The following is a 54,165-nucleotide window of genomic DNA, read 5'->3' on the forward strand; positions in this document are numbered from 1 at the left end:
GCGGGGCGGCGGGCGGCGGGCGGATCGCCTCGAACAGGGGGGCGGGCGGCAGCGGCGCGGCCGGGGCCGGGGCCGGGGCCGGCGGCGGCGCGGCGAGCACGGCGAGCAGGCCGCTCGCCGCCGGCGCGTTCAGCGCGTCGAGCAGGCTTGGCGCGGCGGGGCCTTCGGCGGGCGGGGCGTTGAGGAAGGACAGCAGCCCCCCTTCGGCCGGCGCGGGGGCGGGCGCCGTCGCGCCAGGCGCCGGCGGCCGGGCGGGCTCCGCCGCGCCGCCCGTCAGCGAGACCTTGAGGCGCGATGCCCAGTCGCCCGTCCCGTCGCCCGTCTGCGCCATGCCCACCCTCCACGCCGGTCGGCCGACCGATCCTCGTGCGCCCCAATTACCAGCCGCGCATGCCCCCCTCAACGGAGGGAAGGCGCCGTCAGGCGGCGAAGCGCACGGGCGCGCCGGCGGGCGTGCCCAGCACCTCGTCCTCCCGCATCGCCACGCGGCCGCGGATGACCGTCATGGCGGGCCAGCCGGTGCAGCGATGCCCCGCGAAGGGCGTCCAGCCGCAGGGGGAGGCGATCCAGCTCTCCTCGATCACCCGCTGGCGCTTCATGTCCACCACCGTGAAGTCGGCGTCGTAGCCGGCGGCGAGCCGCCCCTTGCCCACCACGCCGTAGACGCGGGCGGGACCGGCGCACATCAGGTCCGCCAGGCGCGAAAGCGACAGCCGCCCGGCGCTGACATGGTCCAGCATCAGCGGCACGATGGTCTGCACCCCGGTCAGCCCCGCGCCGCAATCCGGCCAGGGGCGTTCCTTGGCGGCGCGGGAATGCGGCGCGTGGTCGCTGCCCACCGTGTCCACCGTGCCGTCCGCCACCGCCGCCCAGGCCGCCTTCAGGTGCCGCTCGTCGCGGATCGGCGGGTTCATCACGGCATAGCCGCCCAGCCGGTCATAGGCCTCGTCGGTCTGGGTCAGGTGGTTCAGCAGCACCTCCACCGTGGCGAGGTCGCGGAAGTCCTTCAGGTAGTCCAGCTCCTCGGCGGTGGAGACGTGCAGGATATGCGCCGGCCGCCCCGTGCGGCGCGCCAGCGCCATCAGCCGCCGCGTGCCGAGGAAGGCGCATTCCACGTCGCGCCATTCGGCATGCATCCGGTGCGGCATGCCGGAGCTGTAGAGCGGCTTGCGCGCCTGCAGGCGGTACTCGTCCTCGGAGTGGTAGCAGACGCGGCGGCGGCCCGCGCGCATCACGCGTTCCAGGTTCTCGTCGTCCTCCACCATCAGGTCGCCGGTGGAGGAGCCGGCGAAGACCTTGATGGCGCAGACATTGGGCTGCGCCTCCAGCTCGGCCAGGGATGCGATGTTCGCCTTGGTCGCGCCGACATAGAGCCCCATGTCGCACCAGGCGCGGCCCGCCAGGTGGTCGCGCTTCCAGTCCAGCCGCGCGCGGTCGGTGATGGAAGGCGAGGTGTTCGGCATGTCGAACACCGCCGTCACGCCGCCGAGGATCGCGGCCCTGGTGCCGGTGGCGATCGTCTCGACGGCCGCATCGCCGGGCTCGCGCAGGTGGACATGGCTGTCGATCAGCCCGGGCAGCACATGCAGGCCGGCGCAGTCGATCGCCTCGGCCGCGGCGGCGGCGCGCAGGTCCCCGATGGCCGCGATGCGCCCGCCGCGCACGCCGACATCCGCCGCCTCCACGCCCCAGGGAAGGACGAGGCTGCCGCCGCGGAGCACGAGGTCGAAGGTGGCGGTCATGGGCGGCGGGTTCCTGTCTGACGGGCGCGATGGGTGTCCTACGATTCGGCGCAGGAGACCAGAGGCCGGATGCCGCCGGGCGGGCCGTCAGGGCTGCGGCGGGCCGGCGCCGGTGCCGCCGCCTTCGGCCGCCCTCTCCCGCAGGTCGCTCTCGCGCAGGGCCTTGCGGAGCGATTCGTCGCCGATCTCGTCGCGTTCGTGCAGCCGCAGCAGGGCGCGGCGCCCGGCCTCCTCCGGGGCGTCGGGGGCGCGGTCCCGCGCGGCGGCGGCGGCGCCGCGCGCCTTCTCCTCCTCCGCCTTCGCCTCGGCCGGCGCGGACAGGCCGGCGCGGCGCACCACGGCGCGCAGCGTCAGCCCCTGCACCAGCACGGAGCCGAGGATCACCAGCGCCGCCAGCACCAGCACCAGGTCGCGCCCCGGCGTCGGCTCGCCATCCGGCAGGGTGGCGGGGATGGACAGCGCCGCGATCAGGCCGATGACCGACAGGGTGGAGGCCCAGGCCATCACCCCCGCCGCCCCGCCGCGCGTCGCCGCATCCGCCTCCTCCAGCGCGGCCGAGAGCGGCGGCAGATGCGCCGCGGCGAGCGAGCCGAGCCACTGCACCAGCAGCACCAGCGCCAGGATCGCGGCCGCCGCCCCCGCCACCCGCGCCAGCGGCCAGAAGCCGAGGCCCGCCAGCGCCTCGGGCAGGGCGAGGCCGGCGAAGAAGAACAGCACGGCGGAGGCGAGCAGGCTCGCCTCCTCCCAGAAGGCGGCCGCCGCGATGCGCGTCTCGGCCGAGGACCGCGCCTCCCCCGTCTCCGGGTCCACCCGCGCGGCGGAGACGGTGAGCGCCGCGGCGATCACCGACACGGCGAGGGACAGCGCCAGCCATTCGGCGGCGAGCGCCGCGAGATAGGGCGCGGCGAGCGAGACGGCGATCTCGATCGGCGCCGGCCCGGCGCGGTCCCGCAGCCACAGCACGGCGCGGCCGATGGCGATGCCCGCCGCGGCGCCGCCCGCCAGGCTCCAGGCGATGTCGAGCGCGGCTTCCCCCAGTCCCGGCGGCGCCCGTTCCGACAGCGCCTCCAGCGCCAGGGAGAAGACGGTGAGGGCGACGACCCGCGCCGCGATCTCGCGCGCCTTCAGCGCGTCGGCGACGGCGCGGGGCACATGCGGGCGGCCCTCGGCCTCGTGGAAGATGCGGGTGTCGAACAGCGCGGCGACCACGCCCAGCAGCACCGCCTGCGGGCCGCCGAGGTCCGGCAGCATCCAGCGCGCGACCAGCGCCGTGGCGCCGATGACGGCGAGTGCCACGAGCACGCCGACCAGGCCGCCGGGCAGCAGCGTGCGGCGCAGCAGCAGCGGGGTGATGCGGACATTGCCGGCATAGATGATCGGCGGCAGGAACAGCGCGATCGCGATCCCGGGGTCGAGCCGCACCAGGGGCGGCCCGGGCAGCAGCCCGACCGCGACGCCCGCCCCGGCCAGCACCAGCGTCGCGGGCAGCTTCGCGATCCGGGCCAGCGCCAGCAGCGGCCCGATGCCGGCCAGCAGCAGGGCGACGAAATGTCCGGCTTCCATGCGCCAGCAACGGCCGGGCGGCGGCGGCGTTGCCGGGTCAGCCCCCCAGCACCTCCCACAGGTCGCCCGCCGTGCCGCGCCGCTCGACATGGGCGCGGTGCCACAGCGCGTAGAACAGCAGGTGCCAAGCGGCGAAGCCGCGGTGCTTGTCGCCGCCCGCCGACCGGAACAGCGCCACCACGCGGTCGGGATGCGCCGCTTCCGCCACGCCGGGCTGCGCCGCCACCAGCGGGCCGAGCCGTTCCCCCACGCCCGCGATCCAGGCGCCGACCGGCACGGTGAAGCCCTGCTTCGGCGCGAAGGGGCGGGACGCCGGGGCGTGGCGCGCCAGCCATTGCCGAAGCAGCCACTTGCCGGTGCGCCGGCGCACCTTCAGCTGGTCCGGCAGGCGGAACCCCGCCGCGGCCACCCCGGCGTCGAGGAAGGGCGTGCGCCCTTCCACCGCATGTGCCATCAGACAGCGGTCGAGCTTCGCCAGCAGGTCGTTCGGCAGCCAGTCCGCCACATCCGCCGCCTGCGCCGCCATCAGCCGCGTCCGCCCCGGCGTGGCGGACGCCGCTTCCGCCGCCGCGATGCCGTCGCGCCACAGCCGCGGCGCTTCCCGCAGCACGCCCGGCACATGGTCGAAGCTGCCCGTCGCGCGCGGCTGCTTGCCGCCCAGCCACCAGGGGCGCATCGCGCTGCGGTAGCGACCGTAGCCGCCGAAGATCTCGTCCCCGCCCTCGCCGGACAGCACGACCTTCACCTCCTCCCGTGCGCGCCGCGCGAGGAACCAGGAGGGGATGATGGCGTAGTCCGCCGCCGGGTCGTCCATCGCCGCGACGATGCGCGGCAGGTGGCGCCAGACCTCGGCTTCCGTCACCGCCACCGTGGCGTGGACGGCGCCCGCGGCCTTCGCGGCGGCCTCGGCGGCGGCGCGTTCGTCGGCCGCGCCGGGGGCGTCGAAGGTGGCGGTGAAGCAGCGCACCGGCGCCGCGTTCAGCCGCCGCATCATCGCCAGCACCGCGCCGGAATCGATGCCGCCCGACAGGAACAGGCCATAGGGCACGTCGGCGCGCTGGTGCAGGCGCACGCTCTCCTCGAAGGCGGCGTCGAGCCGGGCGAGCGCCTCCTCCTCGGTGATGTGCTCGGGCCCGCCCTCGGGCAGGGCGGGGCGGCGGTGGCGTTCCACGATGGCGCCGTCGGCGATCACCACCGTCTCGCCCGGCAGCAGGCGGGCGATGCCGTCGAAGATGGTCTCGGCGCCGGTGGTGAACTGCATCTGCAGCAATTCGTCCCGCGCCTCCCGCCGCACCCGCGGCGGCACCAGCCCGGCGGCGAGGATCGCCTGCGGTTCCGACGCGAAGGCGATGCCGCCCGCGACCTGGGCGAGGTAGAGCGGCTTGATCCCGAAGGGATCGCGCGTCAGCACCACCCGCCGCGCCGCGCGGTCGTGCAGCGCCACCGCGTACATCCCGCGCATCTCCGCCGCATAGGCCGGCACGCCGTCGCGGCGGTAGAGATGCAGCGGCGGCTCGCAGTCGCTGCCCGTCGCGCAGCCGAGCGCATGGGCCGCGCGCAGCTCCAGGTAGTTGTAGACCTCGCCATTCGCGACCAGCGCGGCGGGGCCGGAGACCAGCGGCTGGTCGCCGGTCGCGAGGTCGATGATGGCCAGGCGGTTGTGCGCCAGCCCCACGTTGTCCGCCACATGCAGCCCGCTGCCATCCGGCCCGCGATGGTCGAGCGCGCGCAGCATCGCCCGCAGCACACCCGCATCGGGCGTCATGCCGTGGCGCAGCGCGAGGCCGGCGATGCCGCACATCAGGCGTCGATCCTCGCCGCCGCGTCCAGGAACAGGCGCCACTTCGCCAGCACCGGCGCCTCGGCGTGGTGCGCCTCGAACTCCGCGCGGCCTGCGGCGGCCAGCGCCTGCGCGCGGGCGGGATCGTCCAGCAGCGCCGCGACGGCGGCCGCCAGCGCGGCATCGTCGCCGATCGGCACCAGCAGCCCGGTGCGGCCGTCCTCGATCACCTCGCGCGGGCCGTCGGCGGCGGTGGCGACGACGGGGCGGGATGCGGAGAATCCCTCCAGCACGACATTGCCCAGCGGCTCTATCCGGGAGGGGACGACGAGCATCTCCGCCCCCGCCAGCAGCGCGCCGACATCCTGCCGCCAGCCGAGGAAGTCGACCCGCCCGCCGAGGCCGAGTTCGCGCGCCAGCGCCTCCAGCGCCGCGCGCTCCGGCCCTTCCCCGGCCAGGGACAGGTGCGCGTCCCCCGGCAGCCGCGCCATGGCGCGCAGCAGGGTGGGGAAGTCCTTGTTGGGGTGCAGCCGCCCCATCGCCAGGATGCGGCGTGGCCCGGCCAGCGCGGCGGGCGCGGCGCCGGCCAGGTCGGCGGCGAAGTTCGGCAGGTGCTTCAGCCGCTGCCGCGGCCAGCCCTGCGCGGCGATCCAGTCGCAGAGGCCCCGCGTGTTCGCCACCAGCAGGTCGCAGCCGCGGTAGTAGCCGAGGTCGTACTGTCCGCCGAGCCGCCCCACCAGCGTCCAGGGGCGCGAGGAGGGGGTGGCGGCGCGGCAGTACCGCGCCGCGCGGTTCATCCAGGCGACCACCACCTGCGGCCGGAACGCCTCCAGCGTCGCGCGCAGGCGCCGGCCCGTCAGGAAGTCGAAGGGCCCGCCGAAGGGCAGTTCCACCGGCGCCACGCCGCCGGCCGAGAGCCGCGCCGCGCGCCCCACGTCGCGCCGGATCACCGCCAGCACGTCGAGCCCCTGGCGGTGCTGGGCGAGGACCAGCCTCTCGAAGAAGGCCTCCGCCCCGCCCTGGGGGGCGCCGGCCATCACATGCGCCACCCTCACGCCGCCGCCTCCCGCCGCAGCAGCGCCTCGGCCGCCGCCACCGCGCGGTCCACGGGCAGCGCCGCCATGGTGGTGCGGAAGGGCTCGCCATCCGCCTGCACGGCGACGGCCCGCGGGCCGCAGGGCCCGTATTCGCGCGGGTCGGACTGCCCGAACAGCCCGACCACCGGCGCGCCCGCCGCAGCGGCCAGGTGCATCAGCCCGGAATCGTTGCCGAGATAGAGCGCGGCGCGGCGCAGCACCGCCGCGACCACCGGCAGGTCCAGCGTGCCGACCAGGTCCACCGCGCCCGGCAGCGCCGCCAGCACCGGCGCGGCCGAAGCGCGCTCCGCCCCGCCAGGCCCGCCGAGCACGGCGATGCGCGCGCCCGCCAGCGCGCCGCCCGGCGCGGTCAGCGCCCGCGCGGCCGCGACGAAACGGTCCGCCGGCCAGACCTTCTCCGCCCAGTTGGCGGTCGGCCCCAGCACCAGCCAGGGGCCGCCCGGCAGCAGCGCGGCGGCGCGGGCCTCGTCCTCCGGCGCGGTCCAGGCGACCGGCAGCGGCGGCGGGGACAGGCCGAGCACCGCGCCGATATGCGTCAGCCGGTGCCCTGCCCGCCGCCCGCCCCGGCCCACGGCACGCCGCCGCGCCGGCACCGTCCAGGCCAGGGCGGAGGCGCGCAGGTCCACCACCAGGTCCCAGCGCGTGAAGGCCACCTGCCGCCAGAGATCGAGCCAGTGGAGCGACCAGCGGCGCTTCGCCACCACGATCAGCCTCTCGAGTCCCGGCATCCGCGCGAAGACGCCCGCCGCGGCGGGGCCGCAGGCCACCGTGACGCGCGCCCCCGGATGCCGCGCCAGCAGGTGGCCGAGCAGCGCGGTGGAGAGCACGGCATCGCCGATGCGGGTGGCGGTGACGAAAAGGATCCTCATGGGCCCGGGGCGCATAGCACGCCCCGCCGCGCCGCCCCACCCCGCGCGGGCGAAGGTTGCAACGACCCGCCCGCCCTCCCACCTGCCGGGGATGCCGACAGCCCTCCTGCCGGGACGGGGCGTGGTGGAGGTGACGGGCGAGGACCGCGTCGCCTTCCTCCAGGGCCTCGTCTCGAACGACGTCACCAAGGCCGCGCCGGGCGTGGCCGTCTGGTCCGCGCTGCTGACCCCGCAGGGGAAGTGGCTGGCGGACTTCTTCGTCCTGGCCGAGGACGGTCGCCTGCTGCTGGACTGCGCGCGCGACGGCGCGGCGGAACTGGCGAAGGCGCTGGGCCGCTTCCGGCTGCGCGCGAAGGTGGCGCTGCGCGACGCGTCGGGCGACTTCGCGGTGCATGCGCTGTGGGGCGGCGCGCTGCCGCCACCCGGCACCATCGCCGCGCCGGACCCGCGCCTGTCGGAGGCGGGCTGGCGCGTGCTGTCGGCGGCGCCGCTGCCGGCGGATGCCACGGCTGGGGAGTACGACCGGCACCGGCTGTCGCTCGGCCTGCCCGACGGCGCGCCGGACATGGAGCGGGAGAGGTCGGTGCTGCTGGAAGGCGGCTTCGACGAGCTCCACGGCGTGTCCTGGTCGAAGGGCTGCTACATGGGGCAGGAGCTGACGGCGCGGACGAAGTATCGCGGGCTGCTCAAGAAGCGGCTGTTTCCCGTCGCGGTCGCGGGCCCGCTGCCGCCGCCCGGCACGCCGGTGACGCGCGACGGGGCGGAGGTGGGGGAGATGCGCTCGGCCCGCGACGGGCAGGGCCTCGCCCTGCTGCGGATCGAGGCGGCGGAGGCCGGCGGCGCCCTGCGCTGCGCCGAGGCCGTGCTGACCCCGCGCATCCCCGGCTGGATGAGGCTGCCCACCCGTGAACCCGCCTGACGCCGACACGCATGGGCCGGGGGTGCGCGTCCCGCCGCCGGTCATCGCCGCGGCGGTGATGGCCGCGGCCTGGGGGCTCGACCGCGTCTGGACGGTCCGGCTCGGCCCGCCGGCGCCGGAACTCGGCTGGATGGTGGTGTTCCTGGCGCTGGCGCTGATCGGCTGGGCGCTGGCGGTGATGGCGAAGGCCGGCAACGACCCGCGCCCCGACCGGCCCGATGCCGCGCTGGTGGAGTCCGGGCCGTTCCGCTTCGGGCGCAACCCGATCTATCTCGGCTTCCTGCTGGTCGCGACGGGGCTGGCGCTGATGTGGGGCACGCTGTGGGGCTGGGTCGGCGTCGCGGTGCTGCACGGCCTGCTCGACCGCCTGGTGGTCGCGCGGGAGGAGGCGTATCTCGCGCGCCGCTTCGGCGCGGCCTACGACGCCTATCGCGGCCGCGTCCGTCGCTGGATGTGAGGCCGCCGCGCGGCCGTCCCGGCCCGCGGCCGGCCGCCGCCGAATCGGCGGCGACGCATGGCAGGATGGGGGGCATGGATGCGCCGGCATCCATGCTGGCCCATGCGGATCAGGGCGCCTTGTGGATCGGGTCGATCCAGGCGACGCCCTCGGGCTTCTCCACCGGTTCGATGTCGAGGTTGACGACCACCGCCTCGTTGTCGCTGCGGACCAGGACGCAGCGCAGCGTCTCGTCGCTGCTGGCGTTGATCTCCTGGTGGGGGACGAAGGGGGGGACGTAGATGAAGTCTCCCGGCCCGGCCTCGGCCACGAATTCCAGCCTCTCCCCCCAGCGCATGCGGGCGCGGCCGCTGACCACGTAGATGACGCTTTCCAGCGGGCCGTGGTGGTGCGCGCCGGTCTTGGCGTCGGGGTGGATGTGGACGGTGCCGGCCCAGATCTTCTGCGCGCCGGTGCGCGCCGCGTTGATCGCGGCCGCGCGGTGCATCCCCGGCGTCTGCGCGGTGTTGGCATCGAGGCTGTCGCCCGGGATCACGCGGACGCCGCTGTGCTTCCAGCCATCCTCGGGGATGCTCGGGTGGTCGTGCCCGTCATGGGGCATGGTGCGGTACTCCTGCCATGGGCGGACAGGAACGCGGCAGGCGGCGCGGCGTGCAAGCCCCCCGGCGCGGGAAAGCGACATCCTTCCCCGATCCCGCCGGGTCGCGCGGCGCGGCATCCCCGGATCGCCGTCAGCGCGCGAAGGCCTTCACCACCTCCTCGAGCCGCTCCGCGCTGTCGGCCATGTCCTGCGGGGCGGCGCGCAGCGCCTCCGGGATGTCGCCGACCTCGATCGTGTCGCGCGCAGCGCCGCCGCGCGCATCGTGGTGGCGCAGGCGCCACAGGTGGCGGGACCGGGTGGCGGACACCTCCACCCCGCCATAGCCCAGCACGGTGGCGCGCACCGGCCCCTCGCCCAGCCAGGCGGCCAGGGCAGGCATTGCCGCCGGGTCCGGCGCCAGCACCCGGCCGGCCGCGCCCGGCGCGAAGCCCGCGGCAAGGCGCGCGACCTCCTCCGCGAAGGCGGTGTCGGGCCGTCCGCCGGCGGGCGGGGCGGCCGGGCAGCGGGCCAGCGCCTCCCGCAGCACGGCCGGCACCTCGCCCGCCTCGATGCGCACAGGGCCGCCCGCCGCGTCCCGGATGCGCCAGACGCCGGGCATGACGGATTCCACCGCGAGCACCGGGCCGGGCGCGATCTCGATCCGCACCTCGCCCTCGCCCAGCAGGTCCAGCACCGCGCGGCGGTCCCCGGGCGGGAGGGAGGCGAGCGGGATCGCGTCCGCCGCCCCTGCCCCGCGCAGCGCGGCGGCGAGGCTCCGCAGGAAGGCCGCCGCCGCCGGACCCGCCCCCGCGCCGAGCAGCCGGGACGAGGGGCGGCGCACCCCCTGCGAGCCCGCGATCAGCCGCGGCGCGTCGGCGCGGTCGCGGAGCGCGGGCGGGGCGGTGTCGAGCAGGGCATCGAGGGCGCGTCCCATCCGTTCCACTCCTGCGTTCCGTCCGGATGCGGCAGCCATCCCCCCGCCGGGAAGGCAGGAGGGCCTGGCGCGGAGTGAAGCCGCGCCGCGATCGCGGCCGCCTTGATCTGCCGCAAACCGGCCCCGGTGCCGGCAGCCCCGCGCCGGCGGCGGTGGACCGGTGGCGGGCGGCGTGGTGGGATCGGCCCATGGCGCAACGCGACGAGGCTCGGCATCCGGCGGTGGCGGCGCGCGTGGACGACCCGCTGCGCGGCATCGCGCTGCAGATGTCGGCCATCGGCCTGTTCTCGGTCTCCGACACCATGGCCAAGCGCCTCGGCGAGAGCCTGCCGCCGGTGGAGATCGCCTGGCTGCGCTACCTGGTCTTCGTCACGCTGGCGGTGATGCCGCTGATGCGGCGCGGCGGGCTCGGCGTGCTGCGGTCGCGCGCGCCGGGGCTGCAGGTGCTGCGGGCGGTGGGCGTCGCGGGATCGGCGATCTTCTTCATCCTGGCGCTGCGCCACCTGCCGCTGGCCGAGGCGACGGCGATCAACTTCGTCTCGCCCGCCTTCATCACCGCGCTGTCGGTGGTCTTCCTGGGCGAGGTGGTGGGCTGGCGGCGGTGGAGCGCGCTCTGCGTCGGGCTGCTCGGCGCGCTCATCGTCATCCGGCCGGGCACGGATGCCTTCCAGGTCGCGGCGCTGCTGCCGATCGCCTCCTCGGCCTTCTGGGCGATGGCGGCGGTGGTGACGCGGCGGATGGCGGGGGTGGACGCGACCACGACGACGCTGGCCTGGACCGCGGGGGTGGGCTTCCTGCTGCTGACGCTGCTGCTGCCCTTCGGCGTGCAGGTGCCGACCTGGCCGCAGCTCTGGCTGGGGCTTGCCATCGGGCTGGTGTCGAGCGTCGCGCAATGGCTGGTGGTGCTGGCCTATCGCGTGGCGCCGGCATCGGTGCTGGCGCCGTTCAGCTACGTGCAGCTCATCACCTCCGGCCTGCTCGGGCTGGTGGTGTTCGGCGCGGTGCCGGACCGCTGGACGCTGGTCGGCGCGCTGGTGATCGCGGCGAGCGGGCTCTACACCGCGCATCGCGAGAGGGTCCGCGCGCAGGAGAGGCGGTGACGCCTATCCGCAGCGCACCGACATCCCCCCATCCACCACGAGTTCGGTGCCGGTGACGAACCGCGCCTCGTCGGAGGCGAGGAACAGCACGGCATTCGCCGTGTCCCGCCCGTCGCCCGCGAAGCCGAGCGGGATGCGCGCGACGCGCTGCGCGACGATCGCCGCCACGTCGCCGCCCGCGCGCTGGCCGGCCAGGCGGGCTTCCACCATCGGCGTGTGCATCTGCCCCGGCACCACCGTGTTCACGCGGATGCCGCGCGCCGCATACTGCACCGCGACCACGCGCGACAGCTGGATGACGCCGGCCTTCGACGCCGCATAGGCGACCTGCGCCGCGCCGGTCCAGCGGATGCCGGAGGTGGAGGCGAGGTTGACCACCGCGCCGCCGCCCTGCGCCTCCATCACCGGCAGGACATGCTTCAGCATCAGGAAGACGGATTTGAGGTTGGTGTCCACCTGGAGGTCCCACACCTCCTCCGCCATCTCCACCGGGCCGCCGGGCGCCGATCCGCCGACATTGTTCACCAGCACGTCGATGCGGCGGTGGCGGGCCGCGGCATCGGCGACGATGCGGGCGATGGCGGCGCCGTCCGTCACGTCCGCGGCCACCGCCTCGAACCGGCCGCCATCCGCGGCGATGCGCGCCGCCGTCTCCGCCATCGCGTCCGGGCTGCGGTCGAGGCCGATGACCGCGGCGCCTTCCCGCGCGAGGGCCACCGCGATGGCGCGGCCGTTGCCCCAGCCGGGGCCGACGCAGCCCGCGCCGGTGACGAGGGCGATCCGGCCGGCGAAGCGCTGCTGCATGGCGTGGTTTCCCCTGGCTTGTCGCGCCGCGCGCGTTTCGGCATCACCATGCCATCACGCCGCGCAGGGAGGAAACCGCATGGCCCGCCTGGAACTGCCGCCCGAGGACGCGATGACGCCGGAGCAGAAGGCGGCGGTCGCGGAGGTGGTGGCCGGCATCCGCGGCCGCGTCCCCGCGCCCATGGTCGCCTGGCTGCGCAGCCCGGAACTGGCCAGCCGCGCGCAGAAGCTCGGCGAATTCCTGCGCTACGGCACGACGCTGGAGCCGAAGCTGTCCGAGATGGCGATCCTGGTCTGCGGGCGGCACTGGACCTCGCACCACGAATGGACCGCGCACAAGCGCGAGGCGCTGAAGGCGGGCCTGGAGCCGGAGGTGATCGCCGCCATCGCCGCGCGCCGCCGCCCCGCGCTGGCGGATGCGCGGGAAAGCGCGGTCTACGAGGTGTCCACCACCCTGCTCTCCACCGGGCGCGTGCCGCGGGCGCTGCATGACAGCGCGACCGCGGCGCTGGGCGGGCAGGGGCTGGTCGAGCTGGTCGGCATCCTCGGCTACTACTGCCTCGTGTCGCTGACGCTGAACGCCTTCGAGCTCGGCCTGCCCGGCAGCATCGCGCCGGAACTGGAAGACCCCGCGCCGATGGGGTGACGCTGCCGGCCGGCCATGGCGGCGGGCGGCGTCAGACCGCCGCGTCGCCCCCCGGCCCGTCCGCCTTCGGCGCCCTGGCCTGCCGCTTCACCAGGATGAGGGACTTGCGGATCGCGCAGGCCTCGGCGACCTGGTTGCGCCAGATCTGCGCCACCTCGTCCTCGCCCGGCGTCGGCGCGTTCGGCTCCGTCCCGACGGAGAGGAGGAAGTCGAGGTAGTATTTCATCCAGGCCGTGGTCGGCAGCGCGCCGCGGTCCCGGCCGTAGCGCGGCACGTAGCTCGTGTTGATGTCCTCGATGATGAAGACGCCGCCCGGCCGCAGATGCGGGAACAGCCGGCGGAAGGCGAGCTGCTGGTGGTCCCAGAGATGGCTGCCGTCATCGAGGATGAGGTCGAAGGGCCCGTGCCGCCCGGCGACCGCGGCGAGGAACTTCGGGTCGCCCGCATTGCCGATCTCGACGCCGATGCGGTCGGTCCGGTGCGCGGCCCTCTCGGGTTTCACGTCGATGCCGAGGATCGCGGCGCGCGGGAAGTAGTCGGCCCACATCCGGAGCGATGCACCGTCGAGGACGCCCACCTCCAGCACCGCCGCCGCGCTGTCCCGCATCCCCGCGAGGTAGCGTTCGTAGGTGCGGAGGAAGTCGTGCCGGTTGCTTGCCTTGTCCGTGCCATGGCGGAGGCCGAGTTCGTCGAGGCGCATGGGAGGACCGATCCACCACAATTCGCCGCGAGCCTGCGGCGGCCCTCGCCGTCCTGTCAAAGGGACGGCGCGGCGCGGCATTGCCGCCGGCCGGCGCGGGGCGCAGAGAGGGGCCGCCTCGGCGGCAGGGGGATACGGATGGCGATGCGGCTGGTCCTCGGCGACGCGCTCTACAGGCACGACCCGGCGCGCCCCCCGCTCGATGCGCTGACGGTCCTGCTGACGCGCTTCAACATGGTCCTGCCGGGCTTCCGCGAGGCCGGCCGCCTGCTGGACGAGGAGAGCTTCGCCGCCTGGCTCTCCGCCAGGGTCGGGATCTTCCGCCATGTCTGCCTCCGCAGCGTCCTCTCCCAGCGGCCGCGGCCGGATCTCTGGCTGATCGGCTTCGACGCGGCGCGGCGGGACGCGGTGCGGCCGGTGCTCGACGCCATCGCGGCGCATGACTGGATCGTGCCGGTCTGGCAGGAGACCACGGACGGCGTCGCGGAAGGCCTGCAGCTGCCCTTCCTGCGCGAGATCGAGCTGCGGCGCACGCCGTCCCACCGCTGGCTGGTGACGACGCGGCTCGACAACGACGATGCGCTGAACCGGCTGTTCTTCGCGACGCTGGCCGAATACGCCGCCGCCGTGCAGGCCGCGCGGCCCGCGCTCGACGACCACTGGATCGTGTTCCCCTACGGCGCCCAGTACGGCGCCGGCCGTTTCCGGCTGTTCCCGCAGACCAACAACGCCTTCCTGTCGCGGGTGGAGCGCCTGCCCGCGGACGGGCCGGCGCGCGTCGCGACCGTGCTGCAGATCAACCACTCCCGCGTGCTCGATGCGGGGCAGGTCTTCCTGCCGGTCACGCGCCAGCCGATGTGGCTGCAATTCGTCCATGGCGGCAATGTCAGCAACCGGCTGAACCCCCACCTCGTCCATGTGGCGGAGCCGGAGGCGGAACTGGCGCGCTTCGGGCTGCTGAAGCCGGTCCTCGACCGCTGGAGCCCCGCGGAGGGCGAGGAAGCGCCGGCCCCGCGTTGACCCCCCCGCGCACCGCGTGCGAGACAGCGCCCGCCGCGCCCGCATCGCGGACCCCATGGGCCGCGCCCGCCGCGGCGACCCCCACTTGCCCGGACCGCGCCCCGACATGACAGCCCCCGACAGCCCCGCCGGCACCCTGCCCGGCGACCGGCCCTTCGACGGCTGGGTGGAGGTCGACCAGGCCGTGCTGCTGCGCGTGCTGGCCACCATCGACGCATTCGGCGAGGGGGCCGGCGCCGATGCCGCCATCCGAGACGCCGAGGAGCCGCCGGAGGCATGAGCGGCATCCGCGGGCGCCTCAACGCCATCCGCGCCGGCCGCGTCGTCGGCTGGATGCGCCGCCCGGCGGGGGGAGGGGAGGCGGTGGTCCGCATCCTCCTCGACGACGTCCCGGTGGGGGAGGTCGCGGCGGACCGCCCGGTGCCGGGGCCCGCGCTGGCGCGGCTCGGGGCGGATGCGCGCGGCTTCGCCCTCGACATCGGCGCGGCGCTGCGCGCGCATGGCGGGCGGGCACGGGTCCGCGCGGTGGCGGCCGAGGGCGGGTGGGACCTGGCGGGCAGCCCGGTCGAGCATGTGGTGCCGGCGGATGGCGCGGCCACGCATCTCGCCGGTGGCGTCCTGCTGGGCTGGGCGCATGGCCCGGCCTTCGCGCCGGCGCGGGTGGTGCTGCGGCGCGGCGGGGCGGACCTGCTGGCCTGGCCCTGCGCGGAGCATCGGCGGGAACTGGCCGGACGCGGGCTCGCCGGGCACGGCTTCCGCCTGCCGCTGTTCGCGCTGCTCGGGCCCGGGGAGCGGGACGGGCTGTCGCTCCGCATCGAGGGGGCGGAGCACGACATCCGGCTGCCGCCCCTGCCGGCGGATGGCGGGGGTGCCGGGCGTTCCGCCGGCGCGCTGCCCTTCCCCGATGGCGCGGCGGCGCGGCGCGCGCTGCTTGGGGCGCTGGCCGGGGCGGGGGGGCCGGCCGCCTCGCTGTCCCCCGCGCTGTTCCAGTCGGTGCTCAACCGGCTGTCGAGCGTGGAGGAGGCCGCCGCCGAGGCGGATGAGCACGCGGCGCTGCTCGATGCGCGCGGCGAGGGGCGGCGTCGCGCCCCGCCACCGCCGCCCGGCGGCGCCGATCCGGCGACGCTGGAGGGCCGCCTGGACGCCATGCTGCGCGACGGCCGTCGTCTCACCATGGCGGCGCGGAGCGAGGCGATGGCCGCGCTGCTGCCCGCCCATCGCGGGGCCACGGCCGGGGAACGCGCGGCCTTCCGGGCCGCGCTGCTGCGCCATGGCGATGCGCGCCTGCTGCGCGCGGCGGCAAGGGCCTTCCGGCTGGGCGATTCGCTGTCCCTGCCGGCCGAGGCCTATGCGCGCAGCCTCGACGTGGCACGCGCCGCGCCGACGCGGGCCAATATCCGCCACCTGCGCCAGCTGCGGTCCTGGCACGACTTTGCGCAGGCGCAGCCGGTCCTGCCGGGGCGCCGCGTGACGGCGCCGGCGGGGCGGCGGCGCGCGCTCTACGTGCTGTGGCGCTGCCTGCCCTACGACCAGAACGGCTACGTCCTGCGCTCGCACTACCTGCTGCGCGGCCTGCTCGGGACCGGGGAGGACGTGATCGCGGTCAGCCGGCTCGGCTATCCCTGGGACGCCGAGAAGCGGATGCCCGCGGGGGCGATGCTGGAGACGGAGGACGGCGTCCCCTACCTCCATCTCGGCGGGGCGGAGGCCAACAGGCTGACCATGACGCTGCACGCCTACATCGCCGAATGCGCGGACCGCATCGCGATGGCCGCGCTGTCCGCCGGGGCGGACCTGATCCATGCCGCGTCGAACTGGATGGTGGGGCTGCCCGCGCTGATGGCCGCGCGCATGACGGGCCTGCCCTTCTGCTACGAGATGCGCGGGCTGTGGGAGGTGACGCGCGCCTCCTACACGCCAGGCTACGAGGCGAGCGAGCACTTCGCCCTGTTCCGCGACATGGAAAGCTTCGTGGCCGCGCGCGCGGACCTGCTGTTCACCATCACCCGCGGCGTGCGGAGCGAGATGGCGCGCCGCGGCGTGGACATCTCGGCGGCGCGCATCGCGCCGAATGGCTGCGACACCTCCCGCTTCGTGCCGGCGCCGCGGAACGCGGCGCTGGCCGCGACGGTCGGCATCGCGCCGGGGGAGGTGGTGCTGGGCTACATCGGCACCTTCGCCCAGTACGAGGGCCTGCCCGACCTGTGCCGCGCCGCGGCGGAACTGCACCGCCGCGGCATCGCCTTCCGCCTGCTGATCGTGGGCGACGGCCCCGCCCGCGCCGAGATGGAGGCGCTGCTGCGCGACCTCGACCATGGCGGGCGCATCATCCTGCTGGACCGCGTGCCCTTCGACGCGGTGCCGGACTACTACTCGCTGGTGGACATCGCGGTCTTCCCGCGCATCCCGACCGCGATCACCGAGCTCGTCTCCCCCCTGAAGCCCTTCGAGGCGATGGCGATGGCCAAGCCGGTCATCGGCTCCGACGTGGAGGCCATCGCGGAGATCGTGCGCCACGGCGAGACGGGATGGCTGTTCCGCAAGGGCAGCCTCGACTCGCTGGTGGAGACGCTGCAGGCGGCGCTCGCCTCGCCCGAGGCGGTGCGCCGCGCGGGGGAGGCGGCGCGCCGCTTCGTCCAGCGCCACCACGAATGGCACGTCATCGCCGGCCATGTCGCCGAGGGCTGGCGGGACCTGCGCGCCGCCCGTGGAGGCTGACCCGCCCGCGCACTACCCAAGGCTGGGGAGGTCCACCCAGCGCCGCTCGAGGTGGCTGCGGTACGCGGCCTCGGCTAGTTGCACGCCCTTCGCGCCTTCCAGCAGCGAATAGGGGAAGGGCGCGTCCTCGGCGACGTGGCGCAGGAACAGCTCCCACCCCGCGCGGTAGCTGCCGACCGGCTCCTGCTCGACCGGCACGGGCGTCCACTGGTCGAAGAAGCTGGCGGTCTGGCGGATGGCGGAGGCGATCGCGCCCTTCGGCGTGTCGGCCAGCGTCTGGACCCAACATTCGAAGGGACCGCCGACTGCCGAGCCCAGCGTGCCGTCCACCTGCACCTGGATGCCCGCATCGCGCCGCACCCGCGTCGCCCAGGAGCTGTTGACCGAGGCGATGACGCCCCCCTCCAGCTCCAGCTTGGCGAAGACGGCGTCCTCCACGTCGACCTCGTAGGGCTGGCCGTGTTCGTCCACGCGGCGGGGGACCTGCGTGCGGTGCACGGCGCTGACCGACCGCACCTCCCCCGCCAGCCCGTCCAGCATGTAGCGCCAGTGGGGGAACATATCGAGGATCAGGCCGCCGCCGTCCGCCTTCCGGTAGTTCCAGCTCGGCCGCTGGCCGGGCACGTCGAAGCCATCGAAGATCCAGCGCCCCATCTCGAGCCGCAGCTCCAGCAGCCGCCCGAGCGCGCCGGAGCGGATGAGGCCGCGCAGCGCCGCGAATCCCGGCAGGAACAGCTTGTCCTGCACCGTGCCGTGCTTCACCCCCGCCCTTCGCGCGGCGTCCAGCAGGCCGAGCGCCCCCGCCAGGTCCCGCGCCACCGGCTTCTCGATGTAGACATGCTTGCCCGCCGCGATGGCGCGATGCGCCAGCTCCACCCGCCCGCCGGTCGCGCCGGCATCGAAGAAGACCGGATGGTCGGGCGAGGCGAGCGCCGCGTCGAGGTCGGTCGTCCAGCGTTCGACGCCGAGCGCCCGCGCCACCGGCGCCAGCCGCTCGGCGGAGCGGCCGACCAGCAGCAGGTCCGGCACCAAGCGGTCGCCGTTCGACAGCGCGAGGCCGCCTTCGCGGACCATGGCCAGCAGCCCGGGCAGGTGCTGGCGTCGCGCCAGCTCCCCGGTCGCGCCGTTGAAGACGATGCCCAGCCTGCGTTCGGCCATGCGCGCGGAACTCCCCCGTTGCGTGCGGCGCGACGCTACCGGCCGGGCCGGGACGCGTCCACGCGGGCCGCCGGGCGCGCCATGCGCCTCAGCAGGCCGGCTGCGCCGCCTGGCGCTCCAGCTGCTCGGCCGCGTGTTCGTAGGCGCGCGCGCGTTCGAGCATGAGGTCCCGGTCGGGACGGTAGCTCGTCAACCGGGCAAGCTCATGGCATTCGGCCGCGCGGGCACGCAGCCGCGCGGCTTCCTTCAACATCTCCGAAATAGGCGGATCCCCCAGGCGAGTGTTGTCACGTCGCCTTCCTCGCCCGACGGTAGAGCATGTGCCCGCCTGGGCAGGCCAGCGCCGTATGGTTGTAGTGAACTGGATTTAATGTAACGCCGGCCCGGTCATGATCCACCGCCGGACACCGTGCCCCCGGGGAGATTCGAACTCCCACACCCTCTCGGGCGAGCGATTTTGAGTCGCCTGCGTCTACCGTTCCGCCACAGGGGCACGCCGGGGCGGTCTACGACGGATCGGGCGGGCTGGGAACCATTTGCCGATCGGGCGGCGGTTGGGCGGGACACCAGGGCAGGCTGCGCCGGGGCTCTCTTTTCCGTGTGGACGTGCTCACGGTTTCGTGTAAAGCATACGACATACGAACGCCGCCTTCGAGCATCGGACCCTTTCGACGATGAAGAGAGCCCTCTCGGCCATCCAGGCCGAAACCGCCGCGCTGGCAATCTCGGTGATCTGGCTGCTGGTCGCGCAGTTCATGGCGGTGCTGGCCTGGGATGCGCAGCTGCTGACCCGCCAGGGCGCGCTGGTCCACTGGCTGCTGGTCGGCGTCCTGCCGCCTGCGCTCGCCCTCTGGGGCATGAAGCCCTCGGCGGCGCCAACGCGCTGAGAGCATCCGGACCGCGGGCGTTGCAGCGTCCCGCGCTCACAACTCTGCGACAGCGGCCAAACCCGGCGCGCTGATCCGCTTTGGTCCGCCGCGATGGATGGCGAGACCTTCAGCCCCGACCGGGCAGCCCTGTTCCTGGACTTCGACGGGACCCTCGTCGAGATCGCCCCGACGCCGGAGGCGGTGACGATCCCGGATGACCTGCCCGCCCTGCTGGAACGCCTGTCGGCGCGGCTGGACGGGGCGCTTGCGGTCGTCTCCGGCCGGCCGATGGCGCAGCTCGACCTCTACCTGCCCGTCCCGATCGTGAAGGTGGGCGACCACGGCGCCGCGCTGCGCCTGGCGCCCGAAGCACCGGTGACCGGCCCGCCCCTGGCGGTGCCGCCGGCGGAATGGCGCGACCGCGCCGAGCGGATCGCCGCGGCCTTCCCGGGCGCCTTCGTCGAGCACAAGACGCACGGCCTGGTGCTGCACTACCGCCAGGCGCCGGAAGCCGCGGCCGCGGCGCGCGGCCTGCTGGCGACGCTGGTCGAGGACCATCCCGACTTCACCCTGATGCCCGCGCGCATGGCGTGGGAGGTGACGCCGCGCGCCGTCTCCAAGGGCACGGCGGTCGCCACCCTGCTGGCGCGCGCGCCCTTCGCCGGGCGCCAGCCGCTGTTCGTCGGCGACGACGTGACGGACGAGGCGGGGATGGCGGCGGCGCGGGCGGCGGGCGGGGTCGGGCTGCGCCTGCAGGACGCCTTCGGCACGCCGGCGGCCTTCCGGGAATGGCTGGCGCGCTTCGCGGCGGACGAGGCGGCCATCCCTTCATGAGCCGGCTGGTCATCGTCGCCAACCGCACCCCCGACCCGCGGGAGCGCGGGGCGAGCGCGGGGGGCCTCGCCGTCGCGCTGAAGGACGCGCTGGCGCGGCGGGACGCGCTGTGGTTCGGCTGGTCGGGCGGGACGGCGGCGGAGACGGCGACCGTGCCCTCGGAATTCCGCCATGGCCGCACGGCCTACGCCACCATCGACCTCGGCGAGGTCGACTACCGCCACTACTACCAGGGCTTCGCCAACGGGGCGCTGTGGCCGGTGCTGCACTACCGGCTCGGCGTCGCGCGCTTCGACCGGGAGGACTGGGTCGGCTACCGCCGCGTCAACGCCGCCTTCGCCGCCGCGCTGGCGCCCCTGCTGCGGCCCGACGACACGATCTGGATCCACGACTTCCACCTGTTCCTGCTTGCGGCGGAACTCCGCGCGCTGGGCTGCCGGCAGAGGATCGGCTTCTTCCTGCACGTCCCCTTCCCCCCGCGCGCCGTCTTCACCGGCCTGCCGAATGCGGGGGCCATCATCGAGGCGATGGGCGCGCTCGACGCCATCGGCCTGCAGACCGAGGACGATGCCGAGAACCTGCGCGGCGCGCTGATGGCCGCGGGCCTGGCCGATGCGGCGCTGCGCGTCGGCGCCTTTCCCATCGGCATCGACGCCGCGGGCTTCGCCGCACTCGCCGCGCGGCGCTTCCGCTCGAAGGAGGTGGCGCAGCTCCGCGCCTCGCTGGTGGACCGCGCGCTGGCCATCGGCATCGACCGGCTGGACTACACCAAGGGCCTGCCGCAGCGCATCGCCGGCTTCGGCAAGCTGCTGCAGCGCTTCCCCCGCCATCGCGGCAAGGTCACCTTCCTGCAGGTCGCGCCGGTCAGCCGCGGCGACGTCGCGCAGTACCGCGCGCTGCGCCGCGAACTGGACGAGAGCGTGGGCCGCATCAACGGCCAGTACGCCGAGCCGGACTGGGCGCCGATCCGCTACATCACGCGCGCGGTCGCGCGGCCGACGGTGGCGGGCTACATGCGCCTCGCGCGCATCGGGCTGGTCACGCCGCTGCGCGACGGGATGAACCTGGTGGCGAAGGAATACGTCGCCGCGCAGGACGCGGCCGATCCCGGCGTGCTGATCCTGTCGCGCTTCGCCGGCGCGGCGCTCGACCTCGACGGGGCGGTGCTGGTCAACCCGCTCGACCCCGACGACATCGCCGAGGCGCTGGACGTCGCGCTGACCATGCCGGCGGATGAACGCCTGGACCGCTGGCAGCGCATGGATCGCGCGGTGCGGGCCACCACGGCCGGCATCTGGTGCCGCCGCTTCCTGACCGCGCTGGAAGGCGACGAGCCGGTGGCCGAGGCCGGGCGCGCCGGCGGGCGGCAGGTGCCCCGGCAGGGGGCGGCACGCGGCGCGCCCCGCCGGCAGGCGGCCGCCGGGCCCGCCGGCTGAGCCGCGCGCCTACCGCCCCGCCATGCGGCCGGGCAGCTGGCCGGACTGGCGGCTGGCGGTGAAGGCGGCGCCGGCCACCACGCCGCCCGCCGTCAGCAGGATGTCGGTCACCGTGTCCACCGCATCCCCGATCAGCCCGGTGGCCCATTCGAAGACCTCCCAGCCGACCGCGAGCACCATGCCGCCGCCAAGCGCGGCCCAGGCCATCTCACGCCCCGTGCGGGGCCGGGCATCGGCCAGCAGCAGCGCCGCCAGCACCGCCCCGGCCAGGGTGCCGTTCAGCAGGTGCACCGCCTCGTCATACAGGTTGTCGCCGTAGAACCAGCCGAGCCCGTAGCCCGGGCAGCTCGTCAGCGTCGCCAGGATGGGCGCCGCGTCGCAGCGGCGCGGCAGGCTGCGCAGGCGCCAGGGCAGGGCGCCCATCCTCTCCCGCGGGGGCAGGACGAGGGCGAGGCAGCCAACCAGCGCGCCAAGCGTGCCGATCGCCGCATCCGTCCGCTCCAGCACCGCCAGCCAGGCCGCGACGCCGAGCAGCGCCACAAGGCACGCCCAGGCGAGGCGGGAATGCGGGCGCAGGTCCTCGGCGGTGAGGAGGGGCATGGTGGCCCAACGCATGAACCGCCCGAAGGTCGCGCCGCCCCGCGATCCCTCCCCCCGGCCGGGAGGGGAGGGACGGGACGGGCGCCCCTTCAGAAGGTGAAGCGCGCCCCCGCCAGCAGGCTGCGCCCCGGCACGACGAAGCCGTTGGCGGGCTCGAAGCGGCTGCCGGTCAGGTTCCGCCCCTCGGCATAGGCGGTGATCCCCTCCGACACGCGGTAGGATCCCGTCAGGTTCAGCACCGTCCCCGCCTTGTTGTAGGTGATGGAGGTGAAGGACCTCCCGGTGTTGTCGTAGGCGGCGAAGGCGCCTTCCGGCGAAGGGCCGGTGAACAGCAGTTCCGGCGCGATCACCAGCCGGTCCGTCGGCGCGACGCGCGCGGCCAGGGTCAGCACGTTGCGCGGCCGGCGTGGCAGGGGCCGTCCCGTCGCCTCGTCGCGCGTCTCCGTCACCGTCCAGGCGGCGCTGGCATCCAGCCAGGGCATCGGCCGCAGCACCAGCGACAGCTCCGCCCCCCGTGCCCGCGCCCGCTCCACGTTCTCGAGCGTGGAGAAGGCGGCGTTGAAGTTGATGAGGTCGCGGAAGCGCGTGTCGAACCAGGTGGCGCCCAGCGTCGCGCCGTCGTCGCGGCCGAACAGCGGGATGTCCGTCTCTCCCCCCACCTCCCAGGCGAAGGACCTTTCGGGCGACAGGTCCGGGTTGCCCCGGAAGCTCGTGCCGATCCGCCCGAAGCGCTGGTAGAGCGACGGCGCCTTGAAGGCGGTGCCGGCCGAGGCGCGGAGCCGGGACTGCGCCTCCGGCAGGGCCAGCACGGCGCCGAGCTGCCAGGAGGTGAAGCCGTCATAGTCCTCCGCCAGGTCCTGCCGCAGCCCGGCCGAGAGGTCGAGCCGCCCGAGCACGCGCGCCTGCGCCCCGGCATGGAAGGCGGTGTTGCGCGCGGTCGCGTCGACCGAGGTGCGGAAGGGCGGGCTGCCCGCCTGGCTGTCGCTGCTCTCGCGCTCATGCGTCGCGCCGAAGGCGATCCCCGCCTCCTCCAGCGGGCCGAGATCGCCGAGCCGCACCCGGTTGCCCCAGTCGAGGACCTGGCGCGTGCCGCGGAACAGGTCGTCGGTGCGGGTGGGGTTCAGGCCGTCGGGCAGGTTGACGTTGCGGCGCCGGTCCTCGGTGACGGCGGCGCGCAGCCCGGTGGTCCAGGCGCCGCCGAGCAGCGCCGTCTCGCCGCGCAGCTGGCCGTAGAGCCGGCGGTCGGTCTGTTCGTTGTTCGGGTCGTCGCGGGGGATGTTGTCGAGCCCCGCCCCGTTCTCCCGCCAGCGCAGCAGCCCCTCCACGCGGCTGCCCTCGACCGGCGCCCAGCCGAGCCGCGCGGTGCCGGCCGCGCCGGTGAAGCCCTCGCGCTCGCCGGTGTTGGCGTTGAAGCGCGGCGCGGTGGCGTCGCTCCCGCGCGACGACATGGACTGCCCGACGACCAGGAAATCCGTGGTGGGCGTCGTGCCCTCCAGCCCCAGCACGCCGCGCAGCGTGCGGTTGGAGCCGGCGGCGAGGTCGCCGAAGGCGCGGGCGGGCGTGCCCATCGGCGCGCGGCGGGTGATCATGTTGACCACGCCGCCGATCGCGCCCGACCCGTAGAGCGAGGAGCCGGGGCCGCGCACCACCTCGATCCGCTCGATGTCGCCCAGCATCTCGTTGCCGAAGTTGAAGGCGCCGTTCGGCTCCGACGGGTCGTTCACCGGCACGCCGTCGAGCAGCACGAGGACGTGGCGCGAATTCGACCCGCGCAGGAAGGCGCTGGCCTGCTGGCCCAGCCCGCCGCCCTGCACCAGGCGCATCCCCGGCACGGTGGCCAGCGCCTCGGCCAGGCTGCGCCAGCCGCGTTCCTCGATGTCCTGGCGGGTCAGCACGGTGACGGCGGCGGGCACGCGGGCCTGTTCCGTCGGGATGCGGGTGGCGGTGACGATGGTCTCGGGCAGCGCCTGCTGGGCGTGGGCAGGCGTGAAGGCCAGCGCGAGGGCGCTGGTGGCGAGCAACAGGGAACGGCGCATCGGTACTCTCCATGCGGCGTGACGACATGCCCCGTGCGGTTGCCCGACCGGGACGGCTGGCGTCGTCGCCGCATGCGGAGACGAGCGCGCCCCGCATGGCGATTGCCTTGCGGGGAGCTGTCGCTCCGTTGCGCCGGTGCACCCCGCCCGGCACGCGCGGGACGTCTCTGCGCCGGCCGGTCTCCTGGCTCGCGGAGTGCCGGGGGTGGATCCCTCCGGGGTCATCCCCGCCTTCTCGGGCGCTCTGCCCAATGGCGTGTGGGGGTGACGGCTCCGCCTACAGTTGCGGGGGCAGCCGCGGGCTAGGGTCGTGGGACCCCTTCGCGCGTTCCCGTTTCAGCCCTTGCGGGCCACCGGCGCATGGCGGGAGTTAACCATGCGTGGCGGCCGGGCGGAAGCCGGGGGCCTCAGAACAGCCAGTTCAGCGCCTCGATGCCGAGCCAGGCCAGCAGCACCAGCACCACGGTCGCGAAGGCGCAGCCGAGGATGGTCAGCGCCACGCCCCAGGCGGTCACCTTGCTGTCGTGCTCGATGAGGCCAAGCGCCATGACGATGTTGCCGAAGGCGGGCGGCCCGTTGGTGCCCGGCCCCGGCAGGATCAGCATGATGGCGACATAGGCGGTCAGCCAGCCGATCATCCTTTCGCCGAAGGGGCCGGTGAAGAAGCCGGGGCGCGGCTTGATGTAGCGTTCGATGCGCTTCAGCCCCTTGGAGGAGGCGGAGGCGAGCAGCAGCAGGTCAGACCGCTTGATGGTCTGCCGCGCGAGCAGGCCGGGCAGCTTCGGCACCCGCAGCCCGAGCCCCATCTGGACGCCGAGGATCAGCAGCGGCGTGCCGAAGACGCTCGCCATCCCCGGCAGCAGGCCGGGCAGCAGCAGCAGCAGCAGCAGCAGGCCGAAGGCGCGGTCCCCGAAGGCCTCCGCCATCTCGCCGAGGCTGATGCGTTCGCCGGGGAAGGCGGCCGCGACCTCCGCGACGATGCGGGAGATGGGCGCCGCATCCTCGGCATGGTCGGGGGATGGGGTCATCGGGGAGCGGTCCTGGACATCGCCGGCGTCGTGACGGCCGGGCTCGGCCATCGGCTGGCCGGGCGGCGGGGCGGTCGTGGTGGTCTGCATGGGGTGGCTCCCTCGCGCCGGCCCGCGCAGGCCGCGCTTGGCGCCCCGCCCGCAGCCGGGCGAGGGGACAGGATCATATTCACGCGGGCGTGACCAGGGCGCGCGCCATCAACATCCACCCTCGGCTCGTTCCGTTCCCCACCACGGCCGCGGGCGCAGCCGGGCCATCGCGTCATGGCGGGAACGGCGGAGTTTTGCAACAAAGCACGGCATGGATCCCGTGGATGTCGCCCTCTGCCTCGCGATGGACGTGTCGGCGAGCGTCGATTTCGACGAGTTCGGCCTGATGGCCGGCGGCACGGCCGCGGCGCTGCGCGACCCGGCCGTGCTGGCCGCCGCCACCTCCGGCCCGCGCCGTGCGGCGGCGGTCTGCCTGCTGCTGTGGTCGGGCGTCGGCGCGCAGGATCTCGCCGTGGGCTGGATGCGGCTCGACGGGCCGGACGGCGCGGCGGCGCTGGCCGAGGCGGTGGAGAACGCCCCCCGCCTGCCGCCCCCCGGCGCCACCGCGATCGGGGAGGGGATGGCGGCGGGCCTCGCGCTGCTCGGGCGCTTCCCGGCGGAGGCCCGGCGCCTCGTCCTCGATGTCTCGGGCGATGGGCGCCACAATGCCGGGCGGGCGCCGGCGACGATGCGCGACCTGGCGGTGCAGGCGGGCATCACCGTCAACGGCCTGGCCATCCTGAACGAGGAGCCGGACCTGCTGGACCACTATGCGGCCGAGGTGATCGGCGGGCCGGGCAGCTTCGCGATGGACTGCGCCGACTACCCCGACTTCACGGAAGCCATCCTGCGCAAGCTGCGGCGCGAACTCGGCGGGACGCTGGTGGCATAGCGCCCGGTCCGCGGAGGCGGGATGGCCGGAGCGGCGGGTCACGCCGCAGGCTTCCAAGCGCCGCCCGGCGCGGGCATACCGGCCGGTCCCCACCACGCAGGAACGCCCATGCTGCTGCTCATCCCCGGCCCCGTGCAGACCCGCCCCGAGGTCCGCGCCGTGATGGGCGACGACATCGCCCCGTGGGACGACGAGTTCCGCGCTGAATACGCCGCCATGCGCCCGCGCATCGTCCGCATCGCGGGCGGGGTGGAGGGCGTGGACGTCGCGCTGCCGCTGCCGGGCTGCGGGCACATGGTGGTGGAAGCGGCGGTCCGCACCTTCGTCCCGGCCGGCGGCAGGCTGCTGGCGGTGCGGAACGGCAACTACGCCGACCGCCTGGTGCGGCTCGCGACCGAGGCGGGGCGCGTCGTGGTGCCGCTGCCCGGCCCGGACACCGAGCCGATGGCGCCCGAAAGGCTCGCCGCCGCGCTGGAGGCGAACCCGGACGTGACGCATGTGGCCGTGGTGGTCAGCGAGACGGGGTCGGGCATCGTCAACGACCCCAACATCCTTGGCCCGGTGATCCATGCGGCGGGGCGGCGGATGATCTGCGACGCCGTCTCCGGCTTCGGCGCGCTGCCCTTCCGCCTGTCCGACCACCCGGAATGCGACGTGGTGGTGTTCACCTCCAACAAGTGCCTGGAAGGGCTGCCCGGCTTCGGCTTCGCCGTGGCGCCCATCGCCCGGCTGGAAGCCTGCCGCGGCAATGCCGGGTCCTGGCTGCTGGACCTGGCGGACGTGTACCAACATGCGGTCGCCAATGGCTGGGGCAGCTTCCGCTTCACCCCGGCCGTGCAGGCGCTGCGCGCCTTCGGCGTGGCGATGGACCTCTACGACGCGGAAGGCGGCCAGCCCGCCCGGCTCGCGCGGTATGCGCGCAACGCCGAGGTTCTGTACGACGGCCTCGTCGCGCTCGGCTTCACCCCCTATGTCGAGAAGCGGCACCAGGGCCCGATCATCGTCAACGTCCACCAGCCGCAGGACCCTGCCTGGGACTTCGGGCGGTTCATCGCGCTGATGAAGGGGCGCGGCGTGCTGATCAGCAATTTCTGGAACACCGCGCAGCCCACCATCCGCATCGCGGCGATCGGCGCGATCGGCGAAGCGGACATCCGCTTCGCCCTGGCGCAGATCGAGGCGGTGCTGGGAGAGATGGGCGTCGGGCTGCGCCGGGCGGCATAGGGCGCCCTTTCCCCTCCCCCGTGGGCGGGGGAGGGGCTCCGGGCAGGCTACCCTGCCACCGGAAGCTGCTGCGGGCTGGTCCAGCCGATCGTGCCGACGCTGCCGCAGGCCGGGCAGACCGGGGCCCAGGCGCCGTGGTCCGTCCCGCAGGCCGAACAGCGCCAGCGCGGCTCCGGGCTCGCGGTCGCCGCGGTGCGCAGCCAGCGCGCCTGCGCGGCGCGGCCGGCGGGGCTGTCGCCCTGCTCCACCTCCTCGAGGTCGGACAGCGCGAGATAGGCGCGCCGGTCGGCGGTGCCGGCGCCGGTCAGCGCCTCCAGCTCCTGCCGGGCGCGGCCGGTCAGGCCGGCTTCCAGCGCCATGCGGCCGACCAGCAGGTGGCTTTCCGGATGGGACGGGTTGTTGTGGACCAGCGCCTCCGCCGCCTTGACGCGGTGCAGCGGGTCCTCCTCCCCTTCCAGGTAGGCGCTGGCGAGGTCCGGATGCGGCCGGGCGGCCCAGGCTTCCTCCAGCACCGCCTTGGCGCGGCGCGGGCTGCCGCCGGCCTTCAGCCGCGCGGCATGGGCGAGCGCCGCCGGCGCGAAGCCGGGATCGGTGCGGAAGGCCTGCCGCTCCAGCTCCGCCGCGCGCGCGGAATCGGGCTCCTGCCCGGCCGCGGCCAGCGCCAGCGCCGCCTGGGCGGAGCCCGGCGCGGCCAGGGCCAGCGCCTCCCGCCAGTCCCGCGTGCGGAGCGCCAGCGTCTCGCGTTCCTGCCGCAGCCAGGCGGCGCCGGGCTGCGCGGCCTCCGCCTCGCGCGCAAGGCGCTGCGCGGTCGCCCAGTCCTCCCGCGCGATGGCCTGGCGCAGCAGGCCGCGCAGGCCGAGGAAGCGCGAATCCGCGCGGGCGGCCAGCGCCTGGAACGCGTCAGAGGCCGCGTCCTCCCGCCCCGCCAGCCGCTCGGCCTCGGCGGCCAGCACCAGGGTCTGGGGCGTGTCGCCCAGGCGTTCCCGCGCGCGCCGCACCTCGATGCGCGCCAGCTCCGGCGTGCCGGCGGCCAGCGCCACCAGCGCGCGCGTCACCGCCGCCTCGCCCTCGCCGCGGCGGCGTTCGGCGCGGCGCGCGCGGATGCGCGCCGGCCAGCGGCGCAGCGCGCCGACCAGCGCCAGCAGGCCGTGCAGCAGCAGGAACAGCGCCGCCAGGATCAGCAGCGCGATGGGCAGGCCGAGCGTGACCTCCGCATCCGCCACGCGGATGGCGACGTCGCCGCCGAGCCGCGCCATCCAGAGGATGCCGGCGACGCCGGCGACGAGCAGGACCAGGTAGAGAAGCGCGCTCCGCATCGTCCGCGCCTCAGCCGGCCACGAGCTGGCGCAGCGCGGCGCGCGCCGCGATCAGGGCCTCGGCCTGGGATGTCCAGCCGCGCATCGCCTCCCGCGCGGCGGGGGGCAGGCGGGTCAGGAAGCGCAGCGCGCCTTCCAGGTCGCCGGCTTCCACCGCGCGGCGCGCGCGCTCGATCTCGGCGGCGGCGGCATCGCCCCACACCACCTCCTCGCCGCGTCGCACCGTCACCAGCCCGGACAGGCGGGAGACGGCGGAATCCAGCACGCCCTGGCCGTCGCGCGCCGGCTCGCTCGCCAGCCGGCCGGCGCGGGCCGCTTCCTCGAAGGCCAGGCGCAGCGCCGCCTCTGTGGGCGGCGCGGCGGTGGCGAAGCGGGTCAGCGGCTCGGGTGGGTTGTTCAGGGTCGCGAGCTGCGGGCCGAGCGGCCGCCCGGCCTCCAGCGCCGCGCGCAGCGCATCCACCGTCGCCATCCGGGCGGACCGGCCTTCCAGCGCCGCCAGACGCTGCGCCGCGCCTTCCAGCGCCGCGATCCGCGCGGCCTGCTGCTCGATCGCCGCGCCGCGCTGGCCAAGCTGCTGTTCCAGCGCCGCGGCGCGCTGCGCGACCTGCTGCTCGACCGCCGCGATGCGGCCGGCGAGGCCCGTCTCCAGCGCGGCGATGCGCGCGGCCTGGGCATCGGCGGCCCCGGCGCGGGCGGCCAGCGCCGCATCCGCCGCGCCGATCCGCTGGCCCAGCGCGATCTGCGCCTGTTCCATCGCCGCCTGCCGGGCGGCGGCGTCGCGGCCGATCTGCTCGATCCGGGCGGCTTCCTGCGCGTCGCGCGCCTGCTGTTCCCGCGCCGCCGTCTCCAGCCGCTCGGCCAGCCGGTCGAGGCGGCCGGAAAGCTGGTCGAGGGCGCTGCGTGGCGCCAGCGCCGCGGGGTCCACCGCCGGCCGGGCGGCAAGGTCGCGCGCGAGGCCGGAGAGGCGTTCCTCCAGCGTCGCGTCGCGCTGCGCCGCCGCGGCGGCCGCCCGTTCCGCGGCCTCCGCCCGGCCCGCCGCGGCCGCCACGGCTTCGCGCAGCGGCGCGAGGTCCGGCGCGGGGCGCGCTTCGAGCGCCGCGATCCGCGCCGCGGTGCCTTCCAGCCCGGCGATCCGACGTTCCAGCCCCGCCTGGCGTTCCTGCTCGGCGCGCTGCGCCGCGGCCTGTTCGGCGCGGAGCGTCGCCACCTGCTCGCCGAGGCGCGCATCGGCCGAGGGGGCGGGCGCGGGCAGGGGGCGGGAGATCAGCCACGCCACCGCGCCCACCAGCACCAGGCCGGCGATCAGGATGGGCAGCACGGCCGGGTCGAAGCGGCGGAGCCGGTCGAGGTAGCTGGGGTTGGTCATGTCTCTCCTGACGGGTCATCGGCCGCCCGGCCACCCTGGCCGAGCAGCGCCAGCAGCGCAGCCTCGTCGGGTCGGCCGGCGACGCGCATGGCGCGCCAGGCGAGGGGGGCGATGGCGGCCGCGGCGGCTTCGGCCACCCGCGGGCTGATTGCCAACGCCTCCGCCCCGGCGGCGGTTGCGGCCAGGCCGGCGGCCCGGAACAGGGTGATGGCACAGCGCGCGGAACGTGGCGAGTGGAACAGGATGGTCCGCACCTCTCCCGCGCGGAGCGCGCGCACGGCCTCCTCCGGCAGGGCGGTGGCGGGGCTGGCGACATAGGCGATCCGCCGGACCACCCGGAACCCCCGCGCGCGCAGCGCCGCCGCCAGCTCCAGCGAATAGCCGCGCCCGACCGCCAGCAGCAGCGGCCCCGCCGCGGGGTCCAGGTGGCGCGCGGCATGGGCCACGATGTCGGCCGCGGTGCCGCCGGCCGGGGTCGCCGCCCAGCCGCGTTCCCGCGCCGCCTCGGCCGTGGCCTCGCCCACCGCCAGCACCGGCAGGCCGGGGACCGGCGCGGGCAGGGCGCGCGCGCCCGCCCGGCTGGCCAGCACCACAGCCTGCGCGCGCGCCAGGCGGAAGGGGCGGGGGGTCAGCACCAGCGCCGGCGCCAGCACCGCGCGCAAGCCGAGCCGCGCGAGCCGCGCCGCGGTCTCGGCGCCGCCGGGCTCGGGGCGGGTGACGAGCACCGCGCCGGGCGCGACCTCGACCATGGCGGCGGGCCCGCCCGGACCGGTCAGCCGAAGATGTCGGCGGGGCAGTCCCGGCGCAGGCTGTCGCCCAGTTCCCGGCCGATCCTCTCCGCATCCGCCGGGGCGCCGTGCAGGGCGCGCTTCAGCAGGAAGCTGCCATCGGCCCGCGCGACCAGCCCGGTCAGGTGCAGCTCCCCCCCCGGCAGCAGCCGCGCATGGCCGCCGATCGGGGTGCGGCAGGACCCGTCGAGCGCCGCGAGCAGCGCGCGTTCCGCCGTGCTGACCGCCTTCGCCTCCCGGTCCTCGATGGCCGAGAGCAGGTCGAGCAGCTCCACGTCGTCCGCCCGCACGGTGACGCCGACGATGCCCTGCCCGGCGGCGGGCACCATCGCCTCCGGGTCGAGCACCACCGCCGCCTCCGCCTCCAGCCCCAGGCGCCGCAGCCCGGCGAGGGCGAGGAGGGAGGCGACCGGCCCGTCTTCCCCGCGCACCTTGGACAGGCGGGTCTGCACGTTCCCGCGGATCATCTCGACCTTCAGGTCGGGCCGGGCATGCAGGATCTGCGACTGCCGCCGGACCGAGGCGGTGCCGATCACCGCGCCCGCCGGCAGGCAGGCGAAGGGGTCGGCCGGGTCCACCGCACCGGCGCGGGGGCCGAGGATCAGCGCGTCGCGGCTGTCCTCCCGCGTCAGGGTGCAGGCCAGCACGATGCCGGGGGGCAGCTCGGTCTCGAGGTCCTTCAGGCTGTGGACGGCGAAGTCCACCCGGCCATCGGCCAGCGCCTCGTGGATCTCCTTCGCGAACAGCCCCTTGCCGCCGACATCGGCCAGCGGCCGGTCCTGGATGCGGTCGCCCGAGGTGGCGATCGCGTGCTCCTCGAAGGCCTTGGCGTTCCGCAGCACCGGGCAGAACTTCGTGATCAGCCCCAGGAAATGCCGGGTCTGCCAGAGCGCGAGCGGCGAGCCGCGCGTGCCGACCCGCAGCGGCAGGGAGCGCAGATGCGCCTTCACCTGCGGATGCGCCGCCGCGCGCGGGGCGCCGTGCTGCATGTGGGGATGCGGGCCGGGGTGGGACGCGGCGGCCGGATGGGCTACGGACATGGCGCGGCGTCATAAGCCTGTCGCGAGGGTGAAGAAAGTGCCAGTTGACGCGGGGGCCATGCGCGGATTGCGGGACGGGGCCTTGGTGCTCGGCCTTGAAAGCAGCTGCGACGAAACGGCCGCGGCGGTGCTGCGGGCCGACGGGACGATCCTGTCCGAGGCGGTGCTGAGCCAGCTTGCCGACCACGCGCCCTTCGGCGGCGTGGTGCCGGAGATCGCGGCCCGCGCCCACCTGGCGCATCTGCCCGCCCTGGTCCGGCGCGTCCTGGCCGAGGCCGGGACGGGGCCGGAGGGGCTGGCCGCGGTCGCCGCCACCGCCGGGCCGGGGCTGATCGGCGGGCTGCTGGTGGGCGCCACGCTCGGCAAGGGGATCGCGGCGGCGCGGGGCATCCCCTATCTCGCGGTCAACCACCTGGAAGCCCATGCGCTGACGCCCCGCCTGCCGGGGGTGCATCCGGGCGGGCTCGGCTTCCCCTACCTGCTGCTGCTGCTGTCGGGCGGGCATTGCCAGTGCGTCGCGGTGGAGGGGGTTGGGCGGCACCGCCGGCTCGGCTCCACCCTCGACGACGCGGTGGGGGAGGCCTTCGACAAGTCGGCCAAGCTGCTGGGCCTGCCCTGGCCGGGCGGGCCGCATCTGGAACGGCTGGCGGCGACGGGCGACGCCGCGCGCTTCCCGCTGCCCCGCCCGCTGCTGGGCCGGGCGGGCTGCGACTTCTCCTTCAGCGGGCTCAAGACCGCGGTGGCGCAGGTGGTGGCGAAGGGTCTGGACGAGGCGGGGCGGGCCGACCTCGCGGCCAGCTTCCAGGCCAGCGTCGCCGCTGTGCTGGCCGACCGCGCGCGGCATGCCCTGGCGATGCTGCCGGCGGCAACCGCGCTGGTGGTGGCGGGCGGGGTCGCGGCCAACGGCGCGGTGCGCGCCGCGCTCGGCGCCGTCGCGGCGCGGGCGGGCCTGCCGCTGGTGGCGCCGCCCGTGCGGCTCTGCACCGACAATGCCGTGATGGTCGCCTGGGCGGGGATCGAGCGGCTGCGCGCGGGGCTGGTGGACGGGCTGGACCACGCGCCGCGGCCGCGCTGGCCGCTCGAATCGCTCGCAGGCTGACCCCGGGGGAGGACCGCGTGGCCGAGACCGAACAGAAGACGCTGCTGGAACGCGCCCGCCTGCTGGTCGGGACGCTCGACGAGATGACCGGCCTGATGGCGGTGCTGCGCCGGCAGCAGCTGGAGCAGGAAGCCTATGCGACGGTGACGCGCCTGGCGCTCGGCGCCCTGCTGCGGGCGCAGCCGGAGGAGGTCCGCGCCCGCGTCGCCGCGCGGCTGTCGGAGCCGCCGGAGGGGCTGCTCGGCCCCGGCACGCCGCCCGACAGCCCGCTCGGCCGCGCGGTGCTGGAGGAGGCGCGGCGGATGGCGGCGGCACTGGCCCCGGAACGGTGAGGCATCCGCCGGGCACCTGGCGCGTTACGGCGCCGGACACCCCTGGAGGATACGCGATGAGCAAGTCCATGAAGATCCTGGCCGCGCTGGCGCTGATCGTGTCGCTGGCCGCCTGCGGCAGTTCCCCCGGCAGCCGCGCGGTCAGCGGCGGCCTGCTCGGCGCCGGCGCCGGCGCGGCGGTCGGCTCGCTCTCGGGCAATGCCGGCACGGGCGCGCTGGTGGGCGGCGGGCTCGGCGCGGTCGGCGGCGCGGTGACGGCCCGCTGAGAAGGCGCCTCCCCCCGCTCCGCTCCCCCTGCTTGCGCGTGGGGGCGGGGCGGGGGCATCACCTGCGGCGCCCACCAGACGAAAGCCGCGCCGCACCTTGAACTACCGCCACGCCTTCCACGCCGGCAACTTCGCCGATGTCGTCAAGCACGCGCTGCTGGTCGCGCTGCTGCGGCCGCTGACGGCCAAGGACAGGCCACTGCGGGTGCTCGATGCCCATGCCGGCCTCGGCGACTACGACCTCGGCGGCGCCGAGGCGCAGCGCACCGGCGAATGGCGCGACGGCATCGCGCGGGTGGCCGACAGCCCGGACCCGATGCTGGCCGACTATCTCGCGCTGGTGCGCGCCGCCGGCTACCCGGCGCGCTACCCCGGGTCGCCGGCGCTGGCGCGCGCGCTGCTGCGGCCCGGCGATTCGCTGGTCCTTTGCGAGCTGCACCCGGAGGACCACGCGACGCTGCGCGCCCGCTTCCGGGGCGACCCGCAGGTGGCCGTCCACCGGCGCGACGCCTATGAGGCCGCGCGCGCCCTGACGCCCTTCCCCGAACGCCGCGGCCTGGTCCTGTTCGATCCGCCCTTCGAGCGGGAGGGCGAGTTCGAACGCCTCGCCGCCGCCCTGGCCGAATTGCGCCGCCGCTTCCGCGCGGCGACCCTGGCCGCCTGGTATCCGGTGAAGCACCGCGCGCCGGTGCGCGCCTTCCACGCCGCGCTGCGGGACGCGGCGGTGGCCGATTGCCTGGCCTGCGAGCTGACCCTGCGCGAGCCCACCGACCCCACCCGCCTGAACGGCTGCGGCCTGCTGGTCGCCAACCCGCCCTTCCGCTTCGAGGAGGAGGCGCGGGCGGTGCTGGGGGCCTTGCTCCCTCGCCTGTCGCGCGGCGAGGATGGGGCGTCGGCGACCGTGACGCGCATCACCGCGGAATAGGCGCGGCGCAGAAACGGAGAGGGCATGGCCACGCGCGGACGACGTCGGATTGCGGTGCTCGGCGCCGGCGCCTGGGGCACGGCGCTGGCCGTGCAGGCGGCGCGCGCGGGCAATGCCGTGGGGCTTTGGGCGCGCGACACCGCCCGCGCGCGCAGCATGGCCGCCGCCGGGGAGAATGCGCGCTACCTGCCCGGCGCCAGGCTGTCCCCCGCAATCGAGGTGACGTCGGATGCCGCCGCGGCGCTGGACGGCGCGCTGTTCGTGCTGGTCGCGGTCCCGGCGCAGCACCTGCGCGCCGTGCTCTCCGCGCTGCCCGACACCGGCGCGCCGCTGGTGGTCTGCGCCAAGGGGGTGGAGCGCGGCACGCTGCGCCTGCCGCTGGAGGTGATCGCGCAGGTGCGCCCCGGCTGCCCCGCCGCCGTGCTGTCGGGCCCCAACTTCGCGCATGAGGTCGCGAAAGGGCTGCCTGCCGCCGCGGTGGTCGCCAGCCGGGACGCGGGGCTGCGGAACCTGACGGCCGACCTGCTCGGCACCGCCGGCTTCCGGCTCTATGGCGGCGACGACCCGGTGGGGGTGCAGGTCGGCGGCGCGGCGAAGAACGTCATCTCCATCGCCGCGGGCGCGGTGATCGGCGGCGGCCTGGGCGAGAATGCGCGCGCCGCGCTGGTGACGCGGGGCCTGGCCGAATTGTCGCGCCTGACCGTCGCGCTCGGCGGCCGGGCGGAGACGGCGGCGGGGCTTTCGGGCCTCGGCGACCTGCTGCTGACCACCACCGGGCCGGGCAGCCGCAACACCTCGCTCGGCGTCGAGATCGCGCGCGGGGCGACGCTCGCCGATGCCCTGGCCAGCCGCGTCGGCGTGGCCGAGGGGGTGGAGACCGCGCCCGCGATCGTCGCGCGCGGGGCGGAAGCCGGCGTGGAACTGCCGATCTGCGCGGCGGTGGCGGACCTGCTGGCGGGGCGGATCAGCATGGGCGATGCGATGGGCCGGCTGCTGGCCCGGCCGCGCCGCGACGAATAGGTCTCTACCCCACCGGCAGGATCTCCACCGCCAGCAGCTCCACCCCGCCGAAGCCGCGGTCGAACAGGCCGCGGCCCTCGCCGTGCAGGCGCACCTCGACGCCCTCCAGGTCCTCCGCGGCCTCGAAGGGCAGGTCCGCCGCCAGGCCGCCTTCCAGGATCGCCGCCGCGGTGAGCGGCCGCGCCGCGAGCACCCGCGCCCCCGCCCCGGCGGAGACATCCATCCGCGCGCGGCCGGTGGCGGTGCCGGCCGCGCGGAAGGTCATCCGCGCCCGCCAGCGCCCGGCGGGCAGGGCGGCATAGGGCCCGAAGACCAGCGTGCCCGCGCGGCCGTCGAAGGCCACCGCGCCGCCGCGCTTCACCGCCGCGGCGGTGCGGATCTCCGGCGCGTCCGCCCCCCAGCGCAGCCCGAGCTCCGCCGCCTTCCGCGCTTCCCACACCGACAGCCAGGGCAGGTCGGCCGAGGCGATCCGCCGCCCGGCCAGGCCCGCGCGGGCCAGGGCGGCGCGGAAATAGTCGTCGCGGAAGCCGAGTTCGAGCCAGCCGTTGCGGCGGATCGCCCAGAGCGAGGATCCGTCGAGCCGCAAGCCCCAGGGGCGCGGGAAGTCCGGCTGGATCGGCTCCGCCCCGAACAGCACCCGCCCGCCGGGCGCGAGGATGCGCGGCAGCGCCGCCAGCAGCCGCAGGTGGTCGGCGCAGTGGTGGAAGCATTCGAAGAACACCACCGCGTCGAAGGCCGCGTCCGGCGCCTCCTCGGCCCAGAGGAAGTCGTCGTTCACCACCTCCAGCGCCACCTCCTCCGCCGCGGCGCGGCGGCGCAGCAGTTCGCAGAAATGCGGCTCGATGTCGACGGCGGTGACCCGGTGGCCGAGCCTGGCGAGCGCGAGGGTGGTGTTGCCCCAGCCCGGCCCGAATTCCAGCACGCGCGCTCCACGCGGCAGCGGCATGGCGCGCAGCAGCATCCCCATCGCGGCGAAATGCTCGCCCGCCGTCGCGGTGCTGCCGGTGGAGAAGGGGAAGGGCGCGCGCAGCGCCTGCGCGACGTCGAAGGCCGTGACCTCGTTCGCCGTGCTGTAGGGGCGGCCCGCGATGGTCTCGTACAGCCGCATCTCCGCCGCGCGGTACTCCGGGGAGAAGGGGTCGGCCCCGCCCGGCGGGGGCTCCATGCGGAAGGTGGCGAAGACCGCACGCAGCGCGTCGTCCGACACCGCCTCGGCCGCGTCGCAGGCGGCGATCATCTCGTCAAGCTCGCCGATGTCCGCGAGGATGCGCATCACCAGTCGCCCGACTGCCGCGCCATCGCCAGCGCGACCCAGGGCTGCGTCTCGGAATTCGTCTCCTCGGACAGGATGCCGGTCCGCACCTCCACCGCATCGCCGCGCTCGCGCAGCGAATGGCGGAAGCGCAGCAGCACGACGCCGCGCATCAGCGCGATCCGGTCCTCGTGCCGCGCCGCCACCTTCTGCAGCTCCGGGTCGGGCGAGCGCTGCAGCGCGCGGAAGGCGCGGAGCGCGAGCGCGGCGGCGAAGTTCCAGTAGCCGTCCAGCATCCGCCGCCCCTCCGGCACCTGGAAGTCCACCGCGATCACGTCCTGCCGCTTCGGGCCGTAGAAGTCGACCGCGACGGTGGCCAGCGCGAAGGCGTTGACCCCGCGGTCCACCGCCGCCACCGCGCGGCCCCGCAGCGCCGCCGAGGACAGCAGCGGCACCGCGCGCACCAGCCCGAGTAGCACCGCCGCGTGGCAATCCAGATAGGGCACCGCCGCCCCGCCATGGCCCATAACGAAGACCGAGCTGGGGTCGCCCGCCACGTCGCGCTGCTCCCTCTCGAAGCCCAGAAGTGCCTCCGTCGCGCGGTCGAGCGCAGTGCGGTAGCGGGCCTCGCCGGTGGCCAGCACCATGTCGCAGAGGCTCTGCACCACGAAGCCGAGCGGGCGGGAGAAGACGGAGCCCGGGCGCCAAGCCTCCGCCTCCAGCATCCGCGCCTGGTAGACATCGAGCATCCGGTCGTAGAGCGCGCGCGCCTCCTCCCTCAGCGCCGGGTCGGCGCGGCCCGCCCGGCCGTCCAGCAGCCGCACGCAGCGCGCGAAGGCCACCAGTTCCGCCCCGTAGTCGTAGGAGATGGAGAAGTCCGTCAGCCGCCCATCGCCCATCCGCGCCGCGTCGCCGAGCAGCACCGCATAGTCCGCGACCTGGTCGTAGAAGCCGCCGGAGGTGAGAAGGCGCCGTTCCGCCGCCACCAGCGTCGCGCCCGCCTGCGGTCCGGGAAAGCCGTGTTCCGCCCCGACCCAGCCGAGCTGCCCCGGCGCGCCCGGCGCGAGGTGCAGGGCGGCGACCCGCCCCGCCTCCCGCGGGAGGCTGTGGAGGCCGAGCGCGAAGCCGCGCAGCGCCGCGCCTTGCGCGATGCACCAGTAGCCCGCCCCGGCGCTGCCCGGCAGCGCCTGTTCCGCCCGGCCAGCCACGGCCGCGAGCACCGACCCATCCGCCCGCAGCCCGTGCAGCGTGTCGTAGGTGACGCCGTTGCGGCCATGGCTCAGCCGGTCCTGGCCGAGGATGAGCGACACGTCGGAGACCTCGGCCCCCGGGTCGACCTCCAGCGCGATCTCCGCGTCGAAGGCCATGGCATCGGCGCGGAAGCGGGCGGTGACGGCGAGCCGGCCGAGCCGCCGCGTGCGGCCCCAGCCGGCGGGGAAGGTCAGGTCCTGGTGGTGGGTCAGTTCCAGCGCGCCATCCGCGTGGCGGATGCCGCCCCCATCCGCCACGTCCCTGGCCAGGACGACATGGCGCCGGCCGCCGGCGGTGAAGGCCACGCGATGCCCGGCCAGGGTCAGGCTGTCGGTGTCGCGCCCGTCGTGGAAGCGCATCCCGACGCCGATGCGCCCGCGCGCGAGATCGGCCTCGATCTGGAGGAAGCCGTGCTTGAAGGCGGCGTGCAGCCCCTCGCCATGCTGCTTCTCCAGCCGCGGGTGGCTGGTGCGGCGGAAGATGAAGGGACCGTCGCAGAGCGAGGCGAGGAAGCGCAGGCTGTCCGTCACGTCGTCCCGGCAGCCGGGCCACAGCGCGGGCAGCGTCAGCAGTTCCAGCGCCTTCGCGTTGTCATCCGCCCAGAACCAGCGGTCGCCGGCCACCGCCAGCTCCGTCTCCGCCACCGCGCGCGGCGCGCCGGCATCCGGCGCGAGCGGCTGCATCAGGTGCGCGCGGATGAAGGCGGCGTAGGGGGCGGGATCGACCGGAAGGGCGGGGAGCATGCCCCTTGCCCTTGCCCCGGAATGCGGCGCGACGTCAAACGATCGCCGCCCGGCGCTGGACGGCGGCGGCGGGTTGGGCGAAGGGTCCGCCGATGACCGATGCCCCCGCCTTCGCACCCGGCGCGCGCCGCGCCCTGACCCACCGCGTCGGCTCCGCCGAACTCGGCGCCGTCGCGGCCCTGCTCGGCACCGATGATCCCGCGCTCGGCGTGCGCGCGGCCGCGACGCTGGTGACGCGCCTGCTGGTGACGCATTTCCCCGGCCCCGGCACGCGCCTGCTGCGGGAGGAGTTCCGCTATCCCGGCCGGCTGGCGGAGGGCGACATGGTGGAGGTGTCGGCCGCCGTCACCGAACGCCTTCCCGATGGCCGGCTGCGCCTGGCCTGCCGCGTGCTGCGGGTGGGGGAGATGGAGCCGGTGCTCGACGGCCTCGCGGAGGTCGCCCCGCCCGATGCGCCGCCGGGGACGGAGACGCCCTTCGACACGCATCCCCGGCGCATGCTGAACGCGCTGCTGGCGCGCTGCGCCGGACGGCCTGCGGTGCCGACCGCGGTCGTGCATCCCTGCGACGGGCGGAGCCTGGCCGGCGCCATGCTGGCGGCGCGGCACGGGCTGATCGCGCCGGTGCTGGTCGGGCCCGAGACGCGCATCCGCGCGGCGGCAGAGACGGAGCGTCTCGACCTCGGCGGGGTCGAGATCCTGTCCACGCCGCACAGCCATGCAAGCGCCGAGGCGGCCGTGCGCCTGGCCGCGGAACGGCGCGTGCGGGCGCTGATGAAGGGCAGCCTGCACACGGACGAGCTGATGTCGGCGGCGCTGTCGCGCGCGGCCGGGCTTCGCACCGAACGCCGGGTCAGCCATGCCTTCGTGATGGATGCGCCGCTCTATCCCCGGCTGCTGGTCATCACCGACGCCGCCATCAACATCGCGCCCGACCTGGAGGCGAAGGCGGACATCGTGCGCAACGCCATCACGCTGGCCAACGCCATCGGGATCGAGCTGCCGCGCATCGCCATCCTGTCGGCGGTGGAGACGGTGACGCCGAAGCTGGCGTCCACGCTGGAAGCGGCGGCGCTGTGCAAGATGGCGGATCGCGGCCAGATCGGCGGCGGCATCCTCGACGGGCCGCTCGCCTTCGACAATGCGGTGAGCGAGGCGGCGGCGAAGTCGAAGGGCATCGTCAGCGCCGTGGCGGGCCGCGCCGACGTGCTGGTGGTGCCCGATATCGAGAGCGGGAACATGCTGGCGAAGCAGCTCGCCCTCCTCGGCGGGGCGGAGACGGCGGGCATCGTGCTCGGCCTGCACATCCCGGTGGCGCTGACCAGCCGCAGCGACGACGCGACCTCGCGCCTCGCCTCCGCGGCGCTGCTGCGGCTGACGGCGCGGGACTGAGGGTGGCGCATCCCGGGTCTGCAACCTGGGATTGTCGAAAATTGCTCCCGTTCTTGTGATGCGTGCGTCGCTGCCGGACATTCCCCCTGCTGCGGAGGGGGCCGGAAGGCGCCCGCCCGCGTCATTCGCCAGCAGGACGGGCAGACACGCATGAGCATGACAGAACTGGTCGGAACAGCCGGCCCGGACATCCTCACCGGCGAGGCCGGGGCGGAGCGCATCAGCGGCGGCGGCGGCGGCGACAGCCTGCTCGGCCTGGCCGGGCGCGACACGCTGGCGGGCAACACCGCGGCCGACACGCTGGCCGGCGGCACGGAAGGCGACGTCGCCTCGGGCGGCAGCGGCGACGACCTGGTGCAGGGCGACGAGGGCAACGACGCGCTGTTCGGCTTCGTCGGCGACGACACGCTGGAAGGCGGCCCGGGCAACGACCGCCTGCTGGGCGGCGCGGGGTCGGACCTGCTGGACGGCGGCGACGGGCTGGACCGGGTGCTCTACCTCGATGCGCCGGAAGGCGTCTTCGTGGACCTGGCGGCGCATTTCGCCGTGGTCGGGGACGAGGTGGACACGCTGGCGAATGTCGAGAACGTCACCGGCTCGGTCCATGACGACATGATCTCGGGCGATGCCGGCGCGAACCGCCTGCTGGGCCATTCCGGCGGCGACCTGCTGCTGGGCGGCGCCGGCAACGACACGATCGACGGCAACCGCCAGGACGACATCCTGGAGGGCGGCGCGGGCAACGACGTGCTGTCGGGCGGCAGCGGCGACGACGCGATCTATGGCGGGACCGGCAACGACGCGCTGTTCGGCTCGGTCGGCAACGACCTGCTGGATGGCGGCGCGGGCAACGACCGCCTGCTGGGCGGCGCCGGGCAGGACACGCTGACGGGCGGCGAGGGCCGCGACGTCTTCATCTCCCGCGGGTCGGACGGCGTGGCGGAGGAGCCGGACGTGATCGCCGACTTCTCGGCGGCGGCGGGCGACCGCATCGACCTGACCGGCTGGCAGGCCGAGGGCTACGTCACCGCCGACACGGCGGCGGGGATGCTGGTGAGCGTGCAGCTGGCCGGCGGTGCCGAGACGGCGCTGTTCCTGCTGTCGGGCGTGACCACGGCGGACGACCTGGGCAGCCACTGGATCGTCTTCTGATCCCAGCGCCGGCCTGGATGCGGAAAGGGCGCCCGCCGGGCGCCCTTTCCTTGTACGGGTGCTTGCGGCGGCAGCCCGCCGCGGCCTTCAGCCCAGCCGCGCGGGCACCGTCAGGAAGCGCTCCGCGCGCTCGAACAGGATGGCGGTCGGCGCCACCTCCTCCACCAGGCTGCGCTCCAGGCTCGCGCTCCACAGCGTCGTCGTCGCGCCGAAGCGTTCGGCCAGCGCGGGGATGATCCAGTCGCCGAAGCTGTCATGCGCCATCAGCAGCCGCCCTTCCGCCGCCCTGCCGCTTTTCCAGTCGCGGCGGCGGCCGGTGTTCACCACGCCGTTGTCCGCCACCAGCTTCGCCGCGAAGCCGCGCTTCAGGACGGGCTGCGGCTCCACGCAGGTGCCGCCGAGCTTGGCCAGCAGGTCGGCGTTCCGCCATTCGGTGCGGTACTCCTCCTCGGCCGGGGCCTGCGCCGCCGCGCCGCGCGCCGCCTCGAACTCGGCCAGCGCGAGCTGCGCGCCGTAGTCGCTCCAGTGGCTGTCGCCGCGGGGATAGGCGGGGTGCGCCGCGGCGCGCCGCAGCGCGTCGAGCGGATAGACCAGGCGCGTCGCCTTCAGGCCGAGGCGCTCGACCAGCGCCTCGATCTGCCGCACCGGCCGCTGCTCGGAGATGCGGATGCCGTCGGGCAGGCGGTCGGCGAAGACGCATTCCTTGTTCGGCGCCACCAGGTAGAAGGCCTGCGCGCCGCGCGCCAGCGCGACGGCGTCGAGGTCCCGGAAGAAGGCTTCCCAGGCCGCGAGCTCGGCCTCGGTCAGGCGGCGCTTCGCCTGCACCTGGTCCAGCACGCCGTTGGTGTCGTTCTGCAGGAACAGGAAGCCGTCGCGGCCCTGCAGCACCTTGCGCGAATCCTCCTCGGCGAAGCTCGTCACCACCGGGGAGTTGGCGAGGTGGACGGCCTTCGGCCCCGCCACCGCCTCCACCCGCATCACGGCGCGCGCCAGCGCGTCCTTCGGCACGTCGAGGCTGAAGGACCAGGCATGCGGCCCGATCTCCGCCCGCGCCGCGCCGATCGTCGCGGGGCCCAGGTCGCGCCCGTCCAGCCGGATGCGGACCTCGGGCGGCGTGTCGGTGGAGGAGGCGACCCAGCCGGCCACGCGGTTGCGGTTGTAGAGCTCGAGGAAGCCCCAGCAGCGCGGCGCCGCGGCGGGCGCCGACGGGGCCTGCGCGCCGGCCGCGAGCGCGCCGAGATGCGGCGCGGCGGCGACGCCATGCGCCTCGATCGCGGCCTTGAAGCGCGTGGCCAGCGCCGCGCGCTTCGCGTCGTATTCCGCGGCGCAGCGGACCACCGCCTCGTCCATCACCCGCAGGATCGCGCCGGCGTCGAGGCCCTTCGCCTGCACCAGCGGCACGCCCATCGTCTCGGCCAGTTCGGCGGTGCGCAGGTCGTAGCTGACCACCAGCCCCGCGCGCCCCGCCTGCCAGGCGAGGTTGACGCCGTGGATGCGCGACCCGACGACGCCGTCGAGGCGCCGGTAGCTCTCCATCCAGGCCTCGGCGTCGAAATAGGCCCGCAGCAGCGAGACGGCATGCGTGCGTTCCGCCGCCGGCAGGGCGGAGAGGTAGCCCGCCTTGCCGTCCAGCCATTCCGCCACCGCGGGCGTGCGGTCGCCGCGCGCCAGCGCCACGGCGCCCAGCGGGTCCTGCGCCACGATCTCGGCCAGCGCCGGGCCGAGGGCGGCGTGGATCGCCGCCTCGAAGCCGGCATTGTAGCCGTAGAAGGTGGGCGCCCAGCCGAACAGGTCGCGCCCGCCGCCCTGCCAGCGCGCCAGGATCCCGGCGCCCATCCGCGGGTCGGGGTTGATGAAGTTGGACGGGCAGCCCAGCACGTCGAAGTTGGACACGCCGTAGCGTTCCAGCACCGCGCCGGTGTGCCGCCCGCGCACCGCGATCCGCGCGCAGCGTTCCGCGAACAGCCGCAGCAGGCGTTCCGTGCCCGGCTGCAGCTTCACCTCGGAGACGTCCTTCATCGCCTGCGCGCCGAGGCCGAGCACCATCAGCGGCAGCCCCGTGGCCGCCAGCCGGTCCGCGAGCCCGCCGAGGTCGAAGCCGTTGTAGAGGAAGTTGGCCGCCGGCACGCAGACCAGCCGCGCGCGTTCGCGCACCGCCGCCGGGTCGAAGTCGAAGGTGAAGGGCAGCTTCTCCTCGTCCAGCAGCGACCAGACGGCGTGCTGGAAGGCTAGGTTGCCGGTGTTGTGCCCGACCTCGGCGAAGGCGCCGGCGGTGTCGCGCGCGAAGGAAGCCGGCACGCGGCCGGAGGTGCCGATGACGGCGATTGGCTTCGTCATTGTCCTGCCCCGCTCAGCTGTCCAGGAAGGCGCGCAGGTGGTGCGACGGCGCGAGGCCGGCCTGCGCGATCATCTCGGCGTTCATGCGCGCCAGTTCCCGCCGCCGCGCGTCGAAGGCGGCCGCGTCGAAGCCGGATGCGGCGAACATGTCCCGCACCGAATGGCGGTTCTCGTTGAAGGCGCGGACCGACAGGTTCGGCAGCCGCAGCTCCTGCGTCAGCTCCTGGGTGCGGGTGTCGTGCCAGATGCACACGCCCGGGATCTCGGCCGCCGTGCACATCAGCGTGCCGTGGATGCGGGTGTTCACGCCGGCGCTGAAGCGGCGCAGGCCATGCACCCAGCCGTCGATGGAATCCGGCACCAGCAAGGTGGAGCGCAGGAAGGCCAGCAGCTTGTCCTGGCGCCCGGCGAAGCCCAGGAAGTTGGCACAGCGCGTCAGCTCCGCGCGCTCCTTCTCGTTCAGCTCCTCGCCGTAGACGGCCTTGATCAGCTCCACCGGCCGCTGCACAACATAGGCCGAGCCGGGGTTGAGCTGCGCGAGCCGCACCAGTTCCCGCTCCACGCCCTGCACGACGGACTTGATGCAGGCGGCATGGATGGCGAAGGGCCCGTCCTCGGTCAGCGCGTCGATCCGGCGCTGGAGACGCTGGCCGAGGTCGCGCGCGGGGTTGATGAGGACGGAGGGGCAGCCGAGCACGGTGGTGTTGTCCACCCCGAAGGTGCCGCAGAGCTTCTGCGTGAAGGCGCCGCGGATGCCGAGGGAAGGCGTGCGCTTCGCCACCTCCTGCAGGAAGGACAGCGTGCCCGGCCGCAGCGCCGGCGGCTTGTCCGCCGTCTCGGCCTGGGCGCCGAGGCCGAAGACGAGGCAGGGGCGGTCCAGGTCGCGCACCAGCTCGGCCAGCTGCGTCAGGTCGGCGTCCTTGTTCAGGAAGTTGGCCGCCGGGATGACGAAGGCGCGCACGTCGTCCGGCACGTCCTTCGCGCGCGTGCTGCGGCCGACCAGGTGGCAGTCGGCGTCGATCAGCATCCGCGCGGCGTACCAGAAGGCCATGTTGCCCACGTTGTGGCCGGTATGGTGCATCAGCCCGTCGCCGCCCTTGGACCAGGCGCGGTCGACTCGGCCGAAATTCTCGGCGAGGTAGGCGACCTTCATGGCGTGCTTCCTTCCTTCGCGCCGTCGAACCAGCGGCGCGTATGCGTCCAGGCGTTGAGCAGGGTGACGTTGAAGCGCCACATGCGGTCCGGCGTGACCTGGGACTGGCGTTCGAGGTGGAACAGGCGGGCCCGGTGGTCCACCGCGAGCCGCAGCCCCTTCGCGCGGATGCGCAGGCAGAGGTCGCTGTCCTCGAAGTCGCCGATGGCGAAGCCCTCGTCGAAGCCGCCTAGCTCGCGGGCGAGGCCGGTGCGCAGCACCATGCAGGCGCCGGTCACCGCCTCCGCATCCTGCACCGGCTGCGCGGGCGCGCGGTGCAGCCGGCCCTTGCCGGGATGCATCGGGAAGGGCCAGTTCGCCAGCTGCGGCAGGCGTTCGAAGGTCAGGCCCTGGTGCTGCACCGTGCCGTCCTCGAACATCAGCAGCGCGCCGGCCATGCCGAGCCCCGCATCCTCCCGCAGGTCGTCCACCATGCGGTCGAGCCAGCCCGGCCCTTCCGGCATGACGTCCGAGTTCAGGTAGCAGAGGAACTCGCCCCGCGCGCGGTCCAGCGCCACGTTGTTGGCCGGCGCGAAGCCGAGGTTCTCCTCCAGCAGCAGCACGCGGAAGGGCAGGCCGAAGCGGCGATGCGCGGAATGGGCGAGGTCCAGCAATTCGCGCCGCCGCGGCGGGTCGTCCAGCACGTAGATCAGCTCGTGCCGGGCGAAGCCCGGATCGGCGCTGAACAGCGCGAGCTGGTACAGCAGGAAGTCCATCCGCCCGTAGAGCGGCACGACGACGGAGCAGACCGGCGCCTCGACCGGCGCGCCGAAGGCCACTTCCGACACCGGCCGCGGCCGGGCCAGCCGCGCCGCGTTGATCGGCGCCAGCGCGGGGCCGAGCACGCGGTCATAGGCGGCCTCGATCTGGTCCGGCGCCAGCTCCACCGCGCCGAGCACGCGGCGGATCGCCGCCGTGCCGGTGCGCGACGGCATCGGCAGGCGCTTGTAGCCCACCTCGCCGTTCTTCAGCTCGATCTCGGCGTAGAGCGGCCCGATCTCTCCCACGCAGCCCGGCGCGAAGGCGAGGAAGCCGAGCCGGTCGTCGGCGAGGCCGAGCCTGCCGGCCAGCGCCTCGAACACGTCGGCGCGGCGCGTGCGCAGCCAGCGTTCGGCGATGGGCGGCGATGCCGCGCCGCCGCGGCGGATGCGGATGGCGGCGACCGCATCGGCGGGGTCGACGCACCAGCCCATCACCACCAGCCCGTCGGGCGGCGACAGGATGGTCTCGTCCACCTCGAACTGCACGGGGGCGGACAGGGTGTCGAGCGTGTCGACGCCGGTGAAGGCCCGGCGGGAGAGCAGGCCGGCCAGCTTCGGGCGGTCCGCGCCGACGCTCTTCGCCAGCATCGGGCGGGACCGGCCGAGCAGGTCGGGCTCCCGCAGGTGGACCAGCGGCTTCACGGCATGCAGCCGCAGCGGCGGCGCGCCGGGCTCGGCGCCCACCTCGATGCCCAGCAGCTCGCCCAGCTGGCGGGCGGGGGCGCGGACGAACACCATCACGCCGAGGCCGGCGCGGCCAAGGTCGGGGCGGTCGTGCCAGGCGACCAGCGTCTCCGCGATGACGCGGCCGCGTTCGAACTGCGCGACCACGGCGCCGGGCCGCAGCTTCTCCGCCCAGCGTTCGCGCGACCAGCCGGCGAACAGCCAGCCGCCGGCGGCCGAGGCGTGGCCGTAGTAGTCGATATAGCCATCGGCCGCATCGGCCGCGGGCGGGGCGGGGCGGGCGCCCTGGGTGACGGCGTTCATCGCGTCAGGCCGCCAGCATCGCGCCGGTGGGGTGGCGCAGCGGCAGCGCGGCGGCGTGGCCGGTCAGGAAGCGCGCAGGCGTCACGCGACGCGGCAGCACCCAGGCGCGCAGCCCGACCGCGCCCGCCACCACGCGCAGCCGGTGCAGCGTGCCGGGGCCGAGGATGACGAGGTCCGCCGGCGTCAGCGCCACCTGGTCCACCGACAGCCCCTGCGCCAGCGCCATGTCGAGAGTGGCGGGCGACGGCGCGATCCAGCGGCTGCGGCCTTCGGAGGTGAATTCCGGCAGGCGGTGGCTGTCGCGCACCACGTCCAGCACCGCGTCCCCCCCCGCCACCGCGACGAGGGCGAGGCATTCCGCCGGGGAGGGCAGGGCCTCCGCCGTGCTGGCCTGGCCGAAGGCGTCGGCCAGCCCGCGCAGCGGCACGATGCGGGTGCAGCAGGGCTGGTCGTCGAGCGCGGCGCGCAGCGGGCGCAACGTGACGTCGCGGAACAGCAGCTCCGCCAGCGCCGCGCGGGCGGCGGCCGAAGCGTCGTCGGCGCCGATCGGCTCGCCGGGCACGCCGGCGGCCAGCAGGGCGCGCTCCGCCTCGCCCAGCCCGGCGGGGGCGAGCGCGTTGCGCAGCACGGCGTGCCCGTCCTCGATCAGCGCGCCGAGCGGGGCGGCGAGGTCGGCGGGCGCGGTGCCGGCGGCGATGCGGCCGGCCAGCAGCTGGCGCGCATCGGTGCGGTCGGTCCAGAGCCCGCCGAGGACGCTGCGGCTGCGCCCGGCGGAGGGGTGGCGCGCATGCAGGCTGCGGAAGAAGTCGGCGTAGCCGGTCGCAGCGAAGCGCGGCAGCTCCACGTCGCCGCCGCGGGGGCGGATGGAGACGAAGGGCAGCAGCGCGGCGTCGATGGGCTCGTAGAAGCGGATCTCGAAGCCGCAATGCCCGTCGCCGAAGCCGGCCTCGGCCAGGTCGTGGCGGTGGCGGTCGGCCACCGCCTCGCCGATGATGCGGCCGTCGTAGAGCGCCTGCAGCGCCAGCTGCTCGCCGTCGCGGCCGTCGAAGGCCCAGCCCTGGGCGCCTTCGGTCGTCAGGCTGTCCACGGAACCACGGATGCTCACGCTGCGATCTCCTGCGTCGTGCGGGCCGCCATCAGGCGGCGGTAGAGCTTGAGCGCGGCATTCGCGGTGTCGCCAACGCTCGGGGGGGTGGCCATGCTGTCCTGCAGCGCGGCGAGGCGCCGTGGATCCCGCGCTAGGCCGCGCAGGAGGTTGGCGAGGGCGAAGGCGCTGCCGGCCTGGAAGTGGAAGCCGTCCAGCCCGTCGCGCACCTTCTCCGCCATGCCGCCGATGTCGGAGGTGATGACGGGGCGGCGGTTCAGCAGCGCCTCCTGGATCACGAGCGGCGAGTTCTCCCACCAGATCGAAGGCACCAGCACGCCCTGGACGGAGCGCATGAGCTGGTGGACGCGGCGGTTCTCGTAGGGGCCGCAATGGCGGACATTCGGCGGCAGCTTCGCCAACCGCTGCTCGAACAGCTCGCGGAAGGCGGGGGGCTGGCCGGAATAGTCGCCATGGATGTCGATGCGCAGCCCCGTCACCTCCTGCCGGTCGAGCATCTCGGCCGCGTCCAGCAGCACGTCGATGCCCTTGAGGCGGGAGATCTGCCCGAAGAAGCCCAGCACGACTCCGTCCTCCGGGTCCGGCCGCGGCGGCTCGGCCGGCGGCAGGCCGTGCTCGGGCATGCCGTTCTCGATCACCGACATCCGCCGCCCGTCGATGCCCCATGCGACGTAGCGCTGGGCGAGGAAGCGGCTGGGCGAGACGAAGTGGTCCACCAGGCCGAAGAAGCGGCGGATGTACATGTCGCGCAGGAAGAAGTCCTGCTCGGTCCGCTCGGGGAAGCAGCGCGCGCAGTCGCGTGGCGAGGCGCGCTCGCACAGGTTCAGCGTCGGGCGCTTCACCATCTGGCCGAAGTGGTTGCAGATGCCGAGGTATTCGTGGAGCGTGACCAGCACCGTCGCGTCCGGCAGGGCGCGGCGGATGTGCAGCAGCGTCTCCACGCCGAAATTCGTGTAGTGGTGCAGGTGCACCACGTCGGGCGCGACCTCGCGCAGCAGGGCGGTGAACTCGGTGGGGAATTCCGGGTCCGGGTTGGCGTGGATCCAGTGGTCGAAACCGGCGCCGGAATAGACCCATTCGTCGGGACCGAAGGGCTGCACGAAGCGCGCGCCGAGCCGTTCCTGCACCTTCCCGCCCGAGGCGGCGAGGAAGGTGGAGTGCACGCCCGGCCTGGCCCCGAAGGCCTTGTGCATCTGGTAGGCCGCGATCTCCGCCCCGCCCTTCGAGACGGCGGGATGCATGTGCGACATGACGAGCACGCGCAGCGGCTTCGATGCCGCGGCGGCGCGGCGGCGGGGGCTTGCCATCGCGCTCACTCTGCCGCCACCGCGAGAGGCCGCGGCAGCAGCCCGTCGAGGTAGGTTCCGTAGCCGCTCTTGCGGAGCGGCGCGGCCAGCGCGCGCAGGGCCGCGGCGTCGATGAAGCCCTGGTGGAAGGCGATCTCCTCCGGCGCCGCGACCTTCTGGCCGGTCCGCTTCTCGATCGCGCGGACGAACTCGCCCGCCTCCAGCAGGCTGTCATGCGTGCCGGTGTCGAGCCAGGCATAGCCGCGGCCGAGCCGCGTGACGCGGAGCGACCCTTCCTCCAGGTAGACCCGGTTGAGGTCGGTGATCTCCAGCTCGCCGCGGGCCGAGGGCTTCAGCGCGCGCGCGAAGGCCGGGGCGCGGTGGTCATAGAGGTAAAGCCCGGTGACCGCCCAGTCGGAGCGCGGCCGCGCAGGCTTCTCCTCGAGGCTCAGCGCGCGGCCGTCGCCGTCGAACTCCACCACGCCGTAGCGTTCGGGATCGGCGACGCGATAGGCGAAGACGCCCGCGCCATGGCCCGCCGAGGCGCGGGCCTCGGCCAGGCGCGCCGCCAGGTCGTGCCCGTGGAAGATGTTGTCGCCGAGCACGAGGGCCGAGGGCCCGCCGGCCAGGAACTCCTCCGCCAGTACCAGGGCGCGGGCGATGCCGTCGGGGCGTTCCTGCACGCAGTATTCGATGCGCAGCCCCCAGGCGGAGCCGTCGCCCAGCAGGCGGCGGAACAGCGGCAGGTCGTGGGGGGTGGAGATCAGCATCATGTCGCGGATGCCGGCCAGCATCAGCACCGACAGCGGGTAGTAGACCATCGGCTTGTCGTAGACCGGCAGCAGCTGCTTCGAGACGGCGAGCGTCGCCGGGTGCAGCCGCGTGCCGCTGCCGCCTGCGAGGACGATGCCCTTCATGCCGAGATGCCTTCCTTGCTCTGACGCGCCGGCTGCGGCGCGAGGGTGGGTCCGACCAGCGTGTCGAGCGCGCGGTCCAGCGCCACCCGCCAGTCCGGCGCGGCGATGCCGTGGACGTCGGCGATGCGCGTGCAGTCCAGCCGCGAATCCGCCGGGCGCGTGGCGGGGGTCGGGTATTCGGCGGTGGTGATCGCCGTCAGCTTCGGCGCGCGGTGGCCGCGCGCGGCGGCGCCCCGCAGGATCGCCTCGGCGAAGCCGTGCCAGCTGGTGTGCGGCGCGCCGGCCAGGTGAAAGACGCCGAAGCGGGTGGAGCCTGCCTCGGCCGCGATCAGCGACGGCGCCATGGTGGCGATCGCCACCGCCAGGTCGTCGGCGAAGGTGGGCGCGCCGAGTTGGTCGGCCACCACGCGCAGCTCCTCCCGCTCGGAGGCCAGGCGCAGCACGGTGCGCAGGAAGTTGTGCCCGGTCGCCGAGCACAGCCAGGAGGTCCGCAGCACGACCGAACGCGGGTTGGCCTGCCGCACCGCGTATTCGCCCGCCAGCTTCGACGCGCCGTAGATGCTGCGCGGGGCGGGATTGTCGCGTTCGGTGTAGGGCGCGCCCTTGCGGCCGTCGAAGACGTAGTCGGTCGAGACCTGCACCATCGCCGCGCCCCAGGCGCGCGACGCATCGGCCAGGATGGCGGGGCCGCCGGCGTTCAGCGCCTCGGCCGGCCAGGGCTCGTCCTCGGCCCGGTCCACCGCGGTCCAGGCGGCGGCGTTCACCACCAGCGCCGGGCGCGTCCGCCGCACCGCGGCCTGCACGCTGTCGCCGTCGCGCAGGTCGAGGTCGGGGCGGCCCATCGCCACCGCCTCGAACCCGGCGGCGCGCAGCGCGGGGAGGAGGGCCTCGGCCAGCTGCCCGCTGCGGCCGACGACGAGGACGCTGCGCCCGGCGCTCATCGGCCGCCCTCCCGCGGGAAGGCCACTGGCAGGGCGTGCAGCTCCGGCAGGCGGCGGTCCTTGTCGGACAGCACCGCCTCATGCGCGGCGACGGGCCAGTCGATCCCGAGTTCGGGGTCGTTCCACAGCACCCCGCCATCGGCGTCGGGCGCATAGAAGTCGCTCGCCTTGTAGGCCACCTCGGTGTCGCGCTCGAGCGTGCAGAAGCCGTGCGCGAAGCCCGCCGGAACATAGAGCGCGCGGCCGTCGCCGGCGACCAGCGCCACCGCGACATGCCGCCCGAAATGCGGCGAGCCGCGGCGCAGGTCCACCGCCACGTCCAGGATGGCGCCGCGCGTCACCCGCACCAGCTTCGCCTGCGCATGCGGCGGCGCCTGGAAGTGCAGGCCGCGCACCGTGCCGGGCTGGCGGGAGAGCGAGGCGTTGTCCTGCACGAAGTCGTCGGCGATGCCGATCGCTTCGAAGTCCCGGCGGGAATAGGTCTCGGCGAAGACGCCGCGTTCATCCGCGAAGCGCCGCACCTCGACCAGCAGCGGGCCGGGGATGCCGAGCGGCCGGGCGGTCATGTTGCCGCTCCGGCGGAGGGTCTCGGGGGAGGGAAGGTCGAGTTCGGCGAGCATCTGGATCGCGCCACACGCAAAGGTTGTGCGGCGCACCATGCCGGACCTCACGTCCGCGTGATAGTCAGAAATTGTCTACGATATGCTCGTTACGTCGCGTGATGACCCGCGATCAGTCCCGCAGGGACCGCCGCAGGCTGTCCTCCACCGGCCGCACGAGGTAGTCGAGCGCGCTGCGCCGCTCGCCGAGGATGAAGGCCTCGGCCGGCATGCCCGCCGCCAGCTGCACGCCGCGGGCGGCGGCAAGGGAGGCGGGGTCGAATTCCGCCCGCACCACGAAGAAGCTCGTCCCCCGCTGGTCCTGCTGGCGGTCGGCCGAGACGTAGCTGATGCGGCCATGCACCAGCGGCGTCTCCCGCTGGCGGTAGGCGGTGAGGCGGATGTTGACGGGGCTGCCGACGCGCACCTGCTCGATGTCGGTCAGGGCCACCTGCGTCTCCACCACCAGCCGGTCGTCACGCGGCACCAGGTCCATCACCGGCTGGCCCGCGCCGATCGAGCTGCCGGGGGTGACGAAGCGGATGTCGGTCACCACGCCGTCCTCCGGCGCCGGCACCTCGCGCCGGGCCAGCAGGTCCTCGGCGCTGCGCAGGCGTTCGGTGGCGTCGGCCAGCTGGGACTGCGCGTCCTGGAGATCGCGCGAGACCTCGGAGCGGCGGTTGAGCATCAGCGTGCCCTTCTCCAGCTCCGCCTGCGCCATGGCCTGGCGGGTCTGCGCCTCCTGCGCGGCGAACTGGCCGAGGCTGCCGAGGAACTCCGCCTCGGCACGCTGCAATTCGAGCTGGCGGGTGCGGGTGGCGAAGCCGCGCGCCAGCAGCTGGTTCACGCCGGCCAGCTCCTCCCGCGTGGCGCGCAGGCGGGTGGCGAAGGCGGCGCGCTGGGCCTGCGCCGCGGCCAGCTGTTCCTGCATCTGGGCCAGCTTCGCGTCCTGCACGGCAAGCTGGCCTTCCAGCGCCTGCCAGCGCGCGGCGAACAGCCTTTCCTCGTCCTGCACCATGGCGGCCGTCACCGGGTCCGCCGCGGCGGCGGCCAGCACGCCGTCCGGCATCGCCAGCACGCGTTCGTCGCGCTGTTCGGCGCGCAGCCGGGCCAGCCGCGCGGCGGCCGACCAGCGCTGCACCCGCGCCTGGTTGGCCAGCGCATCGGCCTGCGTCACGTCGAGCCGCAGCAGCGGCTGGCCGGCGGCCACCACCTCGCCTTCCCGCACCAGCAGCTCGCGCAGCAGCCCGGGCTCCAGCAGCTGGATGGTCTTGCGCCGGCCTTCGGCCACCACCGTGCCATTCGCCACCACCGCGCGCTCGATCGGCGTCGCCGCCGCCCAGCCCAGCAGCCCGCCGAGTCCGACCACGAGGCTGAACACGGAAGCCAGCGCCACCCGCCGCAGCGACGGGGCGGGCATCGCCGCCTCCAGCTCCGCCTCGGGCACCGCGTCGTCGGCCGTCATCACCGTCCCGCTCATGCGGCCATCTCCATCCCGCGCGTCACCAGTTCGTAGCCGCCGTCGCGCCCGCCCAGGCGCAGCCGCAGGTCGGCCAGCGCCGCCCAGGACCCCGGCTGGTGCGACACCAGCACCACCACCGCGCCGCGCGCCTTCGCCGCCGCCACCGCGCGCAGCAGCGCGCCGAGGCCGGTGGCGTCGAGCCCGGCCTCCGGCTCGTCCAGCACCAGCAGCGACGGCGCGCCGAACATCGCGCGCGCCATCGCCACCGCCTGCCGCTGCCCGCCCGACAGCCCCGCCGAAGGGCCCGCGCCATGCGCGTAGCCTTCCGGCAGGCGGCCGATCACCTCATGCGTGCCGGCCGCACGGGCGGCCGCGATGGCCTCCGCCGCCGGCGCATCGCCGAGCCGGGCGACATTCTCCAGCACGCTGCCCTCCAGCAGCATCGCCCCCTGCGGCGCGTAGCCGATGCGCGGGCCGAGCGCGGCGCGCGGCGTGCGCGCGGTGTCGTGCCCGTCGAGCAGCACGCGGCCTTCGGCCGGCGGCACCAGGCCGAGCAGGGCGCGCAGCAGGCTGGTCTTGCCCGTGCCGTTGCCGCCTTCCACCAGCAGCAGCGTCCCCGGCGCGACATGCAGGTCGAGCCCGCGCAGCAGCACCTGCCCGGTGCCCGGCACGGCGAGGCCGAGGCCCGCGAAGGCCAGCCCCGGCGCCGCCGCCGGGTCGCGCGGCGCGGGCGGGGCCGGGCTTGTGCCGGCGATGGTCCGCCGCAGGCGGCCGAGGGCGGCCATCCCGAAGGCCCAGTCGCGCCAGGCGCCGACCAGCTTCGCCCCCGGCGCCGCCGCCATGCCCGCCAGCAGCGACGCGGCCAGGATGCTGCCCGGGGAGGCGAGGTCGCGCGTCACCAGCAGGCCGCCGACGACGGCCATGGCCAGCAGCAGCATCTGCTGCGCGAAGCCCGCCAGGCCCGACAGCGCCCGCGCCCGCCGCGCGGCCGCGTCCTGCGCCTCCAGCATCTCCAGGTAGCGCGGCTGCCAGCGCCGCAGCACGGCGGGCAGCATGCCGAGGCAGTCCAGCAGCTCCGACTGGCGCAGCCGGCCGGTGAGGTCGGCGACGCAGCGCGACTGCAGCGCCCCCGCCTGGCGCACCGCGCCGCGCGTCGTGCGGTCCGCGATGGCGCCGAGCGCAGCGAGCAGGGCGCAGCCCGCCAGCGCCGTCCAGCCATACAGCGGATGCAGCATGAACAGCACGACGAGAGCCGCGGGCAGCGCGACGAGGTCGAGCGCGTCGGACAGCGTGGTGCCGCCGAGCATCCGCCGCACCTCCGCCGCGTCCGACAGCGCCAGCAGCCCCGCCGCGCGGTCGCCGCGCAGCGCGCGCCGCAGCGCCGCGCCGATGGTCTGGAACTGCAGCCGCCGCGCCAGGCGTTCCGCCACGGCGGAGAGCAGCGCCGCGCGCAGGCCGCGCAGCAGCCCGCCCAGCGCGATGGCCACCAGGTAGGCGCCCGCCAGCACGATCAGGGTGTCCACGCTGCGCGACGCCATGACGCCGTCATAGACATGCATGGTCAGCAGCGGCGCGGCCAGCAGCACAAGCTGCACGCCGAC

The 54,165-nt window shown here is 75.2% G+C and carries 49 protein-coding genes, 1 tRNA gene, 1 pseudogene and 1 riboswitch (1 of these 52 only partly in view); of the genes and pseudogenes, 19 read left to right on the forward strand and 32 right to left on the reverse strand.

Going from position 1 to position 54,165, the window contains the following annotated elements; all coding sequences use genetic code 11:
- The 6 genes and pseudogenes from ACK8OX_RS20550 to ACK8OX_RS20575 all read right to left on the reverse strand — a co-directional run.
- Window positions 1-331 (reverse strand): annotated as a pseudogene (locus ACK8OX_RS20550) (hypothetical protein); the annotation flags it as partial.
- 88 nt (window positions 332-419) lie between these two features.
- Window positions 420-1,742 (reverse strand): dihydroorotase, encoded by a 1,323-nt coding sequence (locus ACK8OX_RS20555; RefSeq protein WP_430666114.1) that lies wholly within the window; start codon window positions 1,740-1,742, stop codon window positions 420-422.
- A gap of 87 nt (window positions 1,743-1,829) precedes the next feature.
- The gene (locus ACK8OX_RS20560) at window positions 1,830-3,305 is read right to left on the reverse strand and encodes a cation:proton antiporter (RefSeq protein WP_430666115.1); all 1,476 of its coding nucleotides are present in this window, start codon (window positions 3,303-3,305) and stop codon (window positions 1,830-1,832) included.
- A 37-nt stretch (window positions 3,306-3,342) separates the two neighbouring features.
- Window positions 3,343-5,106 (reverse strand): asparagine synthase (glutamine-hydrolyzing), encoded by a 1,764-nt coding sequence (gene asnB / locus ACK8OX_RS20565; protein ID WP_430666116.1) that lies wholly within the window; start codon window positions 5,104-5,106, stop codon window positions 3,343-3,345.
- Complete coding sequence (locus tag ACK8OX_RS20570) at window positions 5,106-6,122, reverse strand: glycosyltransferase (RefSeq protein ID WP_430666166.1); 1,017 nt, start codon at window positions 6,120-6,122, stop codon at window positions 5,106-5,108. Before ACK8OX_RS20570 ends, asnB begins: the two co-directional genes overlap by 1 nt.
- 14 nt (window positions 6,123-6,136) lie before the next feature.
- A complete protein-coding gene (locus ACK8OX_RS20575) occupies window positions 6,137-7,051 on the reverse strand; it encodes a glycosyltransferase family 9 protein (protein ID WP_430666117.1) in 915 nt (304 codons plus the stop codon).
- 91 nt (window positions 7,052-7,142) lie between these two features.
- On the opposite strand from ACK8OX_RS20575, the gene ACK8OX_RS20580 reads away from it, so the two are divergent.
- A complete protein-coding gene (locus tag ACK8OX_RS20580; protein WP_430666118.1) occupies window positions 7,143-7,970 on the forward strand; it encodes a YgfZ/GcvT domain-containing protein in 828 nt (275 codons plus the stop codon).
- Window positions 7,957-8,427, forward strand: a complete 471-nt coding sequence (locus ACK8OX_RS20585; RefSeq protein WP_430666119.1) for a methyltransferase family protein — start codon at window positions 7,957-7,959, stop codon at window positions 8,425-8,427. Before ACK8OX_RS20580 ends, ACK8OX_RS20585 begins: the two co-directional genes overlap by 14 nt.
- A gap of 109 nt (window positions 8,428-8,536) precedes the next feature.
- On the opposite strand, the gene ACK8OX_RS20590 is transcribed toward ACK8OX_RS20585, so the two are convergent.
- Window positions 8,537-9,028: a cupin domain-containing protein gene (locus ACK8OX_RS20590; RefSeq protein ID WP_430666120.1), complete on the reverse strand. Its 492-nt coding sequence runs from the start codon at window positions 9,026-9,028 to the stop codon at window positions 8,537-8,539.
- A 130-nt stretch (window positions 9,029-9,158) separates the two neighbouring features.
- On the reverse strand, window positions 9,159-9,941 hold the full coding sequence (locus tag ACK8OX_RS20595; protein WP_430666121.1) for a hydrogenase expression/formation C-terminal domain-containing protein: 783 nt from the start codon (window positions 9,939-9,941) through the stop codon (window positions 9,159-9,161).
- A 188-nt stretch (window positions 9,942-10,129) separates the two neighbouring features.
- Between ACK8OX_RS20595 and ACK8OX_RS20600 the strand changes: the two genes are divergently transcribed.
- Complete coding sequence (locus ACK8OX_RS20600) at window positions 10,130-11,041, forward strand: DMT family transporter (RefSeq protein WP_430666122.1); 912 nt, start codon at window positions 10,130-10,132, stop codon at window positions 11,039-11,041.
- A gap of 3 nt (window positions 11,042-11,044) precedes the next feature.
- On the opposite strand, the gene ACK8OX_RS20605 is transcribed toward ACK8OX_RS20600, so the two are convergent.
- Window positions 11,045-11,845 (reverse strand): SDR family NAD(P)-dependent oxidoreductase, encoded by an 801-nt coding sequence (locus ACK8OX_RS20605; RefSeq protein ID WP_430666123.1) that lies wholly within the window; start codon window positions 11,843-11,845, stop codon window positions 11,045-11,047.
- Window positions 11,846-11,924: 79 nt separating this feature from the next.
- On the opposite strand from ACK8OX_RS20605, the gene ACK8OX_RS20610 reads away from it, so the two are divergent.
- On the forward strand, window positions 11,925-12,491 hold the full coding sequence (locus tag ACK8OX_RS20610; RefSeq protein ID WP_430666124.1) for a carboxymuconolactone decarboxylase family protein: 567 nt from the start codon (window positions 11,925-11,927) through the stop codon (window positions 12,489-12,491).
- 31 nt (window positions 12,492-12,522) lie between these two features.
- Here ACK8OX_RS20610 and ACK8OX_RS20615 read toward each other — a convergent pair whose 3' ends face one another.
- Window positions 12,523-13,191: a class I SAM-dependent methyltransferase gene (locus tag ACK8OX_RS20615; protein ID WP_430666125.1), complete on the reverse strand. Its 669-nt coding sequence runs from the start codon at window positions 13,189-13,191 to the stop codon at window positions 12,523-12,525.
- 144 nt (window positions 13,192-13,335) lie between these two features.
- Between ACK8OX_RS20615 and ACK8OX_RS20620 the strand changes: the two genes are divergently transcribed.
- From ACK8OX_RS20620 to ACK8OX_RS20630, 3 genes are all read left to right on the forward strand, one after another.
- Window positions 13,336-14,211 carry a glycosyltransferase gene (locus ACK8OX_RS20620; RefSeq protein ID WP_430666126.1) on the forward strand — a complete coding sequence of 292 codons (876 nt, stop codon included), beginning with the start codon at window positions 13,336-13,338 and terminating at the stop codon, window positions 14,209-14,211.
- Window positions 14,212-14,317: 106 nt separating this feature from the next.
- Entirely contained in the window at window positions 14,318-14,491 is a 174-nt protein-coding gene (locus ACK8OX_RS20625; RefSeq protein WP_430666127.1) for a hypothetical protein, read from the forward strand.
- On the forward strand, window positions 14,488-16,929 hold the full coding sequence (locus ACK8OX_RS20630) for a glycosyltransferase family 4 protein (protein ID WP_430666128.1): 2,442 nt from the start codon (window positions 14,488-14,490) through the stop codon (window positions 16,927-16,929). Before ACK8OX_RS20625 ends, ACK8OX_RS20630 begins: the two co-directional genes overlap by 4 nt.
- A 12-nt stretch (window positions 16,930-16,941) precedes the next feature.
- Here ACK8OX_RS20630 and ACK8OX_RS20635 read toward each other — a convergent pair whose 3' ends face one another.
- From ACK8OX_RS20635 to ACK8OX_RS20645, 3 genes are all read right to left on the reverse strand, one after another.
- Window positions 16,942-18,087, reverse strand: coding sequence for a Gfo/Idh/MocA family protein (locus ACK8OX_RS20635; RefSeq protein WP_430666129.1), 1,146 nt, complete (start codon window positions 18,085-18,087; stop codon window positions 16,942-16,944).
- A gap of 88 nt (window positions 18,088-18,175) precedes the next feature.
- Window positions 18,176-18,340, reverse strand: coding sequence for a hypothetical protein (locus ACK8OX_RS20640; RefSeq protein ID WP_430666130.1), 165 nt, complete (start codon window positions 18,338-18,340; stop codon window positions 18,176-18,178).
- 157 nt (window positions 18,341-18,497) lie between these two features.
- Window positions 18,498-18,580, reverse strand: a tRNA-Leu gene (locus tag ACK8OX_RS20645).
- 181 nt (window positions 18,581-18,761) lie between these two features.
- Between ACK8OX_RS20645 and ACK8OX_RS20650 the strand changes: the two genes are divergently transcribed.
- From ACK8OX_RS20650 to ACK8OX_RS20660, 3 genes are all read left to right on the forward strand, one after another.
- Window positions 18,762-18,974, forward strand: a complete 213-nt coding sequence (locus ACK8OX_RS20650) for a hypothetical protein (RefSeq protein ID WP_430666131.1) — start codon at window positions 18,762-18,764, stop codon at window positions 18,972-18,974.
- A 93-nt stretch (window positions 18,975-19,067) separates the two neighbouring features.
- On the forward strand, window positions 19,068-19,790 hold the full coding sequence (gene otsB / locus ACK8OX_RS20655) for a trehalose-phosphatase (protein ID WP_430666132.1): 723 nt from the start codon (window positions 19,068-19,070) through the stop codon (window positions 19,788-19,790).
- Entirely contained in the window at window positions 19,787-21,226 is a 1,440-nt protein-coding gene (locus ACK8OX_RS20660; RefSeq protein ID WP_430666133.1) for an alpha,alpha-trehalose-phosphate synthase (UDP-forming), read from the forward strand. The genes otsB and ACK8OX_RS20660 overlap by 4 nt, the downstream gene beginning before the upstream one ends.
- Window positions 21,227-21,235: 9 nt before the next feature.
- Here the strand turns inward: ACK8OX_RS20660 and ACK8OX_RS20665 are convergent, their stop codons facing one another.
- The 3 genes from ACK8OX_RS20665 to ACK8OX_RS20675 all read right to left on the reverse strand — a co-directional run bounded on the left by ACK8OX_RS20665 (window position 21,236) and on the right by ACK8OX_RS20675 (window position 24,980).
- Entirely contained in the window at window positions 21,236-21,826 is a 591-nt protein-coding gene (locus ACK8OX_RS20665) for a hypothetical protein (RefSeq protein ID WP_430666134.1), read from the reverse strand.
- An 89-nt stretch (window positions 21,827-21,915) separates the two neighbouring features.
- Window positions 21,916-23,862: a TonB-dependent receptor plug domain-containing protein gene (locus ACK8OX_RS20670; RefSeq protein WP_430666135.1), complete on the reverse strand. Its 1,947-nt coding sequence runs from the start codon at window positions 23,860-23,862 to the stop codon at window positions 21,916-21,918.
- 157 nt (window positions 23,863-24,019) lie between these two features.
- A riboswitch (cobalamin riboswitch) is annotated at window positions 24,020-24,235 on the reverse strand.
- 34 nt (window positions 24,236-24,269) lie between these two features.
- Window positions 24,270-24,980, reverse strand: a complete 711-nt coding sequence (locus ACK8OX_RS20675) for an exopolysaccharide biosynthesis protein (RefSeq protein ID WP_430666136.1) — start codon at window positions 24,978-24,980, stop codon at window positions 24,270-24,272.
- Between the two features lie 211 nt (window positions 24,981-25,191).
- Between ACK8OX_RS20675 and ACK8OX_RS20680 the strand changes: the two genes are divergently transcribed.
- Entirely contained in the window at window positions 25,192-25,812 is a 621-nt protein-coding gene (locus ACK8OX_RS20680) for a DUF1194 domain-containing protein (protein ID WP_430666137.1), read from the forward strand.
- A 108-nt stretch (window positions 25,813-25,920) separates the two neighbouring features.
- Window positions 25,921-27,036 (forward strand): 2-aminoethylphosphonate--pyruvate transaminase, encoded by a 1,116-nt coding sequence (locus ACK8OX_RS20685; protein WP_430666138.1) that lies wholly within the window; start codon window positions 25,921-25,923, stop codon window positions 27,034-27,036.
- 47 nt (window positions 27,037-27,083) lie between these two features.
- Here ACK8OX_RS20685 and ACK8OX_RS20690 read toward each other — a convergent pair whose 3' ends face one another.
- The 4 genes from ACK8OX_RS20690 to hemC are packed head-to-tail and all read right to left on the reverse strand — an operon-like array spanning window position 27,084 to window position 31,546.
- The gene (locus ACK8OX_RS20690) at window positions 27,084-28,352 is read right to left on the reverse strand and encodes a heme biosynthesis HemY N-terminal domain-containing protein (RefSeq protein WP_430666139.1); all 1,269 of its coding nucleotides are present in this window, start codon (window positions 28,350-28,352) and stop codon (window positions 27,084-27,086) included.
- A gap of 10 nt (window positions 28,353-28,362) precedes the next feature.
- On the reverse strand, window positions 28,363-29,718 hold the full coding sequence (locus ACK8OX_RS20695) for a hypothetical protein (protein WP_430666140.1): 1,356 nt from the start codon (window positions 29,716-29,718) through the stop codon (window positions 28,363-28,365).
- Complete coding sequence (locus tag ACK8OX_RS20700) at window positions 29,715-30,467, reverse strand: uroporphyrinogen-III synthase (protein ID WP_430666141.1); 753 nt, start codon at window positions 30,465-30,467, stop codon at window positions 29,715-29,717. The genes ACK8OX_RS20695 and ACK8OX_RS20700 overlap by 4 nt, the downstream gene beginning before the upstream one ends.
- Before the next feature lie 23 nt (window positions 30,468-30,490).
- Window positions 30,491-31,546 (reverse strand): hydroxymethylbilane synthase, encoded by a 1,056-nt coding sequence (gene hemC / locus ACK8OX_RS20705; protein WP_430666142.1) that lies wholly within the window; start codon window positions 31,544-31,546, stop codon window positions 30,491-30,493.
- A gap of 58 nt (window positions 31,547-31,604) precedes the next feature.
- Here hemC and tsaD point away from each other — a divergent pair, with 58 nt between their 5' ends.
- From tsaD to ACK8OX_RS20730, 5 genes are all read left to right on the forward strand, one after another.
- A complete protein-coding gene (tsaD, locus tag ACK8OX_RS20710; protein ID WP_430666143.1) occupies window positions 31,605-32,645 on the forward strand; it encodes a tRNA (adenosine(37)-N6)-threonylcarbamoyltransferase complex transferase subunit TsaD in 1,041 nt (346 codons plus the stop codon).
- A gap of 17 nt (window positions 32,646-32,662) precedes the next feature.
- Window positions 32,663-32,977 carry a hypothetical protein gene (locus ACK8OX_RS20715; RefSeq protein WP_430666144.1) on the forward strand — a complete coding sequence of 105 codons (315 nt, stop codon included), beginning with the start codon at window positions 32,663-32,665 and terminating at the stop codon, window positions 32,975-32,977.
- A gap of 56 nt (window positions 32,978-33,033) precedes the next feature.
- A complete protein-coding gene (locus ACK8OX_RS20720) occupies window positions 33,034-33,243 on the forward strand; it encodes a YMGG-like glycine zipper-containing protein (protein ID WP_430666145.1) in 210 nt (69 codons plus the stop codon).
- A 97-nt stretch (window positions 33,244-33,340) separates the two neighbouring features.
- On the forward strand, window positions 33,341-34,168 hold the full coding sequence (locus ACK8OX_RS20725; protein WP_430666146.1) for a 23S rRNA (adenine(2030)-N(6))-methyltransferase RlmJ: 828 nt from the start codon (window positions 33,341-33,343) through the stop codon (window positions 34,166-34,168).
- A 24-nt stretch (window positions 34,169-34,192) separates the two neighbouring features.
- The gene (locus ACK8OX_RS20730; RefSeq protein ID WP_430666147.1) at window positions 34,193-35,188 is read left to right on the forward strand and encodes an NAD(P)H-dependent glycerol-3-phosphate dehydrogenase; all 996 of its coding nucleotides are present in this window, start codon (window positions 34,193-34,195) and stop codon (window positions 35,186-35,188) included.
- Between the two features lie 4 nt (window positions 35,189-35,192).
- Here the strand turns inward: ACK8OX_RS20730 and ACK8OX_RS20735 are convergent, their stop codons facing one another.
- Together ACK8OX_RS20735 and ACK8OX_RS20740 are read right to left on the reverse strand one after the other, a co-directional pair.
- The gene (locus tag ACK8OX_RS20735; protein WP_430666148.1) at window positions 35,193-36,461 is read right to left on the reverse strand and encodes a class I SAM-dependent methyltransferase; all 1,269 of its coding nucleotides are present in this window, start codon (window positions 36,459-36,461) and stop codon (window positions 35,193-35,195) included.
- Complete coding sequence (locus ACK8OX_RS20740; protein ID WP_430666149.1) at window positions 36,461-38,434, reverse strand: hypothetical protein; 1,974 nt, start codon at window positions 38,432-38,434, stop codon at window positions 36,461-36,463. The genes ACK8OX_RS20735 and ACK8OX_RS20740 overlap by 1 nt, the downstream gene beginning before the upstream one ends.
- Window positions 38,435-38,526: 92 nt before the next feature.
- On the opposite strand from ACK8OX_RS20740, the gene ACK8OX_RS20745 reads away from it, so the two are divergent.
- Both ACK8OX_RS20745 and ACK8OX_RS20750 read left to right on the forward strand, forming a co-directional pair.
- Window positions 38,527-39,825: a bifunctional enoyl-CoA hydratase/phosphate acetyltransferase gene (locus ACK8OX_RS20745; RefSeq protein WP_430666150.1), complete on the forward strand. Its 1,299-nt coding sequence runs from the start codon at window positions 38,527-38,529 to the stop codon at window positions 39,823-39,825.
- Between the two features lie 150 nt (window positions 39,826-39,975).
- Window positions 39,976-40,977, forward strand: a complete 1,002-nt coding sequence (locus ACK8OX_RS20750; protein ID WP_430666151.1) for a calcium-binding protein — start codon at window positions 39,976-39,978, stop codon at window positions 40,975-40,977.
- 87 nt (window positions 40,978-41,064) lie between these two features.
- On the opposite strand, the gene ACK8OX_RS20755 is transcribed toward ACK8OX_RS20750, so the two are convergent.
- The 10 genes from ACK8OX_RS20755 to ACK8OX_RS20800 form a co-directional block, all read right to left on the reverse strand.
- Window positions 41,065-43,314, reverse strand: coding sequence for an alginate O-acetyltransferase AlgX-related protein (locus ACK8OX_RS20755; protein WP_430666152.1), 2,250 nt, complete (start codon window positions 43,312-43,314; stop codon window positions 41,065-41,067).
- 13 nt (window positions 43,315-43,327) lie between these two features.
- Window positions 43,328-44,467: a polysaccharide pyruvyl transferase family protein gene (locus tag ACK8OX_RS20760; RefSeq protein ID WP_430666153.1), complete on the reverse strand. Its 1,140-nt coding sequence runs from the start codon at window positions 44,465-44,467 to the stop codon at window positions 43,328-43,330.
- Window positions 44,464-46,254, reverse strand: coding sequence for a glycosyltransferase (locus ACK8OX_RS20765; protein WP_430666154.1), 1,791 nt, complete (start codon window positions 46,252-46,254; stop codon window positions 44,464-44,466). The genes ACK8OX_RS20760 and ACK8OX_RS20765 overlap by 4 nt, the downstream gene beginning before the upstream one ends.
- Window positions 46,255-46,258: 4 nt before the next feature.
- Window positions 46,259-47,359, reverse strand: a complete 1,101-nt coding sequence (locus ACK8OX_RS20770; protein WP_430666155.1) for a hypothetical protein — start codon at window positions 47,357-47,359, stop codon at window positions 46,259-46,261.
- The gene (locus ACK8OX_RS20775) at window positions 47,356-48,666 is read right to left on the reverse strand and encodes a glycosyltransferase (protein ID WP_430666156.1); all 1,311 of its coding nucleotides are present in this window, start codon (window positions 48,664-48,666) and stop codon (window positions 47,356-47,358) included. The genes ACK8OX_RS20770 and ACK8OX_RS20775 overlap by 4 nt, the downstream gene beginning before the upstream one ends.
- Before the next feature lie 5 nt (window positions 48,667-48,671).
- A complete protein-coding gene (rfbA, locus tag ACK8OX_RS20780) occupies window positions 48,672-49,562 on the reverse strand; it encodes a glucose-1-phosphate thymidylyltransferase RfbA (RefSeq protein WP_430666157.1) in 891 nt (296 codons plus the stop codon).
- On the reverse strand, window positions 49,559-50,503 hold the full coding sequence (rfbD, locus tag ACK8OX_RS20785; RefSeq protein ID WP_430666158.1) for a dTDP-4-dehydrorhamnose reductase: 945 nt from the start codon (window positions 50,501-50,503) through the stop codon (window positions 49,559-49,561). Before rfbD ends, rfbA begins: the two co-directional genes overlap by 4 nt.
- Window positions 50,500-51,069 (reverse strand): dTDP-4-dehydrorhamnose 3,5-epimerase, encoded by a 570-nt coding sequence (rfbC, locus tag ACK8OX_RS20790; RefSeq protein WP_430666167.1) that lies wholly within the window; start codon window positions 51,067-51,069, stop codon window positions 50,500-50,502. The genes rfbD and rfbC overlap by 4 nt, the downstream gene beginning before the upstream one ends.
- 166 nt (window positions 51,070-51,235) lie before the next feature.
- Window positions 51,236-52,582 (reverse strand): HlyD family type I secretion periplasmic adaptor subunit, encoded by a 1,347-nt coding sequence (locus ACK8OX_RS20795; protein WP_430666159.1) that lies wholly within the window; start codon window positions 52,580-52,582, stop codon window positions 51,236-51,238.
- Window positions 52,579-54,165: the 3' portion of an ATP-binding cassette domain-containing protein gene (locus tag ACK8OX_RS20800; protein WP_430666160.1), read on the reverse strand. Its footprint extends 57 nt past the window's final position; the window shows 1,587 of its 1,644 coding nt (coding positions 58-1,644); its start codon lies beyond the right edge, outside the window — the gene reads right to left on this strand; the stop codon is at window positions 52,579-52,581. The genes ACK8OX_RS20795 and ACK8OX_RS20800 overlap by 4 nt, the downstream gene beginning before the upstream one ends.

It is taken from the genome of Falsiroseomonas sp. CW058 (genome assembly GCF_050563535.1).
Taxonomy (GTDB): Bacteria; Pseudomonadota; Alphaproteobacteria; order Acetobacterales; family Acetobacteraceae; genus Falsiroseomonas.

What these genes read in the sequence shown, in the direction of transcription:
- ACK8OX_RS20620 (WP_430666126.1), top strand. Translation starts at nt 13,336, where the DNA reads ATGCGGCTGGTCCTCGGCGACGCGCTCTACAGGCACGACCCGGCGCGC.
- ACK8OX_RS20740 (WP_430666149.1), bottom strand. Translation starts at nt 38,434, where the DNA reads ATGCTCCCCGCCCTTCCGGTCGATCCCGCCCCCTACGCCGCCTTCATC.
- ACK8OX_RS20625 (WP_430666127.1), top strand. Translation starts at nt 14,318, where the DNA reads ATGACAGCCCCCGACAGCCCCGCCGGCACCCTGCCCGGCGACCGGCCC.
- hemC (WP_430666142.1), bottom strand. Translation starts at nt 31,546, where the DNA reads ATGTCCGTAGCCCATCCGGCCGCCGCGTCCCACCCCGGCCCGCATCCC.
- ACK8OX_RS20665 (WP_430666134.1), bottom strand. Translation starts at nt 21,826, where the DNA reads ATGCCCCTCCTCACCGCCGAGGACCTGCGCCCGCATTCCCGCCTCGCC.
- rfbA (WP_430666157.1), bottom strand. Translation starts at nt 49,562, where the DNA reads ATGAAGGGCATCGTCCTCGCAGGCGGCAGCGGCACGCGGCTGCACCCG.
- ACK8OX_RS20660 (WP_430666133.1), top strand. Translation starts at nt 19,787, where the DNA reads ATGAGCCGGCTGGTCATCGTCGCCAACCGCACCCCCGACCCGCGGGAG.
- ACK8OX_RS20730 (WP_430666147.1), top strand. Translation starts at nt 34,193, where the DNA reads ATGGCCACGCGCGGACGACGTCGGATTGCGGTGCTCGGCGCCGGCGCC.
- ACK8OX_RS20560 (WP_430666115.1), bottom strand. Translation starts at nt 3,305, where the DNA reads ATGGAAGCCGGACATTTCGTCGCCCTGCTGCTGGCCGGCATCGGGCCG.
- ACK8OX_RS20595 (WP_430666121.1), bottom strand. Translation starts at nt 9,941, where the DNA reads ATGGGACGCGCCCTCGATGCCCTGCTCGACACCGCCCCGCCCGCGCTC.
- ACK8OX_RS20630 (WP_430666128.1), top strand. Translation starts at nt 14,488, where the DNA reads ATGAGCGGCATCCGCGGGCGCCTCAACGCCATCCGCGCCGGCCGCGTC.
- ACK8OX_RS20640 (WP_430666130.1), bottom strand. Translation starts at nt 18,340, where the DNA reads ATGTTGAAGGAAGCCGCGCGGCTGCGTGCCCGCGCGGCCGAATGCCAT.
- ACK8OX_RS20555 (WP_430666114.1), bottom strand. Translation starts at nt 1,742, where the DNA reads ATGACCGCCACCTTCGACCTCGTGCTCCGCGGCGGCAGCCTCGTCCTT.
- ACK8OX_RS20720 (WP_430666145.1), top strand. Translation starts at nt 33,034, where the DNA reads ATGAGCAAGTCCATGAAGATCCTGGCCGCGCTGGCGCTGATCGTGTCG.
- ACK8OX_RS20580 (WP_430666118.1), top strand. Translation starts at nt 7,143, where the DNA reads ATGCCGACAGCCCTCCTGCCGGGACGGGGCGTGGTGGAGGTGACGGGC.
- ACK8OX_RS20760 (WP_430666153.1), bottom strand. Translation starts at nt 44,467, where the DNA reads ATGAAGGTCGCCTACCTCGCCGAGAATTTCGGCCGAGTCGACCGCGCC.
- ACK8OX_RS20605 (WP_430666123.1), bottom strand. Translation starts at nt 11,845, where the DNA reads ATGCAGCAGCGCTTCGCCGGCCGGATCGCCCTCGTCACCGGCGCGGGC.
- ACK8OX_RS20600 (WP_430666122.1), top strand. Translation starts at nt 10,130, where the DNA reads ATGGCGCAACGCGACGAGGCTCGGCATCCGGCGGTGGCGGCGCGCGTG.
- ACK8OX_RS20690 (WP_430666139.1), bottom strand. Translation starts at nt 28,352, where the DNA reads ATGCGGAGCGCGCTTCTCTACCTGGTCCTGCTCGTCGCCGGCGTCGCC.
- ACK8OX_RS20750 (WP_430666151.1), top strand. Translation starts at nt 39,976, where the DNA reads ATGAGCATGACAGAACTGGTCGGAACAGCCGGCCCGGACATCCTCACC.
- ACK8OX_RS20650 (WP_430666131.1), top strand. Translation starts at nt 18,762, where the DNA reads ATGAAGAGAGCCCTCTCGGCCATCCAGGCCGAAACCGCCGCGCTGGCA.
- ACK8OX_RS20575 (WP_430666117.1), bottom strand. Translation starts at nt 7,051, where the DNA reads ATGAGGATCCTTTTCGTCACCGCCACCCGCATCGGCGATGCCGTGCTC.
- ACK8OX_RS20590 (WP_430666120.1), bottom strand. Translation starts at nt 9,028, where the DNA reads ATGCCCCATGACGGGCACGACCACCCGAGCATCCCCGAGGATGGCTGG.
- ACK8OX_RS20570 (WP_430666166.1), bottom strand. Translation starts at nt 6,122, where the DNA reads ATGGCCGGCGCCCCCCAGGGCGGGGCGGAGGCCTTCTTCGAGAGGCTG.
- otsB (WP_430666132.1), top strand. Translation starts at nt 19,068, where the DNA reads ATGGATGGCGAGACCTTCAGCCCCGACCGGGCAGCCCTGTTCCTGGAC.
- rfbD (WP_430666158.1), bottom strand. Translation starts at nt 50,503, where the DNA reads ATGAGCGCCGGGCGCAGCGTCCTCGTCGTCGGCCGCAGCGGGCAGCTG.
- ACK8OX_RS20745 (WP_430666150.1), top strand. Translation starts at nt 38,527, where the DNA reads ATGACCGATGCCCCCGCCTTCGCACCCGGCGCGCGCCGCGCCCTGACC.
- ACK8OX_RS20700 (WP_430666141.1), bottom strand. Translation starts at nt 30,467, where the DNA reads ATGGTCGAGGTCGCGCCCGGCGCGGTGCTCGTCACCCGCCCCGAGCCC.
- ACK8OX_RS20795 (WP_430666159.1), bottom strand. Translation starts at nt 52,582, where the DNA reads ATGAGCGGGACGGTGATGACGGCCGACGACGCGGTGCCCGAGGCGGAG.
- rfbC (WP_430666167.1), bottom strand. Translation starts at nt 51,069, where the DNA reads ATGACCGCCCGGCCGCTCGGCATCCCCGGCCCGCTGCTGGTCGAGGTG.
- tsaD (WP_430666143.1), top strand. Translation starts at nt 31,605, where the DNA reads ATGCGCGGATTGCGGGACGGGGCCTTGGTGCTCGGCCTTGAAAGCAGC.
- ACK8OX_RS20675 (WP_430666136.1), bottom strand. Translation starts at nt 24,980, where the DNA reads ATGCAGACCACCACGACCGCCCCGCCGCCCGGCCAGCCGATGGCCGAG.
- asnB (WP_430666116.1), bottom strand. Translation starts at nt 5,106, where the DNA reads ATGTGCGGCATCGCCGGCCTCGCGCTGCGCCACGGCATGACGCCCGAT.
- ACK8OX_RS20685 (WP_430666138.1), top strand. Translation starts at nt 25,921, where the DNA reads ATGCTGCTGCTCATCCCCGGCCCCGTGCAGACCCGCCCCGAGGTCCGC.
- ACK8OX_RS20670 (WP_430666135.1), bottom strand. Translation starts at nt 23,862, where the DNA reads ATGCGCCGTTCCCTGTTGCTCGCCACCAGCGCCCTCGCGCTGGCCTTC.
- ACK8OX_RS20680 (WP_430666137.1), top strand. Translation starts at nt 25,192, where the DNA reads ATGGATCCCGTGGATGTCGCCCTCTGCCTCGCGATGGACGTGTCGGCG.
- ACK8OX_RS20695 (WP_430666140.1), bottom strand. Translation starts at nt 29,718, where the DNA reads ATGACCAACCCCAGCTACCTCGACCGGCTCCGCCGCTTCGACCCGGCC.
- ACK8OX_RS20635 (WP_430666129.1), bottom strand. Translation starts at nt 18,087, where the DNA reads ATGGCCGAACGCAGGCTGGGCATCGTCTTCAACGGCGCGACCGGGGAG.
- ACK8OX_RS20735 (WP_430666148.1), bottom strand. Translation starts at nt 36,461, where the DNA reads ATGCGCATCCTCGCGGACATCGGCGAGCTTGACGAGATGATCGCCGCC.
- ACK8OX_RS20615 (WP_430666125.1), bottom strand. Translation starts at nt 13,191, where the DNA reads ATGCGCCTCGACGAACTCGGCCTCCGCCATGGCACGGACAAGGCAAGC.
- ACK8OX_RS20775 (WP_430666156.1), bottom strand. Translation starts at nt 48,666, where the DNA reads ATGGCAAGCCCCCGCCGCCGCGCCGCCGCGGCATCGAAGCCGCTGCGC.
- ACK8OX_RS20765 (WP_430666154.1), bottom strand. Translation starts at nt 46,254, where the DNA reads ATGAACGCCGTCACCCAGGGCGCCCGCCCCGCCCCGCCCGCGGCCGAT.
- ACK8OX_RS20610 (WP_430666124.1), top strand. Translation starts at nt 11,925, where the DNA reads ATGGCCCGCCTGGAACTGCCGCCCGAGGACGCGATGACGCCGGAGCAG.
- ACK8OX_RS20755 (WP_430666152.1), bottom strand. Translation starts at nt 43,314, where the DNA reads ATGACGAAGCCAATCGCCGTCATCGGCACCTCCGGCCGCGTGCCGGCT.